The sequence below is a fragment of the Chryseotalea sp. genome (assembly GCF_057350905.1).
Genome location: NZ_JBMRCF010000022.1, coordinates 1 through 57,671, shown reverse-complemented (window position 1 = coordinate 57,671; position 57,671 = coordinate 1). Strand labels below are relative to the sequence as shown.

44 protein-coding genes, 1 other RNA gene and 1 pseudogene (1 of these 46 running past the window's edge) are annotated in these 57,671 nt (G+C 40.2%); 30 read left to right on the top strand and 16 right to left on the bottom strand.

The features are described from left to right. From ACO1XM_RS20050 to ACO1XM_RS20015, 8 genes are all read left to right on the top strand, one after another. On the top strand, window positions 1–112 hold the end of the coding sequence (locus ACO1XM_RS20050; protein ID WP_486232361.1) for a hypothetical protein. It extends 386 nt beyond the left edge of the window; the window shows 112 of its 498 coding nt (coding positions 387–498); its start codon lies off the left edge, out of view; the stop codon is at window positions 110–112. Between the two features lie 201 nt (window positions 113–313). Further along, window positions 314–883 (top strand): Crp/Fnr family transcriptional regulator, encoded by a 570-nt coding sequence (locus tag ACO1XM_RS20045; RefSeq protein ID WP_486232359.1) that lies wholly within the window; start codon window positions 314–316, stop codon window positions 881–883. Window positions 884–959: 76 nt separating this feature from the next. Then, entirely contained in the window at window positions 960–1,307 is a 348-nt protein-coding gene (locus ACO1XM_RS20040; protein ID WP_486232357.1) for a YciI family protein, read from the top strand. A 4-nt stretch (window positions 1,308–1,311) separates the two neighbouring features. Then, complete coding sequence (locus ACO1XM_RS20035; protein ID WP_486232354.1) at window positions 1,312–1,740, top strand: hypothetical protein; 429 nt, start codon at window positions 1,312–1,314, stop codon at window positions 1,738–1,740. A gap of 36 nt (window positions 1,741–1,776) precedes the next feature. Then, the gene (locus tag ACO1XM_RS20030) at window positions 1,777–2,346 is read left to right on the top strand and encodes a Crp/Fnr family transcriptional regulator (RefSeq protein WP_486232352.1); all 570 of its coding nucleotides are present in this window, start codon (window positions 1,777–1,779) and stop codon (window positions 2,344–2,346) included. Window positions 2,347–2,415: 69 nt separating this feature from the next. After that, window positions 2,416–2,892, top strand: a complete 477-nt coding sequence (locus ACO1XM_RS20025) for an SRPBCC family protein (RefSeq protein WP_486232350.1) — start codon at window positions 2,416–2,418, stop codon at window positions 2,890–2,892. Beyond that, a complete protein-coding gene (locus ACO1XM_RS20020) occupies window positions 2,889–3,266 on the top strand; it encodes a hypothetical protein (protein WP_486232348.1) in 378 nt (125 codons plus the stop codon). The genes ACO1XM_RS20025 and ACO1XM_RS20020 overlap by 4 nt, the downstream gene beginning before the upstream one ends. A gap of 46 nt (window positions 3,267–3,312) precedes the next feature. Then, window positions 3,313–3,777 carry a YdeI/OmpD-associated family protein gene (locus ACO1XM_RS20015; protein ID WP_486232346.1) on the top strand — a complete coding sequence of 155 codons (465 nt, stop codon included), beginning with the start codon at window positions 3,313–3,315 and terminating at the stop codon, window positions 3,775–3,777. A 25-nt stretch (window positions 3,778–3,802) separates the two neighbouring features. Here the strand turns inward: ACO1XM_RS20015 and ACO1XM_RS20010 are convergent, their stop codons facing one another. Further along, window positions 3,803–6,268 carry a cation-translocating P-type ATPase gene (locus ACO1XM_RS20010; RefSeq protein ID WP_486232344.1) on the bottom strand — a complete coding sequence of 822 codons (2,466 nt, stop codon included), beginning with the start codon at window positions 6,266–6,268 and terminating at the stop codon, window positions 3,803–3,805. A gap of 117 nt (window positions 6,269–6,385) precedes the next feature. Further along, on the bottom strand, window positions 6,386–7,465 hold the full coding sequence (locus ACO1XM_RS20005; RefSeq protein ID WP_486232342.1) for a hypothetical protein: 1,080 nt from the start codon (window positions 7,463–7,465) through the stop codon (window positions 6,386–6,388). Window positions 7,466–8,082: 617 nt separating this feature from the next. On the opposite strand from ACO1XM_RS20005, the gene ACO1XM_RS20000 reads away from it, so the two are divergent. Further along, on the top strand, window positions 8,083–8,289 hold the full coding sequence (locus tag ACO1XM_RS20000) for a hypothetical protein (RefSeq protein ID WP_486232340.1): 207 nt from the start codon (window positions 8,083–8,085) through the stop codon (window positions 8,287–8,289). A 76-nt stretch (window positions 8,290–8,365) separates the two neighbouring features. Here the strand turns inward: ACO1XM_RS20000 and ssrA are convergent. Beyond that, window positions 8,366–8,758: a transfer-messenger RNA gene (gene ssrA / locus ACO1XM_RS19995) on the bottom strand. Window positions 8,759–8,848: 90 nt separating this feature from the next. Then, complete coding sequence (locus tag ACO1XM_RS19990) at window positions 8,849–12,079, bottom strand: sensor histidine kinase (protein ID WP_486232338.1); 3,231 nt, start codon at window positions 12,077–12,079, stop codon at window positions 8,849–8,851. Between the two features lie 147 nt (window positions 12,080–12,226). On the opposite strand from ACO1XM_RS19990, the gene dnaX reads away from it, so the two are divergent. The 4 genes from dnaX to ACO1XM_RS19970 all read left to right on the top strand — a co-directional run bounded on the left by dnaX (window position 12,227) and on the right by ACO1XM_RS19970 (window position 16,921). Further along, entirely contained in the window at window positions 12,227–13,339 is a 1,113-nt protein-coding gene (gene dnaX / locus ACO1XM_RS19985) for a DNA polymerase III subunit gamma/tau (RefSeq protein ID WP_486232336.1), read from the top strand. A 365-nt stretch (window positions 13,340–13,704) separates the two neighbouring features. Further along, complete coding sequence (locus ACO1XM_RS19980) at window positions 13,705–13,938, top strand: hypothetical protein (RefSeq protein WP_486232334.1); 234 nt, start codon at window positions 13,705–13,707, stop codon at window positions 13,936–13,938. Window positions 13,939–14,242: 304 nt separating this feature from the next. Continuing rightward, window positions 14,243–16,291: a HEAT repeat domain-containing protein gene (locus tag ACO1XM_RS19975; RefSeq protein WP_486232332.1), complete on the top strand. Its 2,049-nt coding sequence runs from the start codon at window positions 14,243–14,245 to the stop codon at window positions 16,289–16,291. A 246-nt stretch (window positions 16,292–16,537) separates the two neighbouring features. Then, window positions 16,538–16,921 carry a response regulator gene (locus ACO1XM_RS19970; RefSeq protein ID WP_486232330.1) on the top strand — a complete coding sequence of 128 codons (384 nt, stop codon included), beginning with the start codon at window positions 16,538–16,540 and terminating at the stop codon, window positions 16,919–16,921. A 3-nt stretch (window positions 16,922–16,924) separates the two neighbouring features. On the opposite strand, the gene ACO1XM_RS19965 is transcribed toward ACO1XM_RS19970, so the two are convergent. From ACO1XM_RS19965 to ACO1XM_RS19935, 7 genes are all read right to left on the bottom strand, one after another. Next, complete coding sequence (locus tag ACO1XM_RS19965) at window positions 16,925–17,680, bottom strand: SDR family oxidoreductase (protein ID WP_486232328.1); 756 nt, start codon at window positions 17,678–17,680, stop codon at window positions 16,925–16,927. Window positions 17,681–17,723: 43 nt separating this feature from the next. Further along, window positions 17,724–18,281, bottom strand: a complete 558-nt coding sequence (locus tag ACO1XM_RS19960; RefSeq protein WP_486232326.1) for a Crp/Fnr family transcriptional regulator — start codon at window positions 18,279–18,281, stop codon at window positions 17,724–17,726. Window positions 18,282–18,490: 209 nt separating this feature from the next. Then, window positions 18,491–19,081 (bottom strand): hypothetical protein, encoded by a 591-nt coding sequence (locus ACO1XM_RS19955; protein ID WP_486232324.1) that lies wholly within the window; start codon window positions 19,079–19,081, stop codon window positions 18,491–18,493. Between the two features lie 119 nt (window positions 19,082–19,200). Next, complete coding sequence (locus ACO1XM_RS19950; RefSeq protein WP_486232322.1) at window positions 19,201–20,175, bottom strand: peptidoglycan DD-metalloendopeptidase family protein; 975 nt, start codon at window positions 20,173–20,175, stop codon at window positions 19,201–19,203. A gap of 192 nt (window positions 20,176–20,367) precedes the next feature. Then, on the bottom strand, window positions 20,368–20,721 hold the full coding sequence (locus ACO1XM_RS19945; protein ID WP_486232320.1) for a hypothetical protein: 354 nt from the start codon (window positions 20,719–20,721) through the stop codon (window positions 20,368–20,370). A gap of 242 nt (window positions 20,722–20,963) precedes the next feature. Continuing rightward, complete coding sequence (asnS, locus tag ACO1XM_RS19940) at window positions 20,964–22,397, bottom strand: asparagine--tRNA ligase (protein ID WP_486232318.1); 1,434 nt, start codon at window positions 22,395–22,397, stop codon at window positions 20,964–20,966. A gap of 264 nt (window positions 22,398–22,661) precedes the next feature. Next, window positions 22,662–22,841: a hypothetical protein gene (locus tag ACO1XM_RS19935; RefSeq protein ID WP_486232316.1), complete on the bottom strand. Its 180-nt coding sequence runs from the start codon at window positions 22,839–22,841 to the stop codon at window positions 22,662–22,664. Window positions 22,842–22,892: 51 nt separating this feature from the next. Here ACO1XM_RS19935 and rpoN point away from each other — a divergent pair, with 51 nt between their 5' ends. From rpoN to ACO1XM_RS19915, 4 genes are all read left to right on the top strand, one after another. Beyond that, entirely contained in the window at window positions 22,893–24,398 is a 1,506-nt protein-coding gene (rpoN, locus tag ACO1XM_RS19930; protein ID WP_486232314.1) for an RNA polymerase factor sigma-54, read from the top strand. 40 nt (window positions 24,399–24,438) lie between these two features. Further along, a complete protein-coding gene (locus tag ACO1XM_RS19925) occupies window positions 24,439–25,062 on the top strand; it encodes a hypothetical protein (RefSeq protein WP_486232312.1) in 624 nt (207 codons plus the stop codon). Window positions 25,063–25,071: 9 nt separating this feature from the next. Further along, a complete protein-coding gene (locus tag ACO1XM_RS19920) occupies window positions 25,072–25,854 on the top strand; it encodes an enoyl-CoA hydratase/isomerase family protein (RefSeq protein ID WP_486232310.1) in 783 nt (260 codons plus the stop codon). A 65-nt stretch (window positions 25,855–25,919) separates the two neighbouring features. Further along, on the top strand, window positions 25,920–26,801 hold the full coding sequence (locus ACO1XM_RS19915) for a patatin-like phospholipase family protein (RefSeq protein ID WP_486232308.1): 882 nt from the start codon (window positions 25,920–25,922) through the stop codon (window positions 26,799–26,801). Here ACO1XM_RS19915 and ACO1XM_RS19910 read toward each other — a convergent pair. Further along, window positions 26,764–27,033 carry a hypothetical protein gene (locus tag ACO1XM_RS19910; RefSeq protein ID WP_486232306.1) on the bottom strand — a complete coding sequence of 90 codons (270 nt, stop codon included), beginning with the start codon at window positions 27,031–27,033 and terminating at the stop codon, window positions 26,764–26,766. The two genes, ACO1XM_RS19915 and ACO1XM_RS19910, sit on opposite strands and share 38 nt — an antisense overlap. Next, on the bottom strand, window positions 27,020–27,586 hold the full coding sequence (locus ACO1XM_RS19905; RefSeq protein ID WP_486232304.1) for an RNA polymerase sigma factor: 567 nt from the start codon (window positions 27,584–27,586) through the stop codon (window positions 27,020–27,022). The genes ACO1XM_RS19910 and ACO1XM_RS19905 overlap by 14 nt, the downstream gene beginning before the upstream one ends. 113 nt (window positions 27,587–27,699) lie before the next feature. Between ACO1XM_RS19905 and ACO1XM_RS19900 the strand changes: the two genes are divergently transcribed. Then, window positions 27,700–28,206: a hypothetical protein gene (locus tag ACO1XM_RS19900; RefSeq protein ID WP_486232302.1), complete on the top strand. Its 507-nt coding sequence runs from the start codon at window positions 27,700–27,702 to the stop codon at window positions 28,204–28,206. A gap of 426 nt (window positions 28,207–28,632) precedes the next feature. Here ACO1XM_RS19900 and ACO1XM_RS19895 read toward each other — a convergent pair whose 3' ends face one another. Beyond that, entirely contained in the window at window positions 28,633–31,083 is a 2,451-nt protein-coding gene (locus ACO1XM_RS19895) for an ABC transporter permease (RefSeq protein ID WP_486232300.1), read from the bottom strand. A 412-nt stretch (window positions 31,084–31,495) separates the two neighbouring features. Here ACO1XM_RS19895 and ACO1XM_RS19890 point away from each other — a divergent pair, with 412 nt between their 5' ends. The 7 genes from ACO1XM_RS19890 to ACO1XM_RS19860 all read left to right on the top strand — a co-directional run bounded on the left by ACO1XM_RS19890 (window position 31,496) and on the right by ACO1XM_RS19860 (window position 45,235). After that, entirely contained in the window at window positions 31,496–34,462 is a 2,967-nt protein-coding gene (locus ACO1XM_RS19890; RefSeq protein ID WP_486232298.1) for a ligand-binding sensor domain-containing protein, read from the top strand. After that, entirely contained in the window at window positions 34,446–35,078 is a 633-nt protein-coding gene (locus ACO1XM_RS19885) for a response regulator transcription factor (protein ID WP_486232296.1), read from the top strand. Before ACO1XM_RS19890 ends, ACO1XM_RS19885 begins: the two co-directional genes overlap by 17 nt. A gap of 292 nt (window positions 35,079–35,370) precedes the next feature. After that, complete coding sequence (locus ACO1XM_RS19880; protein ID WP_486232294.1) at window positions 35,371–38,475, top strand: SusC/RagA family TonB-linked outer membrane protein; 3,105 nt, start codon at window positions 35,371–35,373, stop codon at window positions 38,473–38,475. Window positions 38,476–38,493: 18 nt separating this feature from the next. Next, window positions 38,494–39,969 (top strand): SusD/RagB family nutrient-binding outer membrane lipoprotein, encoded by a 1,476-nt coding sequence (locus ACO1XM_RS19875; RefSeq protein ID WP_486232292.1) that lies wholly within the window; start codon window positions 38,494–38,496, stop codon window positions 39,967–39,969. A 30-nt stretch (window positions 39,970–39,999) separates the two neighbouring features. Then, window positions 40,000–40,509 carry a hypothetical protein gene (locus ACO1XM_RS19870; RefSeq protein ID WP_486232290.1) on the top strand — a complete coding sequence of 170 codons (510 nt, stop codon included), beginning with the start codon at window positions 40,000–40,002 and terminating at the stop codon, window positions 40,507–40,509. Between the two features lie 117 nt (window positions 40,510–40,626). Further along, complete coding sequence (locus tag ACO1XM_RS19865) at window positions 40,627–43,095, top strand: zinc-dependent metalloprotease (protein WP_486232288.1); 2,469 nt, start codon at window positions 40,627–40,629, stop codon at window positions 43,093–43,095. 208 nt (window positions 43,096–43,303) lie between these two features. After that, complete coding sequence (locus tag ACO1XM_RS19860) at window positions 43,304–45,235, top strand: tetratricopeptide repeat-containing sensor histidine kinase (RefSeq protein WP_486232286.1); 1,932 nt, start codon at window positions 43,304–43,306, stop codon at window positions 45,233–45,235. 42 nt (window positions 45,236–45,277) lie between these two features. On the opposite strand, the gene ACO1XM_RS19855 is transcribed toward ACO1XM_RS19860, so the two are convergent. Next, window positions 45,278–47,452, bottom strand: a complete 2,175-nt coding sequence (locus ACO1XM_RS19855; protein WP_486232284.1) for a 7TM diverse intracellular signaling domain-containing protein — start codon at window positions 47,450–47,452, stop codon at window positions 45,278–45,280. Between the two features lie 57 nt (window positions 47,453–47,509). Further along, window positions 47,510–48,120: pseudogene (locus tag ACO1XM_RS19850) on the bottom strand (arylesterase). Between the two features lie 137 nt (window positions 48,121–48,257). On the opposite strand from ACO1XM_RS19850, the gene ACO1XM_RS19845 reads away from it, so the two are divergent. The 5 genes from ACO1XM_RS19845 to ACO1XM_RS19825 all read left to right on the top strand — a co-directional run. After that, window positions 48,258–48,944, top strand: a complete 687-nt coding sequence (locus ACO1XM_RS19845) for an ABC transporter ATP-binding protein (RefSeq protein ID WP_486232282.1) — start codon at window positions 48,258–48,260, stop codon at window positions 48,942–48,944. A 90-nt stretch (window positions 48,945–49,034) separates the two neighbouring features. Then, a complete protein-coding gene (locus ACO1XM_RS19840) occupies window positions 49,035–51,599 on the top strand; it encodes an ABC transporter permease (protein WP_486232280.1) in 2,565 nt (854 codons plus the stop codon). Beyond that, entirely contained in the window at window positions 51,596–54,907 is a 3,312-nt protein-coding gene (locus ACO1XM_RS19835) for a DUF7948 domain-containing protein (RefSeq protein ID WP_486232278.1), read from the top strand. Before ACO1XM_RS19840 ends, ACO1XM_RS19835 begins: the two co-directional genes overlap by 4 nt. Before the next feature lie 295 nt (window positions 54,908–55,202). After that, complete coding sequence (locus ACO1XM_RS19830) at window positions 55,203–56,483, top strand: hypothetical protein (protein ID WP_486232276.1); 1,281 nt, start codon at window positions 55,203–55,205, stop codon at window positions 56,481–56,483. A gap of 12 nt (window positions 56,484–56,495) precedes the next feature. Further along, on the top strand, window positions 56,496–57,671 hold a 1,176-nt coding region (locus tag ACO1XM_RS19825; RefSeq protein WP_486232274.1), incomplete at its 3' end, for a hypothetical protein.

The following is a 57,671-nucleotide window of genomic DNA, read 5'->3' as shown; positions in this document are numbered from 1 at the left end:
GTTGTTATTGGTGTTAGCGGCCTTAGGGATGACAATTTTTTTGGGCATATTTAATGAGTTTGCTTCTGGCGATGGAGATGCCGCTATGCTTACGATGATATCGGCCATTTAAGATTATAAAATAGAATTTTTAGTTTTTAATCCTTAATCATCTCATAAGTTTAACTTTCTTTTCGATCTAATGTTATAACTTCGGTTATTCAAGGGCAGTGTCGTTTAGTTAAGCTTCCTTAATTCATCCTCTCCATTGGAGAGGAATGGAGGTGAGGCCAATAAAAAGGCTTAGCTAAACGACAAGCTTATCCAAAAGTTTATGAAAGAAGTTTTAAAGCAGCACATTATTAAACGCCTGGGAAAAGAACCGGATAACTTAGAAAAAGTACTGGAGCATTTTGAGGTGATTACTGTGAAGCGTGGAGAACATTTATTACATCAGGGGGAGCTATGCAGGTACGTTTATTTTATTGTCGAAGGCTGTATACAGGTGTATGTAGTGGATAAATATGGCAATGAATCTATACGCGACTTTTATCTTGAAGATTATTGGGTAAGCGACATCTTTGCTTTTCAGAATCAAAGCCCAGCTTCCGAGAATATAAAGTGTATTGAGCCTTGTAAATTATTGAGAATTCATTTTGATAATTTTCAACGGTTGGCAGAACAACTACCTCCCTTTGCAGGCATTTATAAACGCTTATTGGAAACTTCTTATAATAACACAGTCTATCGCCTGAATACGTTAAATTCTATGGATGCCCTTGACAGAATCAAGTGGCTCATGGAACACAAGCCGGCATTCATGACAAGAGTTTCGAGTAAGCTGATCGCTTCCTACCTGGGCATTAGTCCCGAAACCATGACCCGACTTAAGGGTAAATTGTAAGTCTTGACATTTATCAAGAGTTCTGGGTTTTTACTTCAGCAGTTTTGTATCAGTTAATCACTAAAACAAAACATGTATGAAAGAGTATCTCTTATTATTCTGGAATGAAACAGGAGAAGGCCAATACCAGCTTGACCCTGAAAAAATGAAAGCGGGTATGATGGCCTGGCAAAAATGGATTGGCAACATTGCTATGCAAGGTCGGCTAATTTCTACCAAACCTATTGAATGGACAGGTACAATTGTTTCGAATAGTGGGGTTGCCAATACACCCGCAATTAAAGAAAAGCAGATGGTTACTGGTTATTTGCTTTGCAAAGCAAATGATATCGAAGAAGTAAAGTCATGGGCCAAGACTTGTCCAATACTTACTAACCCTTCAGGTTTTACTGAAATAAGAGAAGTTTCACCTTTTGAAATATAAGGCTATGGAAAAGATATTGAGTATAGGTCGTTATTTATTTCCGCTCTCATTCTTAATGTACGTGGGCTTACACGCGGGTAAACCAGAAGTGGGTGCTGCTTTTGTTCCGGATTATATTCCATTTCCATTGTTTTGGAATTACTTTACCATGGTGTGTATTTTACTTTTTATTGTAAGCGCACTCATTGGTAAATTCGACAGGCTTGCTTATAGTTTGATGGCCTTATATGTGTTGCTCATGGCTTTATTGGTGCACCTGCCAAGAGCGATGGGTTACGAGTTAGGTACAGAGATGATGGCTGCAGACTTGGCCAGGGAACAAGAATTAGAAATGGTAAACTTCTTTAGAAACATTATGGTCATCGGAGCACTCCTCGGTTTTGCACGCTTTGTAGCGAAAGACAACAGGATGCTGTTTGGAAATAGTCACTGACCGAAAACATAGCGTCTGCTAATTTGTTTAAGCGCTATGCATCCGTTTAAAGCATTTTTGCAGGCTTATGTTCCCCTCACAGAAGAGGATTGGATTGAGATAGAAGACAAAATTACGCGTGAAGTGGTGGATAAAGATGCCCTTATACTGGCTGAAGGCTCAGTGTGCAGGCATCTTTATTTTCTTGAAACAGGTTTACTGCGTTTTTTTAGATTAAAAGACGGTGAAGAGATCACAAAATTTTTTACACTCGAACCATATTTATTCACCTCGCAAAAAAGCTTTAATGATAGAACACCGGCAGCAGAATCGATACAGGCCATTGAGCAAAGCATCATCTGGAAAATAACATATGAAGATGCAAATGCTTTATTAAAGCTTACTTCCTGGAACACATTTGTCCGAAAGATTGTACAAGAGGTACAATATTATACTGAACAGTTGTTGATTGATATGCAAAGCGAAACAGCAGAAGACCGGTATAAAACTATGTTGCAACGATCGCCTCAACTGGTACAACGCATTCCGCTAAAATACCTGGCATCTTATTTAGGTATTGCTCCTCAATCTTTAAGCAGAATCAGAAAAAGTTTAACTCAAGCATAGCGAATTTAACATAGGTGAAGTGTCAAGGCCTGTTGAGCCATGATTTTTGCATGACTAAAAATAATAGCCATGAAAAAACTTATAACACTTTCCGCTTTGTTAATACCCTTTTTAGGTATTGCACAAAAAACACCTCTTCAGTTTAAGCATACGGAGTACACAACAGCAAGTCCCGCAAGCATTTGGAAAATCTGGACGGACGTACCCAACTGGAAACAATGGGACGATGGATTGAAAGATGCAACGCTACGCGGAGCCTTTGCTGTAGGTGCAAAAGGTAAGCTTACACCTGATAAAGGCCCCAAGGCCAAATTCTTTATTGACTCATTAAATGAGGGGAAATCCTATACATTTAAAACCAGAATACCTTTTGGTTTTTTAGTCATTACCAGAACCTTAACTACTGAAAATGAACGCACTGCTTTTACCCATGAGGTAAGCTTCACAGGTTTACTAAAGAAACCGTTTGCCCGAAGCTTAGGTAAAAGATATCAAGGTATGTTGCCGGTGGCTATGCGTAAAATTAAAGCGATAGCAGAACAATGATGTTGCTTCAACTAGTTTATGCTGCCAACGTACTGGTCGCAGGCTGGATTGGTATCTCTTCTCTTTTCTATCCTCAGTATGCACATCGCAGTGTTTTTTCAGGGGCATATTCAGCATCTGAACTTACTCAACTTGTGGGTAGCCTTTGGCTTGGCATAGCAGTGTTATCCTTGGCAGGTCTTTGTTGGCCTGCCAATTTTGTACCTGTCCTGGTTTTACAATTATTTTATAAAAGTTGTTGGTTAGGTTTTGTGGCCTGGCCAGCGCATCAAAAGCAAAAACCGTATCCAAAGGCCATGACTTATTTTTTTATATTGTGGATAATCTACCTGCCTTGTGTTATTCCCTGGAAACAGCTGTTAAGTACTGGATAGCGCGCTGAACATTTTTACCCATGAGTTGTTCTAAAAAAAACAGCTCATGAAAGTTAATGTAATTGATAAGCTGAACAGTGGCGTCCATTATTTTTTGGTTGCCCCCTCGGTAGTTAAAAAATTTACCGGTGTAAAACGTGTGTTGTGTGAAATTAACGGTGAGTCTTTTCATTGTGCGTTAATGCCAAAAAAAGAGGGTGGTCACTATGTAACCATCGGGTTGAAGTTGATGAAAAAGCTAAAGCTTAGTGCCGGTATGGAGCTTAAGCCTAAGTTTAGTGCAGATGATAGTAAGTACCAATTCGAAATGCCGAAAGAATTCTCCAGCCTCCTTCAACAAGACAAAGCCCTGCATAAGGTATTTAAATCATTAACCCCCGGTAATCAGCGAAGTTTACTTTTTCTGATTCAGCAACCTAAGTCTGTGGAGAAGCGGATTGAGCGCAGTCTTTTAATAGGTGAGAGACTGAAGCTCGGTATTTTTAATCCAAAACTTATTTTGAAAAAGTAAGTCTAGCAAATGCGTTTAATGAGATTTAATACCGAAAGCGAAAAAATTTGTAGATCTCAATCCAACAGGTTGAAACAATAGCCACCAGTAGGCAGTAAGCAAGCTCCTTTACATTTAGTGCTTCGATTTCAAAAAGTCTATTGAAGGCAGGCACTTGTAACATCAGGGTGAGCAGTAAAAGCGAGATACCAATGATGATGGGAATAAGTTTATTTTTTCGAAGAATTGTTACAAATAGTGTGCTAGTGAAAGACCGGTTCACAAGGGTTAAACAAATGTTAGACAATATTAAGGTGGTGAAGATGAAGGTTCTTGTTTTAACTTCACCTAAACCTTGTAAGTGTGAATAATATCCTATTACTACACAGCCTAAAGTAATCACTAAACCCTGCACGATAGTAAGCCACAGCTGTGAAGCACTCAGCAGATTTTTGCCAGTACTGGTTGGTTTCATGAGTTCCTTTTTATCACTGGGTTCATTTTCATAAATAACCGAACAAGTAGGACCCATAATCAACTCAAGAAAAATTACATGAATAGGAGAGAAGAGCATGGCTGGTAGAAAAAAGAGGAGAATCGGTAAAAGCACCAGCAGAATAATGGGGATGTGAATAGAAATAATATAGCGAATGGCTTTGCTTAAATTTTCGTTGATGCGTCTGCCTAAAAAAATCGCATCCACCATAGCACCCAGGTTGTCGTTAGCCAACACAAGACCAGCAGCACCTTTAGCTACATCCGTGCCTCGCTTACCCATTGCTATACCAATGTGCGAAGCTTTCAGGGCAGGCGCATCATTTACACCATCGCCTGTCATGGCCACGATCGCGCCACTTTCTTTCAGCGCATTAATAATGTTGAGTTTGCCCTCAGGATTTATGCGCGCAAAGATACTGGTATGACCAACAGTCTTCTTTAATTCTTCCTTAGTCAGTCCGGTGAGTTCGTTACCTGTTATTACATTTTCGGTTTTAATGCCTGTTTGTCTGGCAATGGCGATAGCGGTTTCCTTATAATCACCAGTAATCATTTTTACATCTACACCTGCTTCATAGAATTGCTGAATCACCCCTGCAATTTTTGGATCTGCCGGATCATCAAAAGTAATCAGTCCGAGAAATTCAAAAGGGATGTCCTCTTGTTTATCAGGCAATGTTGTATTACTCCAGTTACCTTTAGCTACACCTAATACGCGCAAGCCACGTTTGGCATAATCACTTCCCTTATCTAAAATACTTTTTCTTTCAGGTTCTTCTATTTTACAAAGATTAAGTACACCCTCTAAGGCACCCTTACACGCTACTATAAAATCTTTCTTTTTATTTTGATACACGTGCGTCATCACAGGTGGCGATCCTGCTAAGGGAAACTCTTTTACCATCTGGTAATCTCCTCTTTCATCGGAAAGTGTTGTACTCGTATAAAAATAGTGAATGGATTTCTCCATTGGATCGAAGGGCTTGATCTCACTGGACCACATGGCATAGTCCAGAATCACATTCGATTTTTTTGCTTGACTAAAATCACTTTCCTCTTGTTTAACAAAATCAAAAGTGTGCGCTACCTGCATCAGATTCTGCGTGAGTGTACCTGTTTTATCTACACAGATTACAGTAGCCGAACCAAGCGTTTCAACTGTTTTAGGACTGCGGGCGATAATACCTTTCTTCAATAAGCGATACGCACCCAAGGCCATAAAGGTAGAGAGGGCTACAGGTATTTCTTCAGGCAGTACCGACATGGCCATGGTTAATCCATGTAACAGTCCATGTATGAAGCTGCCACTTTCCCACCAGTTATAGGCCCAGACAAATACAAAAGCTATGCTGCCGGCAATTACCATTACTTTTACAAAGCTGGCTACCTTTAGTTGTAAAGGTGTTTTTTCTTTTCCTGTGCTGGCCACCAGTGCTCCAATACCAGCTAGCATAGTTTTAGAGCCAACAGCTTTTACCTGCGCATAGCAGTAGCCACGTACTACAACGGTACCCTGTAAGATGGTATCGCCTTCAAACTTTTCAATGGAAACAGATTCACCGGTAAGTATTGCTTCATTAACGGAAAAGTCGTTGGCCGAAATGATGGTTGCATCTGCAGCTATTACAACACCCTCTTCACAAATAATAATATCATGTTGAACAACCTCTTCAATGGGAATCTCCTGGGGCATTGAATCACGTACTACTTTGGTTTTACTGGCCGTGATTTTACTAATGGCTTTAACTGCTCTTTGACTCCTGAAATTTTGCATTACATCAATACCCGCTACAAACAGCAGTGCAATGAGCATGGTAATGGCTTCAGCGTATTGTTTAACAATAAAGTAAACCAGGCAGGCGAACAGCAATAAAATGAACATGGGTTCTGTTGCCGCAGATCGTATGGTGGATAAGAGTGTGTTCTTTTCTTTAATAAGCTGGTTTGAACCGAAGTGTTCACGTTGTGCATCAACCTCAGTTGCACTTAGACCTTTTATATTGGCACTTTCCATACATATTATAGGGAAAGTTCAATATAACGAATCCATTGGGCATGTAATCAGGAAAGTAGCGATAAAAAAAATCCCGAAACGTAATCGTTTCGGGATTCACTATAGATTGAAAAAAGATTAGTTTGAAGCAGGAGGGGTCGCGTTAGACAAATCAATTGCGAAGTGACGTGTCGTTTTATTGTTTTTAGCTAAAATTGCTTTTAAATCTTCAGCTTCTTTTTTCAGACGCTTACCGTCAGCAACATCATAATCATTGGCAATAAGACTTTCAGCTTCCTTAATAGCAGCATCAAGATTTTCAAGCGTTATATAAATCTTGGCTTTGTTGTAGTAACTGCCATAACGCATCTTTTTGTCATTCTTGTCTTCAGAAGGGAACTTAGCCGGGATTTCATCAAAATATTTGATGGCACCATTAAGTGCTTCGACAGATTCTGCAGGCATGTTATCAGCTGAAATAGCTTCTACGGCTTTCTTAATTGCTTCCCAAACATCAAGTTGGTTTTGAGTCTCTGTATGCTTTTTGCTATTAAGCATCCAATACTGATCGTTGTCCTGACGATCAGGGTATCCAAATTCAAAGTTGAGGTCTGAAGCCAGTTGTGCAATAGAAGTACGTACCTCTGATTTTACCAACTGATCTCTGATGGCATACTTATTATTTTCGTAATAATCGTAAGCTTCCTTACGGGTGCTGTACTCACTGCTGGCCCATGATTTTGCAGTGCTTGTAGAGCCAAAACCATAGCTTCCAAGATTTGCTTCTTTGTAGTCTCTTACATTGGCATTACCATCCCATGTATAAGAAGCTACAGCTTTGTAAAAGTATTTTTTACCGGTTTCTTTACCATCCTTGTCTTTAATGGTTTCAATGCGTTCTTCTATTTTAGCACCGGAGATCATTAATTCATTCAAGTTGATTTGAATAATGATGTGGCCTTTAGCACCACTTACTTTCTTCCAGCCTGCTATATTTATTCTATCCTGAATTTCGTTTTCGCCATGGTTATTTCTAACAGTAGATGAGGCAGAAACATTGATAGAGTAGGTTGTGTACTCAGGATTTTGTGGTTTAGTAGGTAAAGCACGATACTTCAGGTTTACAAAGTATCTGTCTAAATCTGCTTTTTGTGCCTTTTGACTAAAAGCAGTAACGGCAAATATAGCCATCAGGGTGGTTAGGAAAACTTTTTTCATAAGGTTAACTTATTGGTTTAGGTAATATTGGTTTTAGGACGCCAATTGTAAAACGTGTAGAGGTATAGTTGCACCACGAGTTTAAACAAAGTGGCTTAAATCGAGGCGCAAGCTAGGGTAAAAAATAATGAAGAAAAAGAGTGGCTATATTAATTTATTGTTGTCGAGTATCTTTTGTTAACCAGAGTAAAGATATTGGATCTGATGCGGATTTCCCTTTTTGAACCCATGGCATCATTATCCTATTCATTATTAGATAATAAGTTCGACTTCAATCAGAAGTTAATGACGATACTAAAAAAGTAAGAAGACAAACCAAAAAAATAACCCAACGCTAGATGTCATTGGGTTATTCATTGTGGAACTGCAGGGAAAACGCAAATACTTATTTTTCAGATTCTTACTCGATTGTGTAAAACATTTCGGTAAACATCTGAGTTTATTTTCGACAAGGGCAAAGCGTGCCCTTGTTATTCTAACGAGGGCAAAAAACTGACAAATTTGCCCTCGTACTCATTTTTTAACTCATCCTTCTCCTTTTCCTTTTATAATTGACAATTAATGTCGGATCTATTCCGATCTGAAACGGTAATAGGCTATTCATCGTTAAAGTCATCATGAAGAATTTCAAAATTGGCGACCAAGTCATGTCCAAAACTAACGGCACTAATAAATCAATTTGTGCACTAGGGGTTTTGACAAGATTAGGGGATTATACCTGTGATGTGGATAATGGAACGGGTAAAGCACAGGTCTATTACCTTGATGAAATTCAGTTTTATTCTAAGAACAAAATTGTTTTAGATATAGTTAATGACCTATGAGTCCGCTTTTTAACCGCCCGTAACTAACTGAAAAGCCCAACTTTATATAAAGTTGGGCTTCGTTCATTTGTGTTAGGAGTGGAGCTGCAGGGAATCGAACCCTGGTCCAGAGAAGGTGAAAATCGAGCCTTCTACATGCTTAGTTAACTTTAATTTTTGTGAACAAGCCGCCAGTTAACAACCAACTTATTCCTTAGTCACTGAATCTTAGCTGTGCTTAGTAACCTCGCACAGAGCAGTTTTGCTGTTCGACACCGCTATACCAGCTCCCGCAAATCAAAGGAACTGAGCGATGATGGCCTCCGGCTTCTTAAGCGGGATAAACTTATCACGCGTTACGCGAGATTAAGCAGCCATGGCGTAAGTTGTTTCGCCACGTAATTGTTGGAACTATCTTTTAAGGCTCTCATCCCATGAGCCTGCATGCTTATACTCGTCTGCACACGGCCTGTCAAAACCGGTCAGCCCCATAACCAAATTGATTATGCTTAGTAAAATACAAATATAGTGTTTAAAAAGTTCCTGCGGGTAATCTGTCAGGTAGCAGATGCATTTACAACTATTGCATCGGCAGAATAATTTCAAAAGTAGTACTCCAACCCGGCATATTCTTTAAGTGGATGTGCCCGCCAATTTTACTAAGTGCCTCTTTAGCGATAAACAAGCCCAGACCGGCCCCCTTACTTTTTTCGCTACCACGGTAAAACATGGTAAAAATGTTTTCACTAATCGCTTCTTCTATACCTCTTCCATTATCTGAAATCTGAATGTGTAAATCGTCTTGCTGGCGATGACACGAGATATTGACTTTCGGTGTGCTGCGGTCGCTGAACAGTATGGCGTTTTCCAATACATTTTGCAAGGCAACCTCTAGCAAATAGGCATCCGTTGCAATATGGCAAGTCTGACCATTGCGCTCGAATTGGGTAACGGCAAAGTCGGGTAGGTTATCGAGTTGCACTAAAGCACGATCAACAAGTTTTTCAAGATCTGTTTTTTCTGGTTGCAGATTCCAGTCTTTAATACGTTGATAAACCAACAGCTTCTGTAAAATTCTATTGGTGGCATTAATTTCTGCCTCCAGTAAGTTGATATACTGGAGGGCTGTCTTATCCTGCACATCCAGTTTAGCTATGTGGCAAAGACCGAGTAATCGCGTAAGAGGACCTTTAATATCGTGCGATGAACGGTAAATAAAAGTATCCAGCTCTTGCTTTATTGCCAGCAGGTTTTTGTATGCATGCTGTAATTCTCCTGTTCTGGATGCTACAATCTTTTCCAGGTTGGCGTTAATGTATTTAAGGTTTTCATTTTGCTGCGCTATTACACGGTTGGCTTCTTCTATCTCTTCTCTACTTGTTTCTATCTCTTCTTTCTGCGCTTCTAATAATTGATTTTTATCTAAAATGTCATGGTGTTGTTTTGTTATTTCGAGTGTTCGTTCTTCAATATTTTTTTCCAAGCGCTGATTGGCCATTCTTAAACTATTGGATCGCCAACGCACAATGGAGATGATAAGAAACGTTGCGCCTATCAAATAAAATACGTAGAGCCATAAGCTTTGGTACCAAGGCACCTGCACAGTAAAAGGCAATACACTTTCTTCACTGATTACATTTTGAAAACTTCTGGCTTTTACCCGAAAAGTGTAATCACCGGCAGGTAAGTTTGTATATTCTTTTTGCGGAAGTATTTCATAGTCCGACCACCTTTTATCGAAGCCTTCCAACTGATAACTATATTCCATTTCACCAGGTGAAGTAAATCCCATACCGGCAAAATGAAATCTCAAACTATTTAAATCTGCAGGAATATTGTCAAGTACTGCCCTGCTCAGCAAAGAATCCTCACGAATAGCAAGCACTGCGCGAATCAGTACAGGAACTTTTTGTGGAGACTGTAACTGTGGATTGTAATGAACAATTCCATCCGAAGTAAGCAAGTAAATATTATTGCGATCGGCAATATGGATATCGTTAATCTTCAGACTATTAATTCTTTTGAAGATGTCATGCCTCACCATGTATCCATCTTTTGAAGGTTGCCCGCTAAATCCTATGGAGTATCTTTTGCCCTTGGCTTGTAAAACATATATTCCCCATAGGTTTCCCTCCAGATCTTCCTTGAGCAACTCAACCCACATTGGTACAGTACCAAAGAGCTGATTGTTTAAAGTTACATGACTTTCGAATTTTTGTGTCTTCTTATTGAAACGGTACAAACCTTTCTCTGTACCAAACACGACTTCATGTTGTAGCGCAAATGGACGGACTCTGTATGCAGATGGCAGCCCATCTTTTTCTGTGAATAAACTCAATGCTGGCTCAGCACTTATATCATTACTAAAATTTAAGCGATAAATGCCACGTGTAGGACTGTTAATCCAAATGTCTCCTTCTTCATCTTCAGCAAAATAATAAATCGACTCAGGGCTATTAACAAGTTTACGATAGACAGTAAATTTGTTTTTAGTTTTTTTCAATAAGACAAGACCTTCAACAGTATTGGCCAGAATGTAATCGGGGAATTTTTTTAAGGGTAATAAATACCAGGCCCGGTTATTAAAACCAATGTTTATCAATTTGTTATTGTCTACACTAAAAATACCGGCATTGGCAGAAACAAGAAGCGTAGTTGAATCGCTGTACAGATGCCAGGCTTGAAAGCCAATTTCGCTGATTGGCTGGAAAGGAATAAAACCATCTGAATGTTGATTTTTTTCTTTTTTAAACAATCCTAACGAACCTGCTGCATAAAGTGATGTTGCATACGAGGTAAGGTAGTAGAATTGCCCGTTTACACCCGATCTTTCCTGAAAAGAAGTAAAAGGTGAGCCAAGTTCCACTAAACTGATTCCATTATTGCAGGCTACCCACAAATTATGAGTAAATCTGTCTTCTTCAATAGACCAGACAGACTCGTCCATCAGCCCTTGCTTTTTTGTAATATGCTGAAGTATGTTTCCGGAAGCGTCAAGAATAAGCAGGCCATTGGTTCGCGTACCAATCGCATAGTTGCCATTACTTAACATCTTGCCGAAGCTGTTTTGTGTAACAATCAAAGCATTGGCAGCGCTGTTTAGCGTAGAAAAACTGTTGCCATCATACAAAACCAAGCCTCTTTTTTCAGAAATGAGCAGTGTTTGATTATTTCCGTAATTAAAGACTGCATTGATAGACTCATTTTTTAAAAGTGCACCACCCGGAACCAGTACAAGGCTGTCTTTTTTTAAGCTGAGTAAGCCAACATCCTCTAACCTTACCCATATTTCGTTATTTACCAAAAACGATCGGTGTCTGGTTGTATGGAATGAAATAGCCTTGATGGATTGCTGTTGTTTGTTATAGAGGTACAATCCTTTAGTAGACCTGAAAACCACCAAATCTGGAGTTGTATGTATAGACCAAACATCATTGAAATTTCTATAGCTACTGTCCAACAGCGTAAGCAGTGATTTATATGTAAGCTCACCATTATCAGCTTTATCTAAATAACCAAAGTCGCCCTGCGCCCCTATATACACAGTGCCATCTTCATCCTGTGCTAGTGCATGCACTTCTGATTTATTGGTTACAGTAATCAGGTTCCAGTCCACCCCATCATAAACCAACAAGCCATTATTATTACCTACATAAATCAAGCCCTCCCTGCTCTGCAACACCGTAAAGTTTTGAGGGCCTTGCCGGTAGGTAGAGGTAGGGAAATTGCTGACAAAAGGCAAGCCACCGCCCGGCTGTGCCAGAGAGCAATGAAAAAATAAGACAGGCAAAAAACGCAAAAGGAACTTCATAGGGGATTTGCTGAAGTGAACAATACGCCAAACTGTTACTACAAGCTACGAAAAGTTTAAGCCCTATCCGCTTATCAATTAATAAATTACGAGACGAGTCAATTTAAAGCTTTCGATTTTTCTTTACTTATTCTATTTTGCAGCCTAATGGAAGGATTTGTTGTATCAGCACGTAAGTATAGACCCTCAGGTTTTGATGAGGTAGTGGGGCAGGAGCATATTACAACTACGCTGAAAAATGCCATTGATAACAACAAACTGGCGCAAGCACTCCTTTTTTGCGGTCCCAGGGGGGTTGGCAAAACAACTTGCGCCCGTATTGTGGCTCGTTTAATTAATGGTTTTGAAGAAAAAGCGGAGCAAAACTCACTCAATATTTTTGAACTGGATGCGGCTTCCAATAACTCCGTTGAAGATATCCGCAATCTGATTGACCAGGTGCGTTATCCCCCTCAATTCGGTAAATTTAAGGTATACATTATTGACGAGGTTCACATGCTGTCCAATGCTGCCTTCAATGCATTTTTGAAGACACTGGAAGAACCGCCTGCTTACGCTATTTTTATTCTGGCCACCACCGAAAAACATAAGGTTATTCCAACTATACTTTCGCGTTGTCAGATTTTTGATTTTAACCGTATTCAGATAAGTGATATTGCCAATCACCTGAAAAAGATTGCCAAGGTTGAAAACATCCCGGCAGAAGATGAAGCGTTGCACCTGATTTCGCAAAAAGCGGATGGCGCCTTGCGCGATGCCTTATCCATTTTTGATTTAATGGTTACTTACGCTGCCGGACAAGGTGTTACATTTAAGAGCGTACTCAACAATCTGCATATCCTCGATTACGATTATTATTTCCAGGTAGTAGATTCATTAATGTCACAGAACCATACGCAACCATTATTGCTTTTTGACGAAGTATTGAAAAAAGGTTTTGATGGCCAGAATTTTATCGTAGGTCTTGCCGAGCATTTCAGAAACTTACTTGTGTCGCAGGATGCACGTACTGTTCAGTTAATGGAAGTACCCGACAGCGTTAAGAAAAGTTATGCAGAGCAGGCAAAAGCCTGTCCGCCACAAATTTTATTAACATGGCTGAACCTGGCCAGCCAGGCTGACATGCAATACAAGGCAAGTAAGAACCAACGCCTTACTGTTGAGCTGGCTTTAATGAAGATGGCGCATGTAACGCATCTCATCAGTGCATCCAGCCTCAACGCATCTGCCGCTGAGGCAAAAAAAAAAGTGATAGCCTAGAGGGCGCTGAGACAGAACAAACACCTGTTGAAACCATTGAGAAAATAGCTGTACCGACAGTTGTTAAAGCAAGCGAGGAAACACCAGTCGCGACTGGTTTTGTAGCACCCAAGCCTGACTTTGCTGAGAAAACCAGGTTTAAATCCGCCCCGAAGAGTATAAACCTAAACAACCTGCTTAAAGTTGAAGAGAAGGTAGAGGAGAATGGCGCACAGGTATCTCAACAAACTGTTAAAGAGGACAAGGCTTTTAGCGATGAAGAGCTGAAAGAGGCCTGGACGATTTTTGCTGAAACACGTAAACAACAGCAAGCGGATTATTTTTTATTAGCTCAACCTTACGAAAGAAACAATACGCGAATAGTGATGCCATTGTCTAATCCGATTCAGGAGACAATGCTCAACGAATTCAGGCTGGAGCTAAATACTTTTTTAAGAGAACGCTTACAAAATTCGAGCATACAGGTAGTGGGTGAGCTACGCGTTGTGGAAGAACGAAAAATGATTTACACGCCTCGCGATAAATTTGAATACCTATCCTCCAAGAATCCGATGTTTAAAGAACTCAGGGATCGTTTGGGTCTGGATCCTGACTTTTAAACAGTGTCTGTTAATGGGTAAGTAATGTAGCAATTAATACGGAAGATCAGTTGCGTTATGTTGAAACCTTAGCCATTGTTGAGACCGAATAATCAGCAGATTAAATTGATTAGTCCAAACTGAGAATAGGATAATCATATAATTCATGCGTCAACTTTAAAATGCTTTGGCATTTCCACATTTGCGTTTGGTTAAATCTTTAGTAAACTTTAGTAATGAAACCAGGCAGACGATAAAATAAAGTGCTTTCTTATTGTATAAGAACCGCAAAAATAGTTGACTTCACACCAAAGATTAGTAAAAGATGAAATTCACCCTACTCTTACTTCTGTTTTGCACCAATATGGTCTTAGGTCAAAAGCCTAAAAATTATTCTGTTGTAACCAATGAACTAACGCAGAAAGTAATCAATACACCAGTGACTAAGTCACCCATGCGTTTGGGTATTGTTCCCTTTACGGCCACGAAGTCGTCTATTCAAAATTCGCCTCAGTTTGGTGAGTATTTAACAGAGACTATTATGGGGCAGGCCGGAAACTATGCTAATCAGGTGAAGCTTTTTGAGCGCACCCGCCTGGATGCTATTTTGAAAGAACAGGAATTAGAGCTCAGCGATCTGATGAAACCAGCCGCAGCCTTAAAGATAGGACAGTTGGCACCCATTGATGTAATCCTGTCAGGTACCTATACAAAACTTAAATCGTATATAGATGTAAGTGCGCGCTTGTTGGATGTTACCACCGGAGAGGTGCTGATGAGTTTTGCAGGCCGCATTAAGGTAGATAAAAATTTAGCCACCTTGTTTCAGCAGTCGGATAGTGAAAAAGAACAAGAGAATGCCTCGCCTGCGCAACCAACAACATCGCCCGCCATTCATGTTACCATCAATAGCAGCAATGGTGTGAGCGACACACCCAAACCATCTGCGGCAGACTTGTGTAAGCTAAAAGTGAAAGAGTTCAGACTTAAGCTCAACGATTTGTCTACCCAACAAAAAATTGATGCTGTAGCCATTGAAGCGATGCAAACTGGTTTTGACAACAGCTGTGGCCTTTTACATTTTGATGTGATGTATACTTTTACACGTTATAAAATTCAGCATGCAAATTATAATCGTTTCCTGATGCAAACGTTAGATACCATTGCCTACCCGACAAAAGATGATCGTGCCATGGAAATTATCAGATTTCTGGTGAGCGATGAACAATTGCAGCGCGAAGAATGGGAGTCGGGTTTCAAAGCCGTTGCCCGTATTGGTAATTACTGGTTGTCGAATTATTTCGATTATCTGTTAGCCAGACCAACTGCTACCAATGAGGAGGTCAGCAAATCACGTATTGATGCTGTATTCCAATTGGTGGCAGATGGAAAGTTTGGCTTGCCCTTACCCATCAGTAAAGAGCTGGCCTATTTTGAAATGATGGAAGGTTTGAAAAAAGCACAATCCTTAAGGCAATATGTATTTGAAAAATATGCAAAAGACCTGGTGCTGGATGAAAAACAAAAAGCAACTTTTTTCTCGGAACTAACTTCCATGTATAAAGAGGAGGTAAGGGCAGAGAGAAAATCGGAGATTATACAATGGATTGCTGCCTTTGTTAACGAACATGATTATGCAAAAGCCAGCGAGCAGTTGTATGATTTTGCATGGCACTTTAAATTGTCGACTTACGAAGAAAGGAATAAAGAAATTAAGCGCGATTATCCGGAAGAAGATTTGAAGAAGCTGGTTAACCTTAGTCGCGAGCGTTTTGCACAATACGCTGTCAGCACACCATATCCCAGTCAGCAGGAAGACCGTTTGAATTTTTGTGTCAAGTATAATATTTCAATACCAGGTGTTATTCCTACACTTGAAGAAGCCGATAAAATATTAAGAGGCACTATGGTGAGTGAGCAACTAAAAGTAATGAAGTTTCTCGTATTGAAAGAAGAAGCGCCAAAGAATCTTGAAAATGCATTGGTTGCCTTTCTTGCTCATAAATCATTAGACGAAAAAAGTGATTTACTGGCTGCACACACTTTAGCAATTCAGGTATTGGGAAATTGTAAGACAAGTAATCGAATAGCCATTGACTTTATGATAGCGGCCTTGCCCAATTATGGCAATGATACAGAAGCAGCCAAAGAGGCCTTGGTTAAAATTGGTAAACCGGCCGTGGCACCCTTACAAGCACGACTTGACAAGACGACCATACATGATGGAGGATTGCAGTTTCAATTGATTACGCTGCTTGGAAAAATCGGTAAAGAGGCCGCTCCAGCTGCTAAGAGTATACAACGCATTTTAGACATTTCTACTAATAAAGATGTGCGGTATGCAGCGGAGGCAGCTTTGCAGGTGATAAAGTGATTTCTTGACATATTACTTACCATTATCCAGCGCTATCTAAATCACCAGAAGATTTCTCTATCCTGTCCGTTCCTTGCCTACCGCAATGTACTAAGAAGCGTCAGCTTTTGATCTGTAATACAGGGTCAGACAGAATAAAACAAAATCTTAAAAATCAACAGCCTTCCTTGAGCTCATGTTGGATAAGTTGCTAACATTTCAGAACTTCAAGCCAATCTGATTTAGTCTACTGAACCATTTTTTTGTATGACCTCCATTTACCTAGTTGAAGACGATCCTCTGACCGCCTCTGTCGTATCTACCATGCTTAGAAACACTTACGAAGCTGAGGTTACTGTTTTTGATGATGGACAAAGTGGGCTGAAAGCCTGTAAAGAAAAATACCCAGACATTTTGATTATTGACTATCAGTTGCCGGGTATGACAGGGATTGAAGTTTATACTGAACTACAACATTATCTGCCGGAGGAAACACTCGTGATCATGGCCAGTGCCATTGATGACGGAACCATGGTACTTAAGTTCATTCAGCAAGGCATCAGAAATTATGTAATCAAAGATGAAAATCTTCATCAATCGATTATCGACATTATTACAGAAGAAGGGCCTAAGTCCATCAGGCGAAGATGATGCTTACTCGACCTGATTAATCTTTTTAAATGCTAACGCTGGCGCTAGCCTTGATAGCCAATAAAGAATTTTAACGCCACCGACCTTGATTTCGGTTTTTCCTTTCTCCAATCCTTCAACCATTTCATGCACAGCCTTCACTGCTGAAATAGCAATTTTGGGTGGTGCACCCTTATGCCAGGGTGTATCTACCGCTGGAAACAAGACTTCAATTACTTGGGTATTTTCGTTTCTTAAATTGTACCGAAGTGTTTGTGTAAAGGAGTGAATAGCTGATTTGGATGAATTGTAAAATGGATAGATGGCCCTGGGTGCATATACCAGGCCTGTAGTTATGTTTATAATGGCTGCATTATCATTATCTCGCATCGTATTGTAAAGTAGTTTAATCAGTCGAATAGGCACCAGCAGATTCGTCTGGTATTCATATTCAGCCAGCATCAACGCATTGTTATCTTTTATAAAATCGATTTTATGCGCAATAGCAGCATTGTTGATGAGTATATTTAAATCTGGGTGATCGTGAATTAGTTGCGCAGCAAGATCATGGCAAGCAGTAGCGTCAGCAAGATCGCACTGGTAAGTAATCAGTTTAGGCTCCAGTGTACGAGCTGTTTGTAGCTTTTCATTCGATTTTCCGCAGATAATTACCTTGTTGCCTTTCTGGATTAATACTTTGCTTAGTTGAAGGCCAATCCCGGAGCTGCCACCCGTTATGAGAATGGTGTTGTTGCTGAGATTCATATTTTGTCTAATCATGCTGCAAGCTTGGTTAATACTGCCTTGCAAGCATTGATCTAGATCAAAAAATGATTTTGTTCCGTATGCGACTCAACGTTTCTGGCTTAATGCCTAAGTAAGAAGCAATTACCCCTTGCTTAATACGCTGATCCAGTCCGGGGAATTCCGTTAAAAAGTTTTTGTACCTTGTCTCTGCATCCAGTAAGAGTAAATCCCGCTCTCTTTTTTCTTTGATGATGTAGCCTTTTTCCAGAAACTTCAGTAGAAACTTAATCCAGAAAGGATCTTTATCCATGAGTTGCGTGAAATCAGCCCATGCTATTTCCATAATGCTGGAATCCTCCAATGCTTCAATAGAAAAGTAGGAGGGTCTGTTTAATACCATAGCAGAATATGAGCTGATAAAACTATTCTCGGTTATAAGCGCTTTTGTAAATTCGTTCCCATTGTCGTGGGTGTAGACATACCGGAAAAGTCCTGCATTGACAAAAGCAATTTTAGCAGGCACATCTCCATTATTGATAAAAAACTGAAATGCTTTAATGGATTTTGCATTTGCAATGGAAAGCAATTCCGGTATTTTATTTTCAGGCAGTATATTTTTCAATTGTTCACTCATTGCAGAAGATAAAACATATAATGGAATTAAACCGATTCAAACGCAATGTAATATTTCGTGGTTCATGGAAGACTTTGTTCACCTGATTTTATCGCTGTAATCGATTGGAATGTCCGTTTTAAGTTAAGGATGAAAATAGTGTTGTTAATCTTTTAGAGAGACCTGTCTATAATTGAAAGTTGCCTGGAATCAGGGAAATAGGAGACTTGTTATAAAAAGCCTTTCAGAGATAGCAAAATGTTGAGGCCATTCGGCAGCTTCTTCGAAATGGGGAGTTCTCCAGCACCATTATCAGCAGAATAGGATATTTGTTTGTTGCTTAATATTGGACGATAACCAATGCCTAATCCGATAAAAGTATTGTTGTTGAGTTTGAGATATGCATTTAATGAAGGTTCAATAGCCAGATAGTTTACTTGTTTGCTTTTAAAATTTTGTTCTTTGGAGTCGTACTTAATAAATCCCCAGCCCATTAAGAGTTGGGTGCTGAAAGCCATTTTATTTTTTTTAAAGAAATAGTATTCCAGTTCAGTAGCCATGCAATTAATAAAGAGTCGGGGTTGCTTTGTAAAGCCTGATAGATTGGCCTCGGCCTTAAAACTAGTGAGATAGAAGGAGTGGTAAATTGAAATGGAGGCGTCAAGCTGATTGTTAATGGAGCGACCCAGTTTTATACCACTCAGCATTGTGTTGCTGTTTTGTAATTGTGTAAAACGCAAGGGTAAAATAATAAACCACTTTTTTGATGCTTGTTCTGTTGTATCGACTGCATCAAGTCCGTAGCACTTACTGATAAGCATCAGGTGAAATAGAAAGCTTAGTACTATAATTGGTTTGGGATATGCTTTCACTTTAAAATTAAATTCATATTAATCTGAGTAAATGAAAAAAGCCAGTTTATAAAAACAACTTTACAATTCTATTGATTTTTAACTTTTTGATGTTGAAGCGGTGATTGATCCTCTTTAGCGGTGCCATTGACAAGAATTTTATCAAAATAGCATTTTATACCCGTGGCTACGTTCATGTCTTCAGTATTTTGAATATGAAAGTGTAAATGGGGCTCCGAAGAATTTCCAGAATTACCACAAAGGCCTAACGGCTGGCCTTGTGTTACTTTTTGCCCTTGCTTTACCACAATAGAATTTTGTTTGAAGTGCCCCAAAAACAAATATTCGTTATTGGCTGTTTTTATAATTACGGTGTTACCGGGTACATACAAGGGATTTAATGTTCCGGGTATATTGTCTTTGATTCCGTCCACAACTAAAACAACAGTACCATCGCAAGGAGCGATTAATTCTTTGTTGAATGCATAATAATCTTCATTAGTCTTTCCATCCGTCTTATAGGAATTTCCTTTTTCATTTTTGATCACCATATCAAAAGCATTTTTCTGAGCTTTGTGTTCAACATGATAGTTCAGCTCTTTGGTGTCGCCACCCCAAACAACATACCATTCATCTTTAAACGGTAAGATTAGCTTGGTTGTATTTCGTACTGGTTGGGGAAGGTTATCTTCTACAAAGGGCTTTATAAAAAGTCCGTTGATGGCGGAAGTATTGTTAACGGAAAGGTTAATGGCATAAAGCGCTCTTTCAAAGTTTGTTTTATACACAGCGTAACTTTGTTCATATCGTACAAACTCACGCTTACTAATCTTTCCGGCCTGCTGTTTTAGACCTGCTAAAAATTCTTTGGTTTTTTCTATAGGCAAGGCCTTTTGCATTTCAGGCGAAAAGCTTGCAAAGATTGCATCAAAGTTATCTGCATTGTAATTGGCCTCAAAGCTGTCGGCTGCTGATTTATGAGCAGGCTTTTCTGATTGTGCATACACAGAATTTGTTAACAGAATCAAGACAGCGATTACTGAAATGATTTTTATGTTCTTCATTTTTTTTTAAATAGTTTACGACTGCTCAAGTCTGACTGATTTCTTAACGGCTACACATCCTCAAGTACAAAGTAAATTTATGGTATTGATTGAATAAGACATTGTATAGGTCACGAAAATATTTTCAGTTAAGGGCAAAAAAAAAGGCTTAAGTCAGGTAGACTTAAGCCTTTAGGTTAAGGTGTGGTTGAATTACTTTTTGATATCGCCCTCGATAATTGTTGTGTTAGTAACAATGGTGGTTGGGATAATCGCATTTAGCAATGCATTGAGCAGGTAGTTACCAAAAGTGACTTTAGTTTCCATTCTCACTGTAGTTAATTGCATCTCTTCGATTATTTTGTCGGTCTTGGAGTTTTTTGATACTGGAACACTACCAAAGAGTGCGTACCAGTTTGTTACTTTATGTTTGATAGGCAGTGGTTCATAGGCACTCGCTAAAGTAACTTCACTATTGGCAGGCGCTACCATTTTTACTGAAAAGCAGCTGCTTAGAAAGACAGAGGCAAGGATACAAAAGGTCAGGGAGTAGAATTGTTTTTTCATAGATTGGTTAAGTTACACATACGAGGATGCACGTAAATATTGCAGACAGAAACGGGATTTCAATTGTTTGTTGTAAAAATATTTCGCCAGGGTTTAGCCTATGTTTCACTAAAAACAACAGGCATTTCAGGCAGGGTGGGGTAACAGGATTTACTTAATGAAAATTGTTCATTTGTTGTGTGAGTTCTTGTTTCACATCGTCACCGTAGTAAAGATGTGAAACAAGAAGGTATTTAGAAAGATTAGAATTCAGCGCTTCCAGGATAGCGTGGGTAAGCAATTACGTCTCGGATGTTAGTCATGCCGGTAACGAATTGGATCAAACGCTCGAAGCCTAAACCAAAACCTGCATGTGGCGCTGTTCCGAATTTACGAAGCTCTAAATACCACCAGATGGTTTCTTCAGAGATGCCTAATTCTTTAACACGCTTCATGAGTCGGTCGTAACGCTCTTCGCGTTGCGAGCCACCAATGATTTCACCAATACCTGGGAAAAGCACATCCATGGCTGCTACTGTTTTACCATCTTCATTCTGACGCATGTAGAAAGATTTGATAGCAGCCGGGTAGTTGTAGAGGATAACAGGTTTCTTAAAATGCTTTTCTACCAGGAAGCGTTCGTGCTCACTTTGTAAATCGGCACCCCATTCGTTAATCAGGTACTGGAATTTCTTTTTCTTGTTGGGTGCAGACTCTCTCAGGATTTCGATAGCCTCTGTGTAGGTAAGGCGTTGGAAATCATTTTCCACCACAAACTTCAGACGGTCTATCAAACCTAATTCGCTACGCTGATCTTGTGGTTTGGCTGCATCTTCTTCTTTAGCACGCTTGTCCAGGAATTCGAGGTCTTCCTGGCAATTGTCTAAGGCATATTTGCACAAGTACTGGATGAAGTCTTGCGCCAGTTGCATGTTGTCGTTAATGTCATAGAAAGCCATTTCAGGTTCGATCATCCAGAATTCGGCCAGGTGGCGAGAGGTGTTAGAATTTTCGGCACGGAAAGTCGGGCCGAAAGTATAGATATCACCCAGCCCCATGGCAAAAGTTTCGCCCTCTAACTGACCGGATACGGTAAGGTTAGCTTCGCGACCAAAGAAGTCTTCTTTATAATTAATTTTTCCCTCATCAGTACGCGGTGGTTTTTCCATGTTGAGTGTAGTTACACGGAACATATCACCAGCGCCTTCAGCATCAGAACCTGTAATGATGGGTGTGTGGATGTAGAAGAAACCACGGTCGTTAAAAAATTTATGCACAGCAAAGGCCATGTTATGTCTTACACGGAATACGGCACTGAAGGTGTTGGTGCGTACACGCAGATGGGCGATCTCGCGAAGAAATTCCAGTGAGTGTTTTTTAGGCTGTAACGGAAATACTTCCGGGTCGCTATCGCCATAAATTTCGATGCTATCAACTTTTACTTCTACCGTTTGACCTTTGGCAGGTGAGGGGATCAGCTCTCCAGTAACAGCCAGACATGCTCCGGTAGTAATGCGCTTGAGCGTGGCTTCGTCAAACTTACCTAACTCAACAACCGCTTGTAAATTATGGATGGTTGACCCATCGTTCAGGGAGATAAATTGGTTGTTGCGAAAAGTTTTTACCCAACCCTGCACGGTAACACGTTGGTTAGTGGGGGTGGTTTTAAGTAAGTCTTTGATTTTAGCTGTTCTCATAATTGTTTTGGCTGGGTGCAGCTACAGATTGTGTAGTGTACACCTTCAATAAAGACCGCAAAAAACGTGAATTGGCGAGACTTGTCAAAATTGGAAATGACGTGTTTTAATCTAACCCCTTGGTTCGTTTCCTCACGAACCAATACTTGAACTCTACTACTCGGTTTATGTCCTCACAGACCGAAATGGATGGTCTGCAAAGACACAGACCATAGGATGATGAATTGCGTAAAGTGTTGAAATGCAGGCTATTTGAACTCATGTTTAGTTTTTTGTTGTAATATTTTTAAGAAAAATACCGGCCAGGGATAGGAGCGGAAATCCCACGCGCTTCGCGTGGATTGCAGCGGATAGCCCGGTTTGAGCACCTGCCTGTGCGGAGTTTTTGCAGCGAGGCAGGCAGGTAGCGAAAAGGCCGCCAAAAGAATTGATACTTGTTGGCATGATTTTTTTTCTGACTTGCCGTGAAATGATAACTTTGTTTAGAATTCGTGTATGCAGAAACTAGGGTTAAATCAATCGCTACAACAAAAGCTGTCTCCGCAGCAGATTCAGTTTATTAAACTGCTACAGGTACCTACTGCAGAGTTGGAAACAAGAATTGAAGAGGAGTTGGAGATCAATCCGGCTTTGGAAGAAGGGGAGACAGAAACACCAGATACTACAGATGACAATACCGCTGAGGCTGAGTCGGAAGAATATGGGGAGACTTCGGGCGGTGATGATGAATTAGATATTAACGATTACCTGCGTGATGATGACTATAGCGGTTATAAGATGCAGGGTGATGGCGATGGTGATGAGGATGACCGGGAAATGCCCATGGCGATGGGTACCAGCTTGCAGGAGTTATTGCTAACACAACTCGGCTACCTTGGGTTGGATGAAAAGCAAAGCAATATTGGTAAACAATTGATTGGCAGTATTGAAAACGATGGCTACATCAGAAGAGAGTTAGATGCTATTGTGAATGACCTTGCTTTCTCGCAGGGCATTGACACTACGGTTGAAGAGGTAGAAAATATTCTAAAGAAAATACAAAGTTTTGATCCGGCTGGTATTGCTGCCAGAAATTTGCAGGAGTGTTTGCTCTTGCAGTTGGAGCGCTTGAAACAGAACATTGAAGAAGACGATTCGGATAAATTTACGAAGTCGTATGTGGTGGAGAAGGCCATGCAGACCGTGCGTGACTGCTACGAGGAGTTTACTAAAAAACATTACGACAAGATTATTAAGAAGCTGGACATAGCCGAAGAAGATGCCGATGATATTAAAGATATTATCGCATTGATTTCGGGTTTGAATCCTAAGCCAGGTGGTGTAAGTGCCACTACAGGGGTTTCTAAGAACCAGGTGATTATTCCGGATTTTATTTTAACCAACAACAACGGTAAGCTGGAGCTGGCGCTGAATTCGCGCAATGCTCCTGAGTTGCGTATTAGTCGCTCGTATACCGACATGTTTAAGGCTTACGACAAAGGTGATAAGAAGGACAAAAAATTAAAGGAGGCGGTAACTTTTGTGAAACAGAAGTTGGATGCTGCGAAGTGGTTTATTGATGCGATCAAGCAGCGACAACAGACTTTGTTGCGTACGATGAAAGCCATTGTTGATTTTCAGTATGAGTACTTTCAGGAAGGGGATGAGACGAAGTTGAAGCCCATGATTTTGAAAGATATTGCTACCATGATTAACATGGATATTTCCACGGTGTCGCGTGTGGCCAGTAGCAAGGCAGTGCAAACTGATTTTGGCATTTTTCCATTAAAATACTTTTTCTCTGAAGGTATTGCCACAGACTCTGGTGAAGAGGTGAGTAGCCGCGAGGTGAAGCAGATTATTAAAGATTTGATTGTGGCTGAACCTAAAGGCAAACCACTTTCGGATGATAAGATTGAAAAGATTTTGAACGAGAAGGGGTATAACATTGCGAGAAGAACGGTGGCGAAGTACCGTGAGCAACTGAATATACCGGTGGCGAGGTTGAGAAAAGAATTGTAGATAATTTGAAATTTAAAATTTCAAATTTAAAATTGATTAAATGAAGTTACTGGCCCAGTTCATTTCGGTTATTACCCATCCCTTACTTTTAGCAACTTATTTATTTTCGCTGTTTGCCTGGTTATATCCACCGGCCATGTTTCCTGTTCCGGACCGCTCATTTCGTGGTGTGTTGATGTTAATTTTTATTTGCACCTTTCTGCTGCCGGTTATTAATGTTTATTTCTTTAAGATATTCGGCACCATCTCCTCTATGAGTATGCCTTTAAGAAGAGAAAGGATAGCACCTTTTCTGATGATTGCCTTATTGTATGGTGTAATTACTTATTTGTTGCATGCAAAATTGGGTTTGGGTTTTCAGGATCCTTTTATGAGGTTCTTGTTGATTATTGATGCATTGGTATTGGCTGCTTTCATCATAACCTTATGGATGAAGGCGAGTATACACAGCCTGGCTACAGGTGGTTTGATGGTGATGATGGCCATGTTGAATTCGATGATAGAGAATGGCGTGCTTTTTTATCCTTTACTGGCTTCTATTTTACTTACAGGCATTGTGATGACTGCCCGCTTATATTTACAGGTACACACGGTTAAAGAAGTGGTGGTTGGATTTGGTATAGGTTGTTTAGTGAGTACTATTGGCATGATTTATTTATTTTAATTAGAAAATATGGCTTATACTTTTTTGAAATATGAAGTAGCAGAAGGCGTTGCTACCATTACACTGAACAGACCTGATGTTTACAATGCACTGAATGATGAGATCACCTATGAACTGCAGGATGCATTGAAGGCTGTAGCCAAAGATGAACAGGTACGTGTGGTGGTGTTGACAGGTGAGGGTAAGGCTTTCTGTTCAGGGCAAGATTTGAAAGCTGCGAGTGGTCAGCAGAAACGTTCGTTCATGGACTCACTGCATAAACGTTACAATCCGATTATCCGTGCTATGCGCAATTTGCCAAAACCTATTGTTTGTCGCATGAATGGAGTGGCCGCAGGTGCGGGTTGTTCCATTGCCCTGGCTTGCGATGTAATTGTTGCCAATGAGGAAGCACAATTGATTGAAATTTTCATCAACATTGGTTTAGTGCCTGATTCAGGTTCATCTTTCTTTTTACCCAGAACCGTAGGCTTTAATAAAGCTTTTGAATTGTGCAGCATGGGCAACAGGCTGAAAGCAAGTGAGGCAGTAAACATTGGCTTAATCAACAAGGCTGTGCCGGCAGGAGACTTAGATGCTGCAGTAAAAGGTTATACCGATTTTTATGCGAAGGCACCAACAAAATCCATTGGCTTGATTAAGAAAATGCTAAACAAAGCTCAGACAGCTTCACTGGATGAGATGCTTGACTATGAAGCATACTGCCAGGAGATAGCGGGTAGCTCGCAAGATTATAAAGAAGGTGTGCAGGCTTTTTTAGAAAAGCGAAAACCGAATTTTTTGGGGAAGTGATGATTTAGAAATCAGGAAGTCGGATAAGAATTTTTGAATAACTTCTGATATGAATTAATAAGTTTATGAGAAATGTTCGCTTAGTACTGGGCAGTGGTGGGGCTCGAGGTATGGCGCACATAGGCGTTATAGAAGAGCTTCAAAAAGCAGGTTTTGTTATTAAAGAAGTAGCAGGCTGCTCTATGGGTGCCATTGTTGGCGGACTCTATTGTGCAGGGCATTTGGATGAATACAAACATTGGCTGATCAGCTTAAGTCGCTTTGATGTTTTCAAGCTGCTGGATTTTACACTTTCTTCTCAAGGCATCGTAAAAGGTGATCGTGTGTTTAAGGCGATTGAACAACTCATTGGCTACCATGAAATTGAGAAGTTTCCGATTCCTTTCACCGCTGTTGCCTGCGATCTGATAGCACGTGAGGAGATCTATTTCAGGTCGGGTAGTTTGTTTAAAGCGCTAAGGGCTTCCGTTGCTATTCCGACCATCTTTACCCCGGTGATCGATGGGCAGCGTCAGCTGGTTGATGGTGGTGTGCTGAATCCGTTACCGATGAATTTGGTAAAGCGAGAGGCAGACGAATGGTTAGTAGCAGTAAACGTAAATGGAAATAAAACGGACTTAAAAAAGGTAACAGCCCCTGTGGCGAACCAAGAGAAGGCTGCTTACCTGCGCATGCTCGATCATTTCAGAACACAGATTTTGCGTTTTGATAGTAAGGCGGAAGAAACAGTAGAGAAACTTGGCTTCTTCGATTTATTGAATAAATCATACGATTTGACTTCGGATAGATTAACTGATCTGATGATTGAAATGCATAAACCAGATTTAGTGATTGAAATTTCGCGCGATGCCTGCGGTGTATTTGAATTTTACAGAGCCAACGAAATAATTGAAGAAGGAAGAGGTGCTTTTAAGAAAGCTTTGGAGGCGAAACTACTTGCTCAATAACCTGTTGTGAATTTGCATTTTGATCTTTGTTTTCCCTTTGTTCCCAGCGTACAACAATAATCAATACTATTGTAAAGAAGGCTGCAATTAAAAAGTAGATAAATACTTTGAACATACGTTTCCACTTCTGGTCACGCTCATGGCGCTGCATAATATCACCGTAATTGCGATGTCTCGCAATATTGCCGGTTGTCATGCGCTGACGTCTTAACCTTATGTCATTTCTTGCCATCGTACTTAATACTCAGGTTAAATTGTTTACGTAAACGGTCAAGTGCTCTGTAGGTTCTCATTTTTGCTCCGCTTTCTGTGATATCGAGAATAAAGGCAATTTCTTTAAAATCTTTATCTTCAAAAAAACGAAGTTCAAGCACCTCCAGCATTTCCGTAGGTAGTTCTTTAAAATAGACCAATAATTGCTTGATCAGGTCTTCATCCCAGCCTTCATTGCCCTGATCCATCAATTCTTTAATTCGAATTTCTTCTAAGCTGAAAACGCGGTCCGTTTTCTTTTTTCTATAATGTTTATTTACCTCATTGGCCGCAATGCGGTAAAACCAGGCAGAAAGTGGTAGCCCTCTGAATTCGAAACGATTTAAATTATTAAGAGCATTTAAAAAAGTCTGTGAGCAGAGGTCGGCCGTTAAATCTTCATCATCGGTCTGACGGTAGATAAAGTTGAAAATTCTGTCGAAGTACTTTTCATACAGAACGCCAAAATGTTTTGAATCACGCTTGGCACGATCTAGTATTTCATACTCCTGCCGTATTTCTGCTTCGGTCATAGCTTGATTTCATTCGTAATTCGCCACAAGCTGAAAAGTCACAAATATTTACAGCAATACGGGTGATAAATAAGTCAGGAAAAGTAGTAAACTTTATCTAAACACTAAAAGCCATGAAATATTTATTTATGATTCTACTCAGTTTGCCTCTTTCAGCTGAAGCACAACAAAACACCCCATGCATGACTATTCCGCAAGCACGTGAATTTGATTTCTGGATAGGTGAGTGGGATGCCTACGTGACCAATAGTGAAAAATTAGCAGGACACTCGAAAATTGAGATGGCTTCAGGAGGTTGCATGATACTGGAGAACTGGACTTCTGTTGGCCAGCCTTTTAGTGGTAAGAGTATGAATTTTGTAGACCCGGCAACGAAGAAATGGAAACAGGTTTGGGTTGGTTCCGGGGGACTGAATGTAACAGAGTTTCTGAATGGTGAATACCGAGACAATGCTATGCGCTTTGAGTATGAAACCCTAACACCGGCAGGGAAGAAACAGTTTGTTAAATTTCATTTTTATAATATCAGTAAAAATGAAGTAAGGCAACTACACCAGACATCGGAAGATGGTAGTGTTTGGGTAACTACGTATGACTTTACTTATAAAAGAAAAGCATAGCTATATTGATGTGCTGATTCGTTGATTGATTTGATAATTTTAAGATTTGAAAATTTGAAGATTAAAAATCGCATCATTGCGATGAACGAGGCGTTGAATGCGGGCTTGGGTTAGGAAGCAATCTGTATTGATGTGCCGATTCGTTGATGAGCTAATTCGTTAATGATTTGATAATTTTAAGATTTGAAAATTTGAAGATTAGAGATTGCGTCATTCGATGAACGAAGCATTGATTGTGTGATGAGATGAGGAAGCAATCTCAAGTATTTTCGACAAGCAATCAGATTGCTTCTTCATACCACCACACATCCTATCCCAATTCCTCGGAATGACGAGCTATTTTATTTAAATGACTTCTGGTTTTAACTTGCTGCTGGCAGTTGTCGGTTATTTCTACAAGTATGTAGTAGCTTGTAAATTGTTTTGCTACTCCTGTTTAAGGGTTTCAGTAGGCTGGGTGCGGGCGGTGTGTATAGTTTGGTACCCTATAGTTACAAAAGCAATTACAACAGCTAAACCACCTGCCAATAAAAATATACCAGCATCAATGCTAGCCCGGTATTCGAAAGAAGCAAGCCATTCCTGCATACTGTAAATGGTAATAGGAATAGATAGCGCAAGGCAAATCAGTATCATAATAGCATATTCTTTGGAAAGCAATACGAGAAGTGACTTTTCACTTGCGCCCAATACTTTACGGATGCCGATTTCTTTTACACGGCTTTGCATAGCCAGCGATGCGAGTCCGTATAACCCAAGGCTGCCGATGATAATAGCCAGCATGGTGGCGATACGCACAATTTTACCCAGATTCTGATCTTCCTTGTACTGTGTCTTCATGGCTTCATCAACGAAATTGAAAGCAAAAGTTTCACCATTGGTCAGTTTTTCCCAGATCCCTTTTATTTGCTCTATACTAACCGCCATGTTTCCTGGACTAAGCCTCACAATTATTTTTGGCATAGGGGAATTGCTGATATTAATATTCTCTACACCGGATTGAATAATGGCTGGGTCCTGGACCATCACGAGTGGTTCAACTTTTGTGTAAAGTGCCGCGTAATTAAAATCTTTAACGACCCCAATGATTTCATGGTCGCCAAAATTTTTACCAGGTATTCTCTTTCCGATGGCATCATCCCATCCATATTCCTTGGCAAATGCTTCGTTAACGATAATCCCTCTTCGTTTATCGGAGGTATTGGCATCTGAAAAATTTCTACCGGCTACTAATTCAATTTTAAGGGTAGGGATGTATTCGTCATCTATTGTATTAAGATTAAAATTATGATAAGCGCCTTTATCGTCTGTAAAACCCACAGCCATCCAGTTGCCATGACCAAAATCCTGAGAAGAAGCGCAAGTACCAATCACATCCGGAAGTTTGGATAGTTCTGTTTTAAATTGTTCCGCGATCTCGAAACCCTTCACTATTCTTTCACCAAGTCTTCCTTGCGGGGGCACAAATAATTGCATGGTGCCCAATTGCTCACGGTTGAATCCCAGGTCTTTATTTTGTAAGTAGTCTAATTGTTTTTGCATCATCAGTGTACTGCTAATCAGGAAAATGCTGAGTAACAACTGAACCCCTACCAGTACTTTACGGATACCCTGCTTACTGCCAGATGCTTGTAATTTACCTTTTAAAATAGCAATGGGCTTAAAACCAGATAAAACAAAGGCCGGGTAACTTCCTGCAACTAATCCGATAATGAAGAGTAAAACTAAAACAGTAGTAACCATGAAGCCATTTATGGGGAATAACAGTTGTCGCCCTGCCAGATCATTAAATACAGGCAGGTTCAACCTGGCGAGTAGTAACCCAATCATCATAGAGATGATTGTTAAGAGTATGGCCTCACCAATAAATTGAAAAATGAGTTGTTGACGCTCTGCACCAACAACTTTTCGGATACCGACTTCTTTGGCACGTTTAACAGACCTGCCAATGGAAAGCGTGATGAAGTTAATGCAGGCAATCAGTAAAATCAGAGAGGAAATGGCGACCAATATATAGCTGTAGCGCGGATTGCTAACCGGGGCAATACCAGCAGGATAGGTATCATCAAGATGTATACTGGTAAGGGCTTGCAAACCGGGGGCATACTTACTTTGCTTGAAATCTTCTTCACCAAGAAGCTTTCTGAATAAATCGGGAAATTTTGAAGTGACACTGGCAACGTTGACACCTTCCTGCAATAAAATATACGTTTCCGGACTAATATTAAACCAGGCTGAAGTCAGCACTCGTTCAGGATAGAGTTTGATTAAATTATGATCAGATACCAGTATATCAAATTGTATGCTGGAGTTGGTAGGCACAGCAGCTACCCCCGAAACAACCAGGCGCTCTGCATTTTCGCCCAAGGTCAATACCAGCGTTTTTTGAATCGGATCTGTTTCACCAAAATATTTTTTAGCGGCCGCTTCACTTAATACAACCTTTCCTGGTTGGTCGAGTGCAGTGTTACGATCTCCTTTCAATAATTCAAAATCAAAAACAGTAAACAGGTTGCGATCCGCAATGGTGAGCGATTCAGGAAATAGTTGATCATCTATTTTTACTTGTGTGCCAGCCTGCACAATGCGCACAAAGGCTTCCACTTCTTCGAGGTTATCTTCTAAGGCAGGCCCAATGGGAAAAGGCGTGGTTGTATTAAAAAACTCCTGATTTTCTCCCCAATTCTCTTTTACATATACCCTGTAAATGCGATCTGCTTTACTATGAAAGCTATCGTAAGTCCACTCTTCGTGAACAAACAATGCAATAAGTAAACAACACATAATTCCTAATGCCAAACCGGCTATAGTGATGAGTGCGTGAACCTTATTGCGCCACAAGGAGCGAAAGGCAATGGTAAGATAATTTCTGATCATGACGTATCGTGTTTAAATGATTGTGCAAGGCAGATATGACAGACGTTAGTACTTGGAGATGAAGTATCTGCTGAAAAAGTTGTATTCTGCTTTTTTAAGGTAAAACCAGCGCTATTTTGCTTCTTGATGTGGCCGTCATGGTCTGGAATACCTCATCTGGAAGTATTTGTGAAAGCCGTCATTCTATGTTATTTTGCTGGTAAACAAGCTTAAAATCCACTTTATTACATCTTTTGGTAATAGATTACCGTATGATGGGTTATATAGACCCCAAAAAATAGCCCTAAATTGGCTGGTATGAATTAATCATGAAAATGCTTTTCACTGAAGGAGCCGACAATGGCCTGGTGGATACATATCAATGCGCTGACATGCAATCAAAACATGAAGGCTTTAAAACAATTTGTAACAGATGAAACAACTCATTGCATGCGTCTTTAGTTTACTGACATACAGTTCAGTACTGGCACAGCAATACTCCCTTAAAAACTATAAAGCCATTGATGGCCTGCCGCAATCGCAGGTCAATATGGTGGTTGAAGATGCGCAAGGCTATTTATGGATTGGAACCCAGGGTGGTGGTTTGGCCCGTTTTGATGGTAGTGAATTTAAAGTGTATACAACCTTGGATGGTCTATCCAGCAATATCATCAGTTTTCTCAAAATTGATTCAAAACAAAATCTGTGGATTGTACACCCCCGTGGCATTACAAAGTTTGATGGCAGAACCTTTAAGGTTTTTGAACAACCAGGAAGAGTTGCCAACACCAAACGCATAAAAAGAATTTTTCAACAAGGTGACTCTCTTTTCTTTCTGTCATCTCCGGGAACGCTCGGAAAAATTTATAAAGACTCTGTCTATTATTGGTCGAAGCATGTTAAAGAAAAAAAGAATATAGCGTATTCACATTTATTGCCATCAAAAGAAACCATGCTTTACCTGAACGACAGTTCGTTTGTGATCCTGGGGAAAACAGGGAAGCGCTCGTTTAACCACAGCCGTGATTTCAACAGACTCTATTCTATGTTTACGATGAACCATGAGACATGGCTTTTCACAGATAGTGGATATTTTACTTTGGATACAGAAGCTTTAACATTTACTAAAAGAGATTTGCATATCAAGAATACTATTCTTTTTTATGACTCAACTAAAAATGTATTCTGGACCAGGTATAAAAACCTTCTATTAAAAGAGGCACTTTCTGAAAACACCCATAAGGTTGATACTGTCATGATTGAGGGAACAATTGTACAGATACTCCCAGATTCAGAAGGCAATACCTGGTTGGCAACCAATGGCAATGGCCTGTATAAATATTTTATTCAGGACTTTAATAAGTGCAACTCCGATAACATGCGAAGCGTTATGGCCATTTTAAAAGAAGATAATGGCACCATTTGGATTGGAACTACCAATCAGGGTTTAATCAGAATGGAGGGTACTAAGGTTAGTTATTTTAGAGATGCGAAAGAGCATTACCGGAATTCAATTACCTGTATAAAGAAATCTCCGAATGGTACAATATGGGTAGGCACACAATATGGTTTAGGGCAATATCAACCCGCGACTAATTCATTTAACTGGTTTACCAGTAATGAGGGCTTAAGTGGCAGCTCTATTACAGGCGTACAGTTTGATGAAAAGGGTAATTTGTGGGTGGGAACTTTTGGGGCAGGATTAAGTTATTTTGACGGACAAAATTTTAAGCACTATAGTATTAAAGACGGACTGAGTAGTAGCAGTGTGCTTTCCTTATACTACAGTATCTATTATAAATCCTTATTTATTGGAGGTGAGTTCGGTATCTCTGATTTAAGAGATGGAGCCATTTATCATCCAATGATTCCTGAAATAGGCAATACAAATATTAACTCTATCAATCCGTTTCGCGATTCACTTTTATTGATCGGCACTGGTGGTTCGGGTGTGGTCTTGTACAATCCAAAGACCATGTACAAGAAACGCATCAGTTCCAAGGAGGGCCTGTCATCTGATTTTATTTATTATGCTGCCGCAGATCCATCTGACGATATCTGGATTGGAACGGAAAAAGGAATTTCCAGAATCAAACTTGATAAAAATCTTCAAATTGAAAGTACACTTCAATATGACCACACCAACGGATTAGAAGGGATTGAGGCAAACCAAAATGCATTTCATTTAGGCAAAGATGAGCGTTACTTTGGTATGATTGATGGACTTTATGAGTTTTATAATATTGACGGCAAACAAGCAAAATCATTCCCGCTCCATCTCACAGAGGTGAGTCTTTCTTATGGTAAACGAGAAATTCAATCCTACTCAAAAGGCGTTAACGGATTTTTTAAAATTCCGGCAGAACTGAGTCTTCCGCCTGATGAAAATAATATCAGTTTCACTTTTAACAGAGTAGATAAGCGCTATCCAAAGTCAGTTAAGTTTAAATATCGCTTAGTTAACCATGATCGAAACTGGTCGCTGCCATCTTCAAATTATGAGGCCAATTATTCCAATCTTTCTCCCGGATCCTATACATTTGAAGTGATCTCTACGAACAACAGAGGCTCGTGGGATTTTACACCACTCCGATATAGTTTCGAGGTAGAAGCTCCCTTTTATCAAACAACTGGTTTTTTATTTACCATGGCTGTGTTGCTGGTGGGCCTTACCTTGCTTTATTTTTACCTGAGGGTACGTCATAAGGTGCAACGGGCTATTGAGTTAGAGCAAATAAGAGCCAGAGAACAAGAAGTGCTTCGAAAGGAAATAGCCAGAGATTTTCATGATGAAATGGGCAATCAGTTGTCACGCATCATTAACTATGTGAGTTTGTTACGCTTGAATGGAAAGAGTGGCATGTCGCAACAGGATTTGTTTACCAAAGTTGAAGGTTCTGCAAAGTATTTGTATACGGGCACCCGGGATTTTATCTGGTCTATCGATCCTGTTAATGATGAACTTTCTAAACTTTTTATACACCTGCGTGATTTTGGGGAGAAGTTATTTGAAGAGAAGTCCATTAACTTCAGAGCCTACAATGAAGTGCGCGAAAAGGTTATGCTACCTTATGGTTTTAGCAGACAGGCCAATCTGATCTTTAAGGAAGCCATGACCAATGCCTTCAAGTACTCTGAAGCACAAAACGTTAAACTGACCCTGCTCAGAAAGAATAATATTTTTGTGATGTCTATTGAAGATGACGGAAAGGGCTTTTCGGTGCCAGATACAAAAAGTAATAATGGCTTGCAAAATATTCGCGACAGGGCTAGTCGCATTAATAGTATTTTACGTATTAGCAGTACCCTGGAGGATTTAAGTCAGGATAAAAAGGGAGTAACAACAATTAGTCTGGAATTCAATAATATTAAATCAATAAAATATGGCATTACCGTTTAAAAAGAGAGTCGTTTTAGTGGAAGACGATCAGGAAATAAGAAACAGCTTTAGTCTGATTGTTAACAGCTCACCGAAATTTATGGTGGTGAATGGTTATGGCACAGGAGAGGAAGCAATAGCAGCGTTACAGAGAGATAAACCTGAAATCGTGCTCATGGATATTGAATTACCAGGTATGAATGGCATTCAGGCTACAAAAACAATTAAGGATAAAATGCCTACTGCCGATATAATCATGGTAACTGTTTATGAAGACAGCGACCTTGTGTTCGAAGCATTAAAGGCAGGTGCATCCGGCTACATAACAAAGAGTGCCAACTATATGGAACTGCTTTCTGCATTAGAAGAAATAATAAAAGGGGGAGCACCCATGAGTAGCAGAATTGCCAGAATGGTGATCGACAATTTCCACGTTAACCCCAACTCGCCCCTTACCAAAAGAGAAACAGAAATTTTACAACTGATCTCTGAGGGTAAGACCTATACCCAGATTTCGGAGGAGTTGTTTATTTCTAAAGAGACTTCTAAAACGCATATTAAGAATATCTATTCAAAACTGCAGGTTACCTGTAAATCTGAGGCCATCGCCAAAGCAAACCTTGAAAAATTGATTTAAGGCAGTAACCTTATTTTAGTGAGTCCTTTTTGTAAAGGGCTGTTTTCTGAGTTGAAACATCAGCTTCTAAATGAAATTGGAAATGATGAACCAGCTTTTTAAACAGCCCTTTTATTATTTGAAAATATTTATGTACAAGATTACAACCCACCCCCTACCGCATTAGAGGTTAGTCTCTCACGCTATTTATACCGTCTCATTAGTCATTTTATTGGCCATTGAATTTTTGACTTTTGGAATAACATACTGCGTGTGCAGTTATGGACAATTAAAAGTTAAAAAATCTAATACCATGAAGAAAATTTTACAAACATGCTTTGTGTTTCTGCTGATGGCAACATCGGTATGGGCACAGGAGCGAACTGTATCAGGAAGGGTTACTTCCAAGGATGATGGTACCTCCTTGCCGGGGGTAAACGTGATAGTAAAGGGTACCTCTACAGGTACTGTTACCGATGCAGATGGAAGATACACACTTAATGTTTCATCCAGTAGCGCAATATTGGTTTTCTCATTTATCGGACTGCAAAGTCAGGAGGTGAGTGTCGGAGAAAGAACAGTAGTTGATATCTCCCTCTCTACTGACATTACACAGCTCTCAGAAATTGTGGTTACTGCTCAGGGTGTTGAGCGTGATGAACGCAGTATCGGATATGCCTTACAAACCATTAAGGGTTCAGAGGTGTCACAGAAATCTGAGGTTAATCTGCTGAACACACTACAAGGTAAATTATCCGGTGTTAATATTACAGGTGCCAGTGGTGCGGCAGGTGCCAGTACTAATATTAACATTCGTGGTGTAACCTCTTTCAGTGGTAACAATCAGCCGCTTATTGTTGTGGATGGTGTAATTTTTGATAACTCAGTAAGCAATTCTGTAAATACACTTTTCGGAACACAACCCTCTAACAGGTTAAATGATATTAGTCCTGAGAACATTGAGTCTCTAAATGTATTGAAAGGACCTGGTGCTGCGGTATTATATGGTTCCCGTGCTTCCAATGGTGTTATTGTTATTACAACTAAAAGAGGTGCAAAGATTTCTGGTAAAACTGAAGTAACGCTTACTTCATCTATAAATTTCCAGAATGCATTCGGTTTGCCAAAATTACAGAATGAATATGGACAGGGTATTAACAATGATTTCAACAATACCTCTACTAATTCATGGGGACCAGCTTTTGGTGGTAGCTTAACTCAAGTTACTACTTTGCAAGGTGATGTAGTTCCGTATAAAGCATTTGAAAATAATGTGCAGGATTTCTTTCAGACTGGAAGAACATTACAAAATGGTGTTAATATAGCTGCTGGGGATCGTGACAAGAATGTGTCTGCTTCAATTTCTTCAACAGATCAGGAGGGTATTATACCCGGAACATTCTTTAAAAGAAACAGTGTGCAATTTGGGGGCAATAGCAAGTTAAACAATGGACTAAAGCTAGGGTCATCAATTACCTATGTACAAACAAAACAGGATGGTATTACACAAGGTAATGGTGGTAGTGCTTTAGGGCAGTTAACACGTATTCCAAGAAGTTATGACTTATTAGGAAGACCTTACAAAACTCCGCTGGGCACAAGTATTTATTATAATCCTGCACAAAACCATCCGCTATGGAGTGTGGACAATGAAAAATTAAGTTCATCTGTTGATAGAGTCTTTGGTTTTGTGTCCGTTGGTTATGACATCAAGCCATGGCTGAACGTTACATACCGTGCTGCCGCAGATGTATTCAGCGATAGACGTAAACTATCAATGGCCATAGGATCAGCACGGGCTACTACTGGTCAGGTTCAAGATGGTTTATTCTATAATTCAGAATTGAATGGTGATTTAATGATCACTGCCTCCAAGGATAATCTTTTCATGGACGGACTAAGTGCCAGTTTGTTATTAGGACAGAATACAAACCAACGTATTTCACAAACCACAGCGGTAGATGCCTTGCAATTGGTGATACCTGGTTTTGAAAACGTAAGCAATGGTAGTGTATTTACGGGCAGTGGTGAGTTAAGTACCTTAAGAAGATTAGTTGGTGTTTATGGTGATTTGAACCTGAGCTATAAAAACTACCTGTTCATGGAATTACAAGGCCGTGTTGATAAGTCTTCTACATTACCTGTAGGAAATAATACTTTCTTCTACCCAGGTGTATCTATGAGTTTTGTGCCAACCGAGGCATTTGGAATTGAATCAAATGTTATTTCTTATGCTAAAGTAAGAGGTAGTATTGGTAAAGTGGGTAGAGATGCCAATCCATATTTGTTGGAGTCTTTCTTAGTAGCAGGAGCTTATGGAAACAACGTGGCATCCGTAACGTTTCCAATGAGTATTGGTGGAGCAAGTGTACCAGGTTTTGCGCCTAGTGCAAGAATTGGTAGCAATAAGTTGACACCTGAATTTACTACTTCCTATGAAGGAGGTGTTAACCTTGGCCTCTTTAAAAATAAGCTTAGTGTTGATGTGGGTTACTTCTATTCTGAAAGTAGCAATCAAATTTTTAACGTTGCTGTATCAAATTCCACTGGTTATGATACCCGAACTACTAACGTGGGGCTTATTACAAACCGTGGTTGGGAAGTTGAACTTTCCGCCAGTCCTGTGAAGGTTGGTGACTTTTCCTGGGATATTTCCTTTAACTGGTCGCGTCTCAGAAACCGCGTAGTACGTATTTCTGAAGGTGTTGAAAGTTCGACAATTACTGGTAATGTGTTCACAGGTATCGCACCATCCATTAGAAGAGGTTCACCTTACGGAGTTATTATCGGTACTGCATATGCCACCAATGCCAATGGTGAGCGTTTGGTAAATCCTCAAACAGGCCAATACATGCCTGGTGTTGCCAACTCTGTAATCGCTGATCCTAATCCTGAATGGACCTCCGGATTAACAAACACATTCACTTTCAAAGGAATATCTTTATCAGCATTGGTAGATGTTAAGTATGGTGGTGATCTTTATTCATTTGGTTGGGTAGATTTAAGAGGAAACGGAAGTCTGGCAATCACAGCGAAAGACAGAGAGCTTCCTAGAATCTTGCCTGGTGTTATTGCCAATGGTGACGGAACCTTTACTGATAACTATATTCAAATCCCAGCTCAAACATATTGGGGTGCATTAGGAGGTTTGGCTTCGCAGTCGGCAGTATTTGATGCCACTACCTACCGTTTGCGTGAATTATCCCTGACATATCAGCTTCCTTCAAGTCTGCTGTCTAAAACACCATTTGGATCAGTTAGCATTGGTGCCAGTGCGCGTAACGTATTCTTTTATGCTCCCAATGCACCTGGTGATCCAGAGTTAAATACACAGGGTGCAGGAAATATCCAGGGACTTGATCTGAATGGAGCGCCCAACACAAGAAACTACGGGTTCAATCTGAAGATTACACTTTAACAGATTAACAATTGCGATATGAAAAATTTAAAAACACTTTATAAAATACTGTTTGTCCTCCCGGCTTTTCTGGTTCTGGGGTGTGATGACTTTCTGGATGTAAATCAAAGTAAAAATAACCCAACATCTGGTCCTCCCTCTGTGTTGTTGCCAACAGGTTTAGTAGGATCGGCATTTGCCAATGCCAATGAACTGAATCGCTTTGCTTCAACTGTAATGGATTATACATATGGTGCTGCTGGTAATCCTGGTGCCTACGATGCTTATAATATTGATGGTGGAAACTTTGGAAATCAGTGGCGCTTTGAAATTTATGCTGGTGCTATTGTAACCTACAATGATGTAATTAAATATGCAACAGCTGTGGGAGCCAACTCATACATTGGTATAGCTAAGATTATGAAGGCATACACTTTCAGTATAGCTACTGATGTGTGGGGAGATGTTCCTTACTCGCAAGCAGCACAGGGAGAAAAATTCCTTCAGCCTCGATTAGATAGTCAGGAAGATATTTACAAAGGCAATGCAAGTCTTGAAATACAAAGCTTGTTTGATCTGATTCGTGAAGGTCTGGCAGACTTAGATAAAGTTTCTACAGCTAATCCAGGTACTGATGATGTTGTATATAATGGTAACCTTGCCAATTGGAGGCGTGCAGGGTACACACTCATGCTGAAGCTAGCTTTGCAAATGAGTGATCGTGAGCCTGCATTAGCTACTTCAATTATTAACGAAGTACTGACTGCAAATAATTACATAACAACAAATGCAGCTAACCTTTCTGTTAGATTCGGTGCTTCAACAGGTAGCCAGAGTCCCATCCATACCTGGACAAGTGTAAGCTCATTTCAAAACGAAATAATGGTGAGTACTGGATTTGTGAATCTTTTGCAGGGATTAAATGATCCACGCCTCGATTTATTTGTAACCAAACCTACGGGCTCTTTTGTAACCTATGAAAATGGTTTTATTGGAACCTTAGCACCCGCTGGTAACAGATCCAGATGGAATAGTGCAGTTACAGGTGCAAATGGTGTCGGTCCTGTTCGTTTGGTTACCAATGCACAGCGCGCATTTATACTTGCTGAAGCTGCACTTCGTCTGCCAGGTGTAAACTTGCCTGCCGGCCAAACACCTCAAACCCTTTTTGCAGAAGGCATCAGGGCTTCCATGGCTGAGGCTGGTATTGCAACAGCAACCATTGATAGCTACTTTACCAATAACCCTACGTTGGTTCTGTTGGCAGGTACTACTGAGCAGCAAATTGAACAAATCATCGTTCAAAAATATATAGCTGGTACCGGTAATGGTCTTGAAGCATGGAATGATTACCGCAGAACAGGTTACCCCAATTTCCCTGAGCATTTGAATGCGGTGGGTATTGATGGCAAAAGACCTAGAAGAGCACAGTATATCAATGAAGAGATTCAGCGTAATCCAAACTTTGCTCCTGTTGTGCTGCCTAATGTGAACGTGTGGTGGGATGTTAATTAATGTGGATTGAATTTATTAAATGATCAGATTATGAAAAATCTATTAAGAATATTTTGTGGCTTACTGTTGATGACGGCCGTTTCATCATGTGAGGATGAGTTTGAAGGAGAGATTGTTCGTGATAATCTTCCTGAAATTCCGGTAACGTTCGAAGGAGCCACCACAGCTGGCTTCAGTCCATATTATGCAGTGTCATTTGCTAATGGTAACTTTAGCATTACCCTGCGTATTCCGGAAAACTCTCCGCTTAGAATAAAGGAAGTAACCCGTGTTGTGGCAGGTGCGACTTCTATTAACGTTGCATCGCTTACAGATCCTGCAAGCATTCAATACTTGAATGCACCGGCTGCAGTAAATGGATATACTTATACCTTAACAAGTTCACTAACAGAATTTAATACAAAGGTTGCGACCGCGGCAAGAGTAACTTCAGCACCAGCGGCTGGTGCTTTTACAGAGCGTGCTTTTATGTTTTTATTAACCATGGAAGATGACTCAATCATTGTTCCTGTTCAGGTAAGGTTAAGAGTACAACCTTAAATCAACAATTATGCTAAAAGGGGCTGCCTCAAAAGGGCAGCCTTTTTTATGCCAGTTATCAAAAAATAGTTGCGTTACCGGCATGGAATAAATAGATTGAGCAAAACCTTTTATCCTATGCTACGCACTTTACTCCTCACGCTGGTACTATTTTCGGCTACTCAGCTACTGTTGGCGCAAAAGAAAAGCCAAACAGTAAATCAACCAGCTAATACGGAAGGACCCATTGCCGGTAAAATAAAATCTTATCAGGCATTCAAAGGCTTCATCGACTACTATTATGATGAGAAGGCTGACAAAATATATTTAACGCTTGATAAACTGGATACTGAATTATTATATGTTGTTTCCTTATCTGCCGGTGTAGGCTCTAATGACATAGGGCTAGATCGCCTGCAATTGGGTGGTGAGCGTATTATTAAGTTTGAAAGAAGAGGACCTAAGGTATTGATGGTTGAACCTAACTACCGCTATCGTGCCATCAGTAATAATGCAGATGAACGCAAAGCAGTTGAGGAAGCTTTTGCGCAATCTGTATTGTGGGGTTTTAAAATTGAAGCAGAAGAAGGGAATAAAGTATTGGTAGATGCTACTGATTTCTTCTTACAAGATGCACATGATGTTTCAGGCACCTTAAAAAATACAGGTCAGGGTAATTATTCTGTTGATAAGTCGAGGTCTGCATTTTACCTGCCACGCACGAAAAACTTTCCTAAAAACTCTGAAGTGGAAGTAACACTTACTTTTACAGGTCAACCTGCTGGTGGTTATATCCGCAGTGTAACCCCTACAGCCAGTAGCGTTACCGTTAGACAGCACCATTCTTTCGTAGAACTTCCGGATAATAATTATAAACCAAGAGTATTTGATCCACGTGCAGGTTATTTCAGCATGGCCTATTACGACTACGCAACGCCCATTGATCAACCCATAGAGAAACGATTCATCACACGTCATCGGCTGGAGAAGAAAGATCCTGCTGCAGCCATGAGTGAAGCTGTAGAACCCATTATTTATTATCTAGACCGTGGTGCTCCCGAGCCTATACGTTCTGCTTTATTGGATGGTGCACGTTGGTGGAATCAGGCTTTTGAAGCAGCGGGTTATAAAAATGCCTTCCAGGTTGAACTACTGCCGGAAGATGCCGACCCGATGGATGTTCGCTATAATGTGATTAACTGGGTACATCGCTCTACACGTGGTTGGTCCTATGGTGCTTCTGTAACAGATCCACGCACAGGTGAAATTATAAAAGGGCATGTTACTTTAGGATCATTGCGCGTAAGACAGGATTATTTAATAGCTGAAGGCTTATTAGCTCCCTATGAAGAAGGCAAACCTGTATCTAAAGAAATGCAGGAACTGGCCGTGGCCAGATTGAGACAGCTATCCGCTCACGAAGTAGGGCATACCATCGGCCTTGCGCACAGCTATTCATCGAGTGCAGAGAATCTTGCTTCTGTAATGGACTATCCACATCCTTACGCTTTTTTAAATAATGGAAAGATTGATGTTAGTAAAGCATACGATGATAAAATTGGCAACTGGGATAAAGTAGCTATTACCTGGGGTTATCAGGACTTTCCTGAAAGTGTAAATGAAGAGAAGGCATTGAATGACATTATTCAACAATCACTTAAAGACGGACTTACTTTTCTTTCTGATCAGGATGCAAGACCCACAGGAAGTGCCCACCCTTATGCGCATTTGTGGGACAATGGGAAAAACCCTGCTGATGAACTTATACGTGTGCTGGATGTAAGAGCCCTTGCCTTGAAGAATTTTGGTGAACGCAATATTAAACCAGGTGCACCCATGGCAACTTTAGAAGAAGTGCTCGTGCCTATGTATTTCTTTCATCGCTACCAGACAGAAGCAGCAGCAAAAATGATTGGTGGTTTAAACTATCGGTATGCATTGCGTGGCGATGGCCAATTAACCACAGAGATGATCAGTAAAGATGAACAACTGAAGGCACTGAATGCATTGTTAAAAACAGTAACACCGGCCACTTTGCTACTCTCCGAAAATATAGTCAAACAAATACCGCCCCGCCCTTTAGGTTATGGCCGCCATCGGGAGTTATTGAAATCAAGAACTGATCTTACCTTCGATCCAATCACAGCGGTAGAAACTGCTTCGGATATGACATTTGCTATACTGTTACACCCGGCACGTGCTACCAGATTGATTGAGCATAATGCCAGAAATCAGAATCAGCCAAGTTTAGATTTTATATTAGATAAGATAATAGAGCATACAGTTAATGCACCTGAAAAAACCGGTGTTGAAGGATTGGCGCAGCAACAAATCAACATAAGTTTCATCAATCATCTTCTCAGGTTGGCCTCAGCAGGGGAGAGCAGTGAACAGGCGAGAGGTACAGCCTTGCGTAAAGCGCAAGCCATCGAATTAAGCCTGAATGCAAAAAAATATACACAAGAATCCTGGCTTGCTTATAGGACCTCCGTTATAAATAAACTGGCTGACTTCAGACAAAATCCTGAGAATTATAAACCGCAACAGGCGCCAGCACCCCCTCCAGGCCAACCCATAGGGGATGGTTATGCCTGTGAATGGCATTAAACCGTGTTATAAAATTGTGCTGAATGCAGTTTAGCCCTATAAGTTTTTGATGTTTTGATGGTTACCAGGCCAAAAATTGGGCTTTATGCCCATAATACATGCTTTTTCTGCAATCGGTGGTTGTCTAAAAACATGTAAGGTTTGCTTTTATATTTTATGGGCTTTGCATCTACTGTACCCTACCTTTCGGGATAGTCTGGTTCTATACATGCGATTGAAACTTCATTTTTTAAGCTTTTTAGTTTTACTCACCTTATCCTGGTCGGTTCAGGCACAACTATCCTACAGAGATAGGTTGCTGCGCATGCCTGATGATACCCTAAAGATTAAGGTAATCAGAAATCTTGTTGACAGTTTAAGAGAAAGGAGCAGCCATGAAGCTTTGCAACTGGCCTTAGAAGGCAAGTTGCTTTCAGAACGTCTTGGTTATAAAAAAGGTACAGCGCAGATGTTGGAAAGCATCGCCTGGATGCATTATAGAAATAGCGATCTATCAGAAGCCTTGCGCATTGCGACAGAGGCACTCAATGTGGCAAAAGAAATTAACGATAGAAGTACTGTGGCCAGTAGCCTGATTAGTATTGCCGCTATTTATTTCGATCAGAAACAATTTGAAATAGCCATCACACATTTTCGTGAAGCAGCTAACATAAGCAGACAAGCGGGTGATCTTAAAACCTATGGCAGAAGTTTGAATAATATTGGTTTCTCTTTTATTCAATTAGCGAACTATGATTCAGCGACCTATTACAGTACCTTGAGTTATGACCTCTCCAAACGAACAAATGAATTTTATGTACTGGGTTTTGCTTGTAGAAATTTTGGGGAAATAGCTGTAGCCCAGGCAAATTTCGCAAAGGCAATTATTTATTATAATGAAGGTATCTCATTAGCAGAGGCCTCTAATAATAATTACTTGAAAATTTCACTCCTTTATCGATTAGGGGCGGTCTATAATCATCTGAAAAATCCTGATAAGGCGATACCACTGCTGCAAAAAGCTGTACAGATTGGCAAGCAATATTCTTACAGAGATGAGTTGGAGCCCTCACTGAGACAATTAGCAGCAAGTTATATTTTACTTGACGACCCTTTGACTGCTTACGCATTTCAGTCGGAGTACATCGCACTACACGACTCACTCACTAACCTGCGAAGAATTGAACAACTAAGTGTGGCACAAGCTAAGTTTGATTCCGAATTAAAACAGGCGCAGATTGAAGTGCTCACCAGAGATGCCGCCTTACAGCAAGAGTCGTATAACCAGCAACGCCTTTTCACGTATTTATCAATCGGCTGCGCAGCTGTATTGCTCATTTTTATGTTTGTGCTTTGGTATAATAACCGCAGGATTAAAGGAGCTAAAAAAGTTGTGGAGCATAGAAATGCTGAGATTAAAAAACAAACCACTTTACTTCGCGAATCGAATGCAACAAAAGATAAACTTTTCTCCATTATCAGTCACGATTTAAGAAGTCCGCTGGGGGGCTTGAAAGGACTAATGGAATTGATAAGTCGTGAAGGATTGACGCAAGAAGAATTTATTCAGGTATCTAAAAATCTGAGAAAAAACATTGACTCTGTTTACGATGATCTTGACAATCTTTTACATTGGGCACAAGCACAATTGAATGGTATTAAATCCAATAAAGGTTTATTTAATTTATTCGAGCTTGTTAATAGCAAAATACATTTATTTGAAGAGGTTGCCCGAAATAAAGAAATTGCCATTATCAATGCAGTAGATCCATCAATATTCTTGCAGGCTGATATCAATCAGATCGGATTAGTAGTTAGAAATTTATTGGCGAACGCAGTGAAGTTCAGCCACATCAGGGGGCGTATCGAAATATTGGCCTTAAGAAAGGGCCATGATATTGAGATAAGTGTAACTGACAAAGGTGTAGGCATGAGTTCGACCGAAATAGATAAACTTTTTCAGACAGAAACGCATTTTACCAAGCGTGGCACAGGAAACGAAAAAGGTATGGGACTTGGCTTGTTATTAGCTAAAGAATTTGTGGAGAGTAACGGAGGCGAAATTTTGGTAATGAGTGAACTTGGTAAAGGCACTACCTTCAAAATTATTCTTAAAAATCAAAAGGCGTCAAAAGAGCAAACAGCATTAGAGGTAGCTTAAGACAACTCAGCATTCTAACGGATGCGGATACGAGATGTAATGCTATTTTGGAGCTGTGAGCACAATCATAAACGTGGTACCTTCATCCAGTCTGCTCTCGACACTTATTTTGCCACCCATCGATTCTACCTGTGTTTTAACCAGGTGCAGTCCTAAGCCCTTACCCTCTGTATGAAAATGAAAGCGTTGATACATGCCAAAGAGTTTGTGTTCATTTACAGGTAAATCAATACCAATGCCGTTATCCTTTACTGCGATTAACATTTGATTGTCATGCTTTTGCGCAAAAATATGGATGTGTGGTAAACGCTCTGGTGAACGATACTTGATGGCATTGCTTATCAGGTTAAAGAATACACTTTCCAGATAAGCCGCCAGACACAGCACAATATCGTCATCGCCAATTGTTATGCTTAACTGAACATTGTTGCGCTCTAATTCAGTTTGCAGCAAGGCTTTTACTTTGTTGATTGTATGCGTAATAGATACTGCTTCATATTTTTCTGTTAGTCCTTTTTTAATATCCAGTATTACAGATAAATCCTTTATAACCTGATCTAAATCGTACCCTGTTTTTTGAATTTGATTTAAAATATATCCTCTCTCTTTGTCATCTACCGATGGGACGTGTAATAAATTAATAAGGCCTAAAATACGAGCAACAGGCGATCGGAGATTATGAGCTGTGATAAATGAAAATTGTTGTAATTGATTGTTGTGATTAACCAGCTCCTGATTAGACACATGCAAGTCACTGGTTTTTCTTTTCACCTCTATTTCAAGGTTCTCGGCATGTTGCCTTAATATTTCATTTTGATGATCAATGGTTTCCCATGCCGCTTGTAATTCGATGTTCTGTCTTTCAAGACTTTCATTCTGTAGTGATAATTGATCTTGTAATGTTACAAGCTCTTCATTCTGAGCTTGAATCTCTTCATTCTGTGCAGTAATTTCTATCGTGCGCTCGTAAACGGTTTTCTCTAATAACTCATTTTGATTTTTTATTAAGCTCAGATTTTCAAGTTGTACCTTTGTTTTCTCCTGCCTTAATTCCCGAATGCGATCAGCAAGGGCGAATGAAAAAAGAAGCGCTTCAAGGGCAATGCCGTACATGGGCGCTCCGGTTGTATAATGATGATAAGGTAATATACCTACAATATAGCTTAGGTAAGTAATCAGGCTAATAATATATAAAGTCCATCCGATTAACAAAAGCCTCGCAGGTTTTATGCCATGTATATAAGCAAAAGCAATACTACCTAATCCGTACAACGACACAGCTATACTATATATTTTGATTAAGGACGTGGTAACAATTGTATTGAACACAATTTGCAAGGCAATCAGTATAAAGCCGATGGTAATGACCAATAAATTGCTTTTATACAGCTTAGGTAATTTTTTTGAGAGATCCAGAAATGCTGAAATGAAAAAGAGTACAAAAATCATAACGCTGCTGATCATTGTATGATTGATTGTATTGATGTAGGGTCCGAGGCCTATGTTACCCCAGATATATTCAGCGCCAAAACCCATTGCTGTGATATCGTAACCGATGATACTGACAAGTAGATAGGCTACGTAATAGGCGTATACTTTTTCTCTTACAGCAAAAAGAATAAACAAGTTGTAAATAACGAGCGTAAGAATAATACCCATGAAAAGGCCATAGCCAAGTTCCTCGTCACGGTGTTTGGTAAACATTTCACGGCCTGTGCCTAAGCTAAGTGGAAAGGAAATATTACTGGTGCTTTCAACACGCAAATAATAAGTAAGTGGTTTATGGCTGGGTGGTATTCTGAATATGAAAAAGTTATCATCTACATCACGCGTAGATCTGTCGAAGAAATTACCTGTTTTAAGTTCATGCAGCTGTCCTGAAGAATCGCGGTAAATAAAATCTACTTTGTCGGCCAGGGTTTTTCTGAATTCAAGGTATAGTATCTGGTTGGTCTTATTCTCAAGCTTGAAAATACTCCAGATAGCTGATGAAGTATTTCCAAAATTTGGTGCGGGTTCAGCAATCTTTTTAAAATCAGATTGGATTGTGCTTCTTTCTAAGTCTTCAATTGTTAGAATTTTACTAGCGTCTTCGAGATATAACGCCCTGCTGCCAATTGTAATTACACCATCGCCATTTTTGTACGTAATCAGTTCCTGCCCATGGGCAGCAATTGACAGACAGGTGATTAAAATAAAAAACACGCAACGAGGCATCTACACGTGATTTTAGTGAAAGTGGGTATCCACAACCTTTACCCACTTTTAAATATACTATTTTAACAGGGGTTTCAATACGTTTGTTATGTTATTTGCCACAATCTTATGCCCCTCCGGATTGGGGTGTATGCCATCAGGTAAATTCAATTTCTCTTTACCTGCCACGCCTTCTAATAGAAAAGAAATAAGGGTAGCGTTGTTTTTTTTGCTAATCGCGGATATATGGTTTGAAACCCCGTGCTATAATCCTTACCCATATTTGGGGGTACCATCATACCCGCCAGTACTACCTTAACTTTAGGGTATTTGCTTTTTACCTTATCAATGATGGCTTGTAAATTTTTTTCAGTCTGATCAAGAGGCAAACCTCGCAATCCGTCATTGGCACCTAATTCGAGTATGAAAATATCTACTGGTTGTCTCAATATCCAATCAATGCGGGCAAGTCCACCGGCACTGGTTTCGCCACTGAGCCCAGCATTAATCACCTTGCATTGTTTAACCTTTTCATTCAATAATTTTTCAGTCAATGCTGGAAAGGCCTCTTCTGTAGAAAGGCCATAGCCTGCGGTGAGGCTATCACCAAAGAAGAGTATTGTTTTTGTTGAAACCGTGCCTTGTAATAGAAGAGCACTTGCAATAAAGAAAAGGGTTTTTGCGACCATGGAGTATAGTTGGTTATGTGTGCGGGCAATTAATTAGTTTGCCTTCATCAAATTAACTGTATCTTTTGTGCTTTTGAGGTAAAAAATGCAACAAATTGTTCAGAATTACGCTTTATTCTTTATTCAATAATTAACGCATGACTGTAAAACATGTTTTAGAGGCTGACCTGCTCACCAAAACCTATCAGGCTGCCGACCGACCACTCACTGTATTAGATGCTGTATCCTTTCAGGTAGAACAAGGCAATTCCCTTGCCATTATTGGTCCGTCAGGAAGTGGTAAAACAACTTTGTTAGGTTTATGCGCAGGGTTGGATGTGCCTACATCGGGTACGCTTTCCCTCATGGGATTTAAACTGAATAATATGAGCGAAGACGACAGGGCCTATTTACGCAATCAGTATGTGGGTTTTGTATTTCAGAATTTTCAGTTACTCGCAACCCTCACTGCCCTAGAAAATGTAATGGTACCCCTTGAATTAAGGGGCGAAAAAAATGTGGCGCCAAAGGCAAAGGAACTGCTGGAACGTGTTGGGTTGAAGGATCGCATGCACCATTATCCTACACAATTATCCGGTGGTGAACAACAGCGTGTGGCCATGGCCCGGGCTTTTATCACATCACCTAAAATATTATTTGCCGATGAACCTACAGGGAACCTCGATGAAGAAAATGCCTCGCACATTACCGATTTACTTTTTGGAATGAACCGCGAACAGCAGACAACACTTGTGCTGGTTACGCACAATTTAGAATTGGCTAAAATGACGCAGCGTATTTTACGAATGAAGGGCGGGAAGTTGATTGCGGACTCTTTCAATTGACAGTTGACAATTGAAAATGAATAAATCACAGCTTGCAGCGTGTGGCTGGCAACCAGGTCTTAAATTTATAGTAGAAAATACAGAACTACCTTGATCGAATACAGCATTAAAATAAAACGTAAAGTTAAAAACCTGCTTACCGATGGCTGGGTTTGGCGTATGGCCTGGCGCGATGCAAGGCATAATTATTCGCGCTTGTTTTTATTCATGGCTTCGCTCATTACGGGCATTGCAGCGGTGGTCGCTTTAGACTCACTGAATAATTCATTGCAGGGCGACATTGAACGCAATGCTAAAGAACTGCTGGGTGCAGATTTAGTGCTCAATTCCACTAAACAATTTGAAGGTGAAGTAGTACAAAGTATCGATTCTAATTTTGCACTGGCTGGGGAGGCAGAGCTCTCCTCCATGGTACTGTTTAAAAATACAGGCTATACCCGCTTGATTCGTCTTGTGGCACTTCAGGGAGATTTTCCTTTTTATGGCGAATTACTGACACGACCTGCTCATGCTTATGAACAAATGAAGACGGGGAAGTTTGCCATTATGGATGATGCCCTGGCAAGCCAGTATGAAGTGAGCAGCGGTGATACCATAAAAATTGGTAACACATATTTTCCAGTGGCTGGTGTGGTAACAAAAATTCCGGGTGGAGGTGGACTGGCTGCAACACTGGCACCTTCTGTTTATATCTCATTAGGTGAGTTAGATTCAACAGGCCTTGTGCAGTTTGGTAGTCGCATAAACTACAGCATGTACATCAAAACAACAAGCGATGTAGAAACAGAACAGCTAATAAAAAGCATCGAGCCACTTTCAAAAAAACATGGATACTCTTATGAAACAGTGCAGGCCCGAAAAGAAGGATTGGGGCGTGGCTTTAGTTCTGTTTATCGGTTCTTTTCATTGTTAGCCTTTGTGGCGCTTATATTAGGTTGCATTGGTGTAGCCAGTGCCGTGCATATTTATGCCAGAGAAAAGCGCGATGAAGTAGCGGTGTTGCGTTGTGTTGGTTCATCAGGCTGGCAGGCATTTGCGATTTATTTTATTCAGATTTTTATACTGGGTATTATTGGCAGTGCCATTGGTTCTTTAGCAGGCATTGGCATACAACAGTTGATCCCGATTTTGTTCAAGGGCTATTTGCCTATGGAAGTTTCATTCAGCATTTCATGGACTTCTTTATTCATGGGTTTTATAATTGGTACAATCGTATCTGTATTATTTTCAATGCTACCACTCGTGGCTATACGCTTTGTACCGCCTTTAACTGTGCTGCGCGCTGACGCCCAGGCTGTGCGCATTTGGTCCAAGACGAGAATGTTGGCCATTTTTCTGATTATTCTTTTTCCACTTTCCTTCGCAGCATACCAAACAAAAAGTTGGTTAACCGGTGCCTTATTCTTTGCAGGACTTGCCTTTGCACTGGCAGCCTTATCGATTGTGGCCTGGTTATTACTAAAAGCTGTGAAGAAATTTTTCCCAAGTCAGGCTCCTTTCGTATGGCGCCATGCCTTGGCTAATTTATTTAGGCCGAATAATCAAACACAAATGCTGATGGTAAGTATAGGATTGGGAGCATTCATTATTGCTACACTCAATACAGTAGAACAAAGCATGTTAAGTCAGGTAGAGTTTGCTGGTAACGAAAATCAGTCGAATACAATAATGTTTGATATACAACCACAACAGAAAGATGGTGTTATCAAACTGATGGAAGAAAATAAATTACCAGTCAATCAGGTAGTGCCCATTATTACCTGCCGCTTAAGTGAGCTAAAAGGGAAATCTGTAGAAAGTCTGCAAAATGATACGACAGATAGTGTTTCTAATTGGGCGCTAACCAGAGAGTACCGTGTTACGTATAGAGACAGCCTTCACAAATCTGAAGAACTGATAGAGGGCGAGTTGCATAAACGCATAGCGGGGAAGGATTCTGTTTGGGTAACTATATCAGAAGGCATGCATGAAAACCTGAACGTAAAATTGGGTGATTCACTTGTTTTTGATATTCAGGGGGTGCCTTTAAAAGTGCGTATAGCCGGTATCCGTAAGGTCGAATGGTCAGAAGATCCGCCTAATTTTATTTTTGTATTTCCTTCAGATGTGCTGGAAAATGCACCTCAAATATTTGTCACCACAACACGTATTGACGATCAGCAGGCAGCCAACCGCTTTCAACAACAATTGGTTATGACGTACCCGAACGTTTCTTTAATTGACCTGCGTTTAATTTTAAATACGGTACAGGCACTTTTTAATAAACTGGGTCTTGTTATAAGATTCCTGGCCTTATTTAGTATTGTAACCGGTTTGGTGGTACTGGCAGGCGCTATTATCAATAGCAAATTTGTGCGTATTAAGGAAAATGTGCTGTTGCGCACGGTTGGGGCACAGAGCCGACATATCACCCAAATTACCTTAATTGAGTATGCCTACCTGGGTTTATTTGCTGCCTTAACCGGAGTTATTTTATCGGTTGGGGGCAGCTGGCTACTGACTACCTATTTTTTCGAAATAACCTTTGCAGTTGACCTGCTTGAATTAGTATGGATTGTTGCCGGAATTGTATCTTTAACAATGCTTTTGGGCTGGCTTAATTTGCGCAATATTGTGCGAACACCACCCCTGCAAGTATTGCGTAAAGAGACATGATTAAAACCATTCAAATTTTAAAAGTTGTTTCCCTGGCATTCAGTTTATTGATGGTGCATGGCACATATGCTACTGATAAACCTGGCCTAAAGTTTATTGAGAATAAAAACCAATGGGATGAAGCACTGTTGTACCGCGCCCAAATCAATGGTGGGTTTTTATCCTTAAACAAAAATGGTTTTGCTTTTCATTTTATCAATTATCAGCAGATCAATGAACAGCATCATCAACGAAAGCTTGCTCAGTTTGCAGAGGGTGGCGATGCACTGGTAGAAGAACAATGTGTTGATCATTGGTTTACCACACTTTCATTTTTAGGTACACAATCAGTTAAGCCCATAGCATCCGGGCGTTCTACCGAGTACTACAATTACTTTTTAGGATCCGATACTAATCATTGGGCATCTGAAGCATACGCGTATGAAAGTGTTTTATATCCGGAAATATATAAGGGCATTGATCTCCGCATTTACTCCTCGGGCCCTAATGCTAAGTACGATTGGATAGTAAAGGCTGGTGAAGATCCAACTCGGATACAGTGGCAATACAAAGGTTTTGATTCGTTGTATATTCAAACAGGTAGTATTTATGCAAGCACTGCCATTGCAGATGTAATCGAACGGAAACCTTATGCCTATCAGGATAAGAACGGGCATCGCTTCGAAATTCCTGTTGCCTTTGTGTTGGAAAATAATGTATTACGCTATCATTTTCCGGAAGGCTACGATCCATGTTTCGATTTAATTATTGATCCTTTATTAATATTTTCCACCTACTCAGGTGCAACAGCTGACAATTGGGGCAGCACTGCAACACCAGGAGAAAGAGGTACACTCTATTCAAGTGGCGTAGTGCGCGATAGTTATGTTGGTGCAAACGGACAAACAATTACAGGGAAGCTCTCAAAAACAGAGGGCTCATTTCAAACGAGTAATGCTGGTGGGTACGACATTGCAATTTTTAAATATGATTCTACAGGAAGAACTTTGTTATATGCCACCTACCTGGGTGGTGCACAATCAGATTCTCCGCACAGTCTGTTGGTGAACAACAATAACGAACTCCTTATTTTTGGTACAACCAGTTCTGCTAACTTCCCTACTTCAGCCAATGCCTACTCAAAAGTATTTAGCGGTGGAAATTCAGTACAAGCATCCACCATTGGATATGCGTTTGGAAGCGATATGATTATTTCGCGCTTAAGTGCCGATGGCAGACAATTACTGGCCTCAACCTATTTAGGCGGAACCGGTAATGACGGACTAAATGTACGCAACGGTACCCTTGTTAGAAATTATGGTGACGACCAACGCGGAGACATCATTGTTGATAACCTTGATAATGTCTATGTGGCTTCAGTTACTTCATCCGTTAATTTTCCTTTTGTAAACGGTTTTGAGAATACTTATCAGGGGGGCGTATCGGATGCAATCGTATTTAAAATGGATGCTGCTTTATCAACACTGGAATGGTCAACAAGCTTGGGTGGTATAGCGGCAGATGCAGCCTATTCCATTAAGTTTGATGCCAACGAAAATTTGATTGTAGCCGGAGGCAGTAGCAGTTCAGATTTCCCGACAACAACTGGCGTGTATCAAAGCAATTTTGCAGGCGTGGTAGACGGTTGGATTGCAAAGCTCAGCGACAAGGGAAATAGCCTGTTACAATCAACTTTTACAGGAACCAATGCATACGACCAGATTTACTTTGTAGATGTTGATGTGAATAACGACATCTATGTGTATGGGCAAACGACAGGTGACTTTCCTGTGACTGCAGGAATTTTTAGCGTACCCAACAGTGCGCAAACCATTCAGAAATTCAGCAGTGATTTATCCACACTCAATTATTCTACTGTCTTCGGATCAGGCACACGCGTTCCAAATATATCACCGACTGCTTTTCTGGTAAACGATTGTAATAATATTTATGTAGCGGGTTGGGGTGGTTCTACAAATCAGAGTCAGGGCTTTTGGCAAAGCAATACCAACAACATGCCCATTACAGCCGATGCTTTGCAGTCGACAACACAGGGAAATGATTTTTATTTTTTAGTACTAACTGCTGATGCTTCCGAAATGTTATATGCAACGTACCTGGGTGGTAATCAGACTGCCACCCATGTTGATGGAGGCACCAGTCGCTTTGATAAAAGTGGTGTAGTCTATCATGCCGTATGTGCCAGTTGTGGTGGTGGCGCTGATGATTTCAGAACCACACCCAGTGCCTGGTCCCGATTGAACAACAGCCAGAATTGTAACAACGCAGCTTTTAAATTTGATCTTTCTTCTTTGACAGCGCGCCTGCAAACAAACAACGAGTCGAAAACTTTACCTGGCTTTAATAAAGTCTGTATACCCGATGGCATCGTTTTTCAAAACTTCAGTACAGGTGGTGAAATTTTTGAATGGGATTTAGGCAATGGGGAAACCAGGGTATTAACAGATACAGCCAGCTTTACTTACTTTTATAATACACCCGGTTCTTATGTAGTTACACTCACTGCTATTGACCAGGGTACTTGCAAAGTGCGCGATGTAGCTACCAAAACAATTCAGGTTACTATTTCGCAATCACAGGTACAGGATGATGACGCCATTTGCGAAGGAGATAATTATCAGTTACAAGCCAGTGGCGCTGCACAATACACCTGGGTAAGTGACGATGGTAAAGAAGCTTTTAACACACAGAATCCTTCCATCAATCCGACAAAAAACACCAGTTATTATGTTACCCTCAGTGAAGCTTCGGGTTGCATCAGAAAAGATACGGTCAATATTGAAGTAGTACCTTCCATTGTGCCAGAGTTTAAGCTACAGCGCACGGCCAATTGTTTAGATCGTCCAGGCATAGAAGTTATCAATCCGCAGGCTGATAGTACTGATTATACCTTTACTTTCAGTTTTGGTGATGGTGCGCAAAGTGATTTGCCGGAAGTGAAACATACTTTTGAAAGTGATAGTTTGTATCGCATCAGGCTGATAGCCCAACGCGACTTCTGTGTATTTGAACAAGAACAAGTGGTGGACATTCGTTCAGTATTTATGCCGAATGTGATTACGCCCAAAGATACAGATGGTAAGAATGATGTATTCATGATCTGGTATGGCAAGGCGGGAAACACACCAGTCGATGCAGGCTTGCGCACCTCCGTCATTATTTACAATCGTTGGGGCAACGTTGTGTTCGAGACCAGCAATTATCAATATGATTGGAACGGTGAGGATTTGGTTAGTGGTGTATACTTTTATGAAGTAACCATTGAGGGCTACGCCACCTGTAAAGATTGGCTGCATTTGATAAAGTAGCGCAGCAAAGTGACTGTATTTTAAGCCCAATTTTTGTTTATTAACCCTCAGGTAACATTACCTTATTTCTAAGGTTGGTAAAACCAATTTAGCCCACTTAGAGGGAATTTTGTTGAATATATACCTTAATTTCAAGGTATTGGTGATGGCTAATTTTTGTTTTTTAGAGGTTTTAAATTTTAAAAGCGAATAATTCGAATATTCATTTTGTGGCAAGCGATTTAATAATTTTATTTGCCTCGGGCTTGACTTAGTGCAGCATTAATTTTTTCACATCTTATCTAAACCTTCATCAATGAAATCTTTCTTCATGGTGGCGCTGCTGTGCGCAGTAGCCTGTACAGCTTTTGCGCAATGGAACCCAAATAATCAAACAACAGGTAATATTTATTATACCGGAGGGAATGTGGGGATTGGTATTGATACTCCACAAGAAAAACTACACTTAAATGGTGGAATGGGGGTTCCGTTCGATTGGACACTTAGGGAAACTCAATTTAGCAGACCAATATTTCAAACAGGCTGGCAAACCATACTGGGCGACTACATCTCTATTAAACATGGAGGGAATAATTCCGAGAGTGGTACAATGGGTATGCGCATTAGCGATGGTTATGGTTTTGAATTTGGTTATAATGACTTCGTTACATCATTATTTAAGGTGATGACAAATGGAAATATTGGTATAGGTTTAGTCAATCCCGAAGGTAAGTTGCATGTGAAAGGCGTTGCATATTTTGGTAATGAAAATGGTAATTCCTGGCATAGGGTTGCTATTGGTGGTTCTGGTGAAGATTATGGGTCTGTTGGTTATGGTTATAAGTTTACAACTACAAACTCTCAATATGTTTACGCAGTGACGGACTTTTCGTCACAATTAAGATTTGATGCTGGGGGATTCACCTTTAGAACAGCACCGACAGGGACATCAGGTACTAATGTTGCTTTTAGTGACGTTATGAAAATTCTTCAGAATGGAAAAATAGGCATTGGAACAAATAACCCTTCATACAATCTTCAGATAAATAGTACAGCCTCAACAAATTTAAGACTCGTTTCAAATGGTTCTAGCTCAGGAAACCCTTCAATTGATTTGTTTGACAGTGTAAATGGAACAGAATTCGTATTATCACCAAGTTTAGGGAAAGTTGATTTGTTTACATATTCAAATCACGCCCTAGCTTTGGGCACCGCCAACAATGAAAAAATGAGAATAAACCCAAGCGGTAATGTCGGCATCGGCACAACCAACCCCACACAAAAACTCACCGTAAACGGTACTGTCTACTCCACCGAAGTTAAAGTAGATGTGAATGCAGGTACAGGCCCCGACTATGTCTTCGAACCTACCTACCAATTGCCCACCCTCACCGAAATAGAAACCTACATCAAAGCCAATAAGCATTTACCGGAAGTGCCTTCTGCCAAGGAGATGGAAACGAATGGCATTAATTTAAGTGAGATGAATATGCTGTTGTTGAAGAAGGTGGAGGAGTTGACGTTGTATATTATAGAATTAAAGAAAGAGAACGAAAAACAAAATCAACTTATTCTTGAAATTATTAATAAAAAATAGAAAGACAACTGTATGACAAAACTGCAACTATTAATGTTATTAGGAGCTACGTTTTTTTGCATCAATTCATTTGCACAAAACTCACCCCTAGCTATATGGGGTACCGGTTTAAATGGAACAACATTTCAGCAAACAGCAATCTATTCTGATACGGATTACGGACTATTGATTGAGGCTCCTAAAGACGCGGCTGATAATAGATTAAATATTTCATTTAATTGGCGAGGTGCAGGAGTAACTGCGCCATTATTCATACAAGGATCAACTCTAAATGTTGGTATCGGAACGTCAGTACCTTTAACAAATTTACATATAGGTAATTCGAATAACGGAGGTATCCGTATTGGTGATGCTAATGATATTGGAAATATTTCTGTGGCACTTGGTGCTCAAACAATTCAGTATAATCTGGATTTTTCAGGCTATAGAGATATTTCACCAGATCAAATAGGAGCACGAATTTCAGCGCTACGTTTCAATAGCTATGAAAATAATAACGCTTTAAGGCAATCAACGGGTCTTGCGTTTTATACTAACCCTACAGGGTTTAACAGTGGAACGACTGATTTGTATGAAAGAATGCGAATATCGCCATTGGGAAATGTGGGTATTGGAACGTCAACACCTTTGGCAAATTTACATATTGGGAATTTGAATAACGGAGGTATTCGCATTGGAGCTGCTAATGATATTGGGAATGTTTCTGTAGCACTTGGTGCTCAAACAGTTCAATATAATCTGGATTTTTCGGGTTATAGAGATATTTCGCCAGATCAAATAGGTGCACGCATTTCTGCTCTACGTTTCAATAGTTACGAAAATAATAATGCGTTAAGACAAACAACCGGCCTTGCATTTTATACTAACCCAACAGGCTCAAATAGTGGGACAACGGACCTGCTGGAAAGAATAAGGATAACCCCTGACGGCAACGTAGGCATCGGCACCACCAACCCTGACTCCAAACTCACTGTTGCAGGCGACATCCATAGTCGCGAAGTAAAAGTAACAGTAGATGCGGGCACCGGCCCCGACTACGTATTCGAGCCTACCTACCAATTGCCCACCCTCACCGAAATAGAAAACTACATTAAAATCAACAAGCATTTACCTGAAGTGCCATCTGCCAAAGAGATGGAGACTAACGGTATTAATCTCAGTGAGATGAATATGTTGTTGCTGAAGAAG

Bases quoted from the DNA above. Each gene is read 5' to 3' on its own strand.
- ACO1XM_RS19875 (WP_486232292.1), top strand. From the start codon at position 38,494: ATGAAAAATTTAAAAACACTTTATAAAATACTGTTTGTCCTCCCGGCT.
- ACO1XM_RS19905 (WP_486232304.1), bottom strand. From the start codon at position 27,586: ATGACCGAAGCAGAAATACGGCAGGAGTATGAAATACTAGATCGTGCC.
- ACO1XM_RS19945 (WP_486232320.1), bottom strand. From the start codon at position 20,721: ATGAAAAAACAATTCTACTCCCTGACCTTTTGTATCCTTGCCTCTGTC.
- ACO1XM_RS19895 (WP_486232300.1), bottom strand. From the start codon at position 31,083: ATGATCAGAAATTATCTTACCATTGCCTTTCGCTCCTTGTGGCGCAAT.
- ACO1XM_RS19865 (WP_486232288.1), top strand. From the start codon at position 40,627: ATGCTACGCACTTTACTCCTCACGCTGGTACTATTTTCGGCTACTCAG.
- ACO1XM_RS19965 (WP_486232328.1), bottom strand. From the start codon at position 17,680: ATGATTAGACAAAATATGAATCTCAGCAACAACACCATTCTCATAACG.
- ACO1XM_RS19975 (WP_486232332.1), top strand. From the start codon at position 14,243: ATGAAATTCACCCTACTCTTACTTCTGTTTTGCACCAATATGGTCTTA.
- ACO1XM_RS19990 (WP_486232338.1), bottom strand. From the start codon at position 12,079: ATGAAGTTCCTTTTGCGTTTTTTGCCTGTCTTATTTTTTCATTGCTCT.
- ACO1XM_RS20025 (WP_486232350.1), top strand. From the start codon at position 2,416: ATGAAAAAACTTATAACACTTTCCGCTTTGTTAATACCCTTTTTAGGT.
- ACO1XM_RS19950 (WP_486232322.1), bottom strand. From the start codon at position 20,175: ATGAAGAACATAAAAATCATTTCAGTAATCGCTGTCTTGATTCTGTTA.
- ACO1XM_RS20035 (WP_486232354.1), top strand. From the start codon at position 1,312: ATGGAAAAGATATTGAGTATAGGTCGTTATTTATTTCCGCTCTCATTC.
- rpoN (WP_486232314.1), top strand. From the start codon at position 22,893: ATGCAGAAACTAGGGTTAAATCAATCGCTACAACAAAAGCTGTCTCCG.
- ACO1XM_RS19900 (WP_486232302.1), top strand. From the start codon at position 27,700: ATGAAATATTTATTTATGATTCTACTCAGTTTGCCTCTTTCAGCTGAA.
- ACO1XM_RS19955 (WP_486232324.1), bottom strand. From the start codon at position 19,081: ATGCTTATCAGTAAGTGCTACGGACTTGATGCAGTCGATACAACAGAA.
- dnaX (WP_486232336.1), top strand. From the start codon at position 12,227: ATGGAAGGATTTGTTGTATCAGCACGTAAGTATAGACCCTCAGGTTTT.
- ACO1XM_RS19910 (WP_486232306.1), bottom strand. From the start codon at position 27,033: ATGGCAAGAAATGACATAAGGTTAAGACGTCAGCGCATGACAACCGGC.
- asnS (WP_486232318.1), bottom strand. From the start codon at position 22,397: ATGAGAACAGCTAAAATCAAAGACTTACTTAAAACCACCCCCACTAAC.
- ACO1XM_RS19855 (WP_486232284.1), bottom strand. From the start codon at position 47,452: ATGCCTCGTTGCGTGTTTTTTATTTTAATCACCTGTCTGTCAATTGCT.
- ACO1XM_RS20005 (WP_486232342.1), bottom strand. From the start codon at position 7,465: ATGAAAAAAGTTTTCCTAACCACCCTGATGGCTATATTTGCCGTTACT.
- ACO1XM_RS19885 (WP_486232296.1), top strand. From the start codon at position 34,446: ATGGCATTACCGTTTAAAAAGAGAGTCGTTTTAGTGGAAGACGATCAG.
- ACO1XM_RS19860 (WP_486232286.1), top strand. From the start codon at position 43,304: ATGCGATTGAAACTTCATTTTTTAAGCTTTTTAGTTTTACTCACCTTA.
- ACO1XM_RS19960 (WP_486232326.1), bottom strand. From the start codon at position 18,281: ATGAGTGAACAATTGAAAAATATACTGCCTGAAAATAAAATACCGGAA.
- ACO1XM_RS20045 (WP_486232359.1), top strand. From the start codon at position 314: ATGAAAGAAGTTTTAAAGCAGCACATTATTAAACGCCTGGGAAAAGAA.
- ACO1XM_RS19925 (WP_486232312.1), top strand. From the start codon at position 24,439: ATGAAGTTACTGGCCCAGTTCATTTCGGTTATTACCCATCCCTTACTT.
- ACO1XM_RS19830 (WP_486232276.1), top strand. From the start codon at position 55,203: ATGAAATCTTTCTTCATGGTGGCGCTGCTGTGCGCAGTAGCCTGTACA.
- ACO1XM_RS19915 (WP_486232308.1), top strand. From the start codon at position 25,920: ATGAGAAATGTTCGCTTAGTACTGGGCAGTGGTGGGGCTCGAGGTATG.
- ACO1XM_RS19880 (WP_486232294.1), top strand. From the start codon at position 35,371: ATGAAGAAAATTTTACAAACATGCTTTGTGTTTCTGCTGATGGCAACA.
- ACO1XM_RS20015 (WP_486232346.1), top strand. From the start codon at position 3,313: ATGAAAGTTAATGTAATTGATAAGCTGAACAGTGGCGTCCATTATTTT.
- ACO1XM_RS20010 (WP_486232344.1), bottom strand. From the start codon at position 6,268: ATGGAAAGTGCCAATATAAAAGGTCTAAGTGCAACTGAGGTTGATGCA.
- ACO1XM_RS19835 (WP_486232278.1), top strand. From the start codon at position 51,596: ATGATTAAAACCATTCAAATTTTAAAAGTTGTTTCCCTGGCATTCAGT.
- ACO1XM_RS19935 (WP_486232316.1), bottom strand. From the start codon at position 22,841: ATGCCAACAAGTATCAATTCTTTTGGCGGCCTTTTCGCTACCTGCCTG.
- ACO1XM_RS19870 (WP_486232290.1), top strand. From the start codon at position 40,000: ATGAAAAATCTATTAAGAATATTTTGTGGCTTACTGTTGATGACGGCC.
- ACO1XM_RS20020 (WP_486232348.1), top strand. From the start codon at position 2,889: ATGATGTTGCTTCAACTAGTTTATGCTGCCAACGTACTGGTCGCAGGC.
- ACO1XM_RS19890 (WP_486232298.1), top strand. From the start codon at position 31,496: ATGAAACAACTCATTGCATGCGTCTTTAGTTTACTGACATACAGTTCA.
- ACO1XM_RS19845 (WP_486232282.1), top strand. From the start codon at position 48,258: ATGACTGTAAAACATGTTTTAGAGGCTGACCTGCTCACCAAAACCTAT.
- ACO1XM_RS20030 (WP_486232352.1), top strand. From the start codon at position 1,777: ATGCATCCGTTTAAAGCATTTTTGCAGGCTTATGTTCCCCTCACAGAA.
- ACO1XM_RS19980 (WP_486232334.1), top strand. From the start codon at position 13,705: ATGCCATTGTCTAATCCGATTCAGGAGACAATGCTCAACGAATTCAGG.
- ACO1XM_RS19920 (WP_486232310.1), top strand. From the start codon at position 25,072: ATGGCTTATACTTTTTTGAAATATGAAGTAGCAGAAGGCGTTGCTACC.
- ACO1XM_RS20040 (WP_486232357.1), top strand. From the start codon at position 960: ATGAAAGAGTATCTCTTATTATTCTGGAATGAAACAGGAGAAGGCCAA.
- ACO1XM_RS20000 (WP_486232340.1), top strand. From the start codon at position 8,083: ATGAAGAATTTCAAAATTGGCGACCAAGTCATGTCCAAAACTAACGGC.
- ACO1XM_RS19970 (WP_486232330.1), top strand. From the start codon at position 16,538: ATGACCTCCATTTACCTAGTTGAAGACGATCCTCTGACCGCCTCTGTC.